Origin of the sequence: Nonomuraea sp. LPB2021202275-12-8, from assembly GCF_037044575.1 — a bacterium.
Taxonomy (GTDB): Bacteria; Actinomycetota; Actinomycetes; order Streptosporangiales; family Streptosporangiaceae; genus Nonomuraea.
On the sequence record NZ_JBAHWD010000006.1, the window covers coordinates 113,827 to 170,465 of the forward strand.

Consider the following 56,639-nt stretch of genomic DNA (forward strand, 5'->3'; position numbering starts at 1 on the left):
TACGTGAACAACCTGCGTGACCTGGGCTGGGAGGACAAGGACTTCGCCGACGGCGGCAGCGACGCGCTGGTGGACGCCATCGTGGCGTGGGGTGACCCGGAGACGATCATCGAGCGGGTACGGGCGCACCTCGACGCGGGTGCGGACCACGTCTGCATCCAGCCGCTCGCCGGCTCCGCCCGCGAGACGCTGGAGCACCTGCGCATCCTGGCCCACAGCGACGTGGTCTCCAGCTGACCCCACCTCAAGGGCGCGACGACGACCGGGTGCCTCGCAGCTGAGCCATCCCTCGGACGAGGAGCAGGCATGGCGGTATCGCGAGCACCAGCCCCGCCGCGCCCAGAAGGACGACGTCATCGCCCAGCAGGTTCGTCAGCGGCCCGGTCAGCGCCTGGCCGAAAGGCATGAGACCGAAGGTGCTGAGCCACGCGAGAGAGGTGATCCGCCCGATCAAATGGTCGGGCACCTCCCGGTACATCGCGACGTCCCAGAGGAGGGCGTACGTCTCGACACCGAAACCGGCCACGAGATAGCAGCAGAAGAGCACCCAGATCGAGGGCGCGTAGAGGAGTGCCAGCGGGACCAGGGCGTAAAGGGACATCGACCACATGGCCACCGTCCCCGGCCGCCTCGGCTGCCATGCCATCATCACGATGCTGCTGATCAGACCGCCCGCGCCGTAGAACGCGAGTGCCGTGCCGTACGCCGCGTAGGAGCCGAACGTGTCCCGGCTCAGCACCGGCAGGAGCACCTGGCTGGGGGCGATCACGAACATCAGGCTGATGGGGGAGAAGAGGAGAAGTGCCGTCAGCCACGGCCGGCGCCCCGCTTCGGCGAAGCCCATCACCGCCTCGGCCGCCAGCGAACGGCGTCTCACCGGAGTCCACGGTGGTTCCCCCACACGCCGGAACGCGGCCGCACCGCCCGCGAACACGATTCCCGCCAGCACGAAGGGGAGAACGTCGCCGCCGCTCGCCAGCAGCGTGCCGATCACCGGGCCGGCGATGACGCCCACCCGCGTGCAGATGTTGACCAGAGCTCTGCCGGACACGCGCTGGTCTTCCATCAGCGTGCCGGCCAGCATGGCGTTGAAGGCGGGCCGGATGAACGACTCCGCCGCTCCGACCGCGAAGAGAGCAACGGCCAGCAGCCAGACGGAAGGGTGGTGCACGAGGACGAAGACCGGGACGATCGCCGCGACGGCGTCGACGGCGAGCATGGTGGTCAATATCCGCCGGCGTGGTAACCGGTCGGACCAGACGCCCCCCACCAGGAGAAGGCCTAAGGACGCGACGCCCTTCGCGGCGAGCACGAATCCGACCGCGGACGCGTCGCCCCCGGTGTTGAGCACCGAGACGGTGACCGCGACCACGAGGATCTGCTCGCCCAGCACGAAGCCGATCTGCGCCAGCGCGAGCAACCGGAAGCCGGGATTCCGAAGGGCCGCCAGCTCGAATTTCGACGGTATCGACCGGACGGTACCAGCCGTGGCCAAGGGGCGAGACACCGGCCTCTCGGCCGCCTTCAGTCGGTGTCGGGGATCGCGGAGGCCGACCAGGCCGCCGCCGCCAAGCTCGCTCCGGTCACCACCAGCACACCCGAGGCACCGCCCACCACGGCCGCGACACCGGAGATCGCCGGGATCACGGTCTGGGCGAGCCGGTTGCCCGCTATCCGGAGCGACAAAACGGTGCCGCGGGTGCCGGAGGGGGCCAGCTGGGTGACCCAGCCCATCGTTATCGGCTGGCAGACCCCCGCCGCGAATCCGTACACCGCGGTGAGGCCGATGAGGACGGCGACGGCGACCGGGAGCGTCAGGCCGCAGAGCGCGAGCGCCGACACCGCGCATGCCGCCACGGTGAGACGTCTGCGGCCGAGGGTCCGTACCAGGAAGGCCAGGTTGATGCGGGACAGCATCTGCGTCAGGGTTCGTGCGGCGAGCATCGCCGTCACCCAGGCGGGAGCGATTCCGCGCTCGTGCGCGAGAGCGGGCAGGTAAGCGAGCGTCACGTCGATCGACGCGAGGATCAGCCCGCTGACCAGCAACGCCCGGTACATCCCCGGGATGGCGAGCAGCCGGCGCGCCGGCCACCGGTCGCCGGGCGCCTGCGCGGCGCGGTGGTGGGTGCCGAACCCGAAGGAGGCCGCCAGGGTGACCAGACTCGCCAGCCCGCACGCGGCGGCGATCGGCTCCAGAGGCGGCGAGTTGGTGCCAGGCGCCGGTGGCAGCAGCAGGAGCAGCGGGCCCACGCCCTGTCCCAGCGACGTGACGAAGGTGTAGACGCCGAAGACGGAGTCGGTCCGCCGGTGGCCGGCCCGGCCGGCCACCGCCGACTGCTCGGCGACCATCGAGAAGATGATGCCGATGCCGAGCAGTGCCGTGGCGGTGATCAGCAGCGCGAGGTGCGAGGAGCCGAAGTACGCCGCCACCGAGGCAGCGGTCAGCGCGACCCCGCCGATCACCATGCTGGGCCGCTCCCCCAGGCGGTCGACCAGACGGCCCGTCGCCAGCGCCAGGACCAGCGGGGGGACGGCGAACATCGCCGCGAGCACGGCGAGCCACGCCGATCCGTAGCCCAGCTCCAGCACCGCGTACGACAACGACGGCCGGATTCCGTAGCTGATGACCTGGACCAGGATCGCGTGGACCACCAGGAGAGGCCAGAAGAGCCTGCGGCCTCGCTCGCCGGTCATCGCGGAAAGGCGATGCCGTCGACGAGTTTGCGCGCGGTGCGCACCACGCCGGTCCGGGTCACGGCCGGCCCGTCGAGTTCGACTTCGACGTCGAGGAAGCCCGTCGGATGCTCCACCCGGCCGCGGGAGTCGTCCGAGGCGAGCGGGGGCAGATGCGCCGCGCGCACGGCATCGTGTTCACCACCCAACGGATCATCGACAAGCAGCCGCCGACCTCATGCGGACCGGGATACCCGAAGACGTCGGCTTCACCCGGACGTACTCCGACTTCAACTGGGCGGATCGCGCCGTTCAGGCCGCGGATCGACGACGGCTCAGTGGTCGTCGACCTCGACGACCTCGACGACCACGCGTCCCGCAGGGTCGCGCGGGCGGCGGGGACCGGAGCCTTCGGCATGCGTGCCCGCTCCACGCGGGCGAAGGCCACCGACAGCAGGCGGGCCACGCCCGCTCCCCCGCTGAGCTCGCGGGCGACGTCCGCGCGGGCCACCACCATGCCCGCGGTGCCGTCTCCAGGATGGGTCTGGGAGCCGTAGGTAGCGGCGCCCACCCGCACCGGTGCGGGGAAGCGGACCTTGTTCAGCCCGTAGTTCACCGCCATCCCGATGCCCTCGATCTCCAGCAGCTGCCCGAAGAGCGGGATGATCAGATAGCCGTGCGCGATCGCCCCCTTGAACGGGCCGTCGGCGGCCGAACTCGGTCACCGCGCGATCCACCAGGCGCTCGGCCGCCTCGGTGTCATATGGCAGTCGCATGCCGATCGTCAATGAGGTGTCTAGTTAGCGGAGGCGGCCGGCCGTTCAACTCGCGGCCAGGATCGTGCTGGTGCGGTGATGCGCGACCAGCTCGGCCAGCTCGGGTTCGAACTCCGCGACGATCTGCTTGACACGGATCTCGGCCAGCGGGCCCAGCGTGTCGTAGATCTCGACGAACACGTCCCGCGCCTCGGCGCGCGGCCAGTCGGCCGGCAGCAGCTCGACCGGCAGGTCGGGGTCGAAGTTGGGGAAGGTCCGCCAGGTGTCCATGATCCCGGTGCGCGCCACCAGCGCCTCCGAGGCGCCCACCGCCCCCTCGCGGACCCGCACCAGCAGTGGCGCGTACTGGGCGACGAACTCGTCGTAGTAACGGCGGAGCTGGTCGAAGTCCCACGCCTCCTGCAGGGCGCGCATGCCCGGGATGTCGAGGGCCCTGGCGCGCAGGATCGTGGCCGTGGGCACCTCCAGCTCCGCGAGCACCGCGGCCGCGCCGTCGGCGTCGGCGGTCGGGGACACCCACATCCCGTCATACAGAGGGGCGAAGCCGAGCCAGCGCAGCTTCGTGCGCAGCGCGTGACGCAGGTCCCGCTGCTCCTCCGAGACGGAGAACGCGGCCACGACCCACGTCCCGTCCCACACCCCCTGGTCCAGGCCGAAGGACATGATCCGGTGCCGCCCCTCGGAGAGCACGGCGGAGGCCCGGTCGGTCAGGCGGTAGTAGGTGCGCCGCCCGACCTTCGAGGATTCCAGCAGGTCGCGCCTGGCCAGGCGGCTGAGCGCGGCCCGCGCCGCCACCGCCGAGACGCCGAACTCCTCCGTCAGCCGCACCAGGGCCGCGGACGGCAACTGCTCGGCCCGGCGAAACCAGTAGTCGCCGAGCAGCGTCGTAATCAGGTGTTGCGGAGGTGCGCCCACCTGAAAGCGCGGGAGATCGACGTCTCCTGCCTCAGACCATTCACCGTCAGTCACATCAGGAGTATACGTATGACGCTTCCGCATACGCACGTTATCGATTCGTCGTGAACGCACGGCCGGATCCCCCTACGCGTTCGAGGCGTACTCACGACGGAGCTGTGGCTTGAGCACCTTCCCCGATGCGCTGCGCGGCAGCGTGGCGGCGAACTCGACGCTCTTGGGCACCTTGTACCTGCCGAGCCGCTCCCCCAGGTAGGCCAGCAGCGCCGCCTCGTCGGGCGTCGCGTCCGCCCTGAGCACGACGACGGCCTTGCCGACCTCGCCCACGTCTCGTGCGGCACGCCGATCACCGCGCAGTCGGCCACGTCGGGGTGCTCTCAGAGGATGTTCTCCACCTCGGCGGGATAGACGTTCCCCCCGCCAGAAATGATCATGTCCTTGATCCGGTCGACGTGGGTGAGCTCGCGGTCGGGGCCGGCGTCCTGTTGCGGCTCGGTCATCACGACTGCCTTTCCTCGGGGCTCGCGGGCTCGAAGGAGACGCGGCGGCGAGCGGGCTGCGCCATCCAAGCGATCACGTAAGATGCTAGACACTTATTTATACATGCGTCGAACATCAGACGTATATCTACAATTATTGACGTTTTCTTGATGCCGCGATCATGAAGAGGCCGGCTCTGCCCTCCATAGGGTGCATTTCGTCTTTGCACGCAGGTGAGGTGGGGGTGGCCAGGTTGGCCGGCGCGAGTCAGGCCGAGCAGGAGGGGGCGCTGCGGACGTGGCTGCTGAAGGGGTTGCAGCGTCCGGCCGCAGGCGGCGCCGGCCCCCACCACGAGGAGGCGCCGGGTCACCAGCACTCCTGGTGGCAGGTGATGTGCCTGACCGGCGTGGACTACTTCTCCACCCTGGGCTACCAGCCGGGCATCGCCGCCCTGGCCGCCGGCGCGCTCAGCCCCGTCGCCACGTTGCTGCTGGTGGCGCTGACCCTGTTCGGCGCGCTGCCGACCTACCGGGCCGTCGCGGGTGAGAGCCCGCACGGGCTCGGTTCGCTGTCGATGCTGGAGCGGCTGCTGCCCGGCTGGCGCGGCAAGCTGCTGGTGCTGTTCCTGCTCGGCTTCGTGGCGACCGCGTTCATCGTGACCATCACCCTGTCGGCGGCCGACGCCACCGCGCACATCCTGCACAATCCCTTCGTGCCGCACTCCTTGGCGAACTGGCAGGTACCGGTCACGCTGGTGCTGATCGCCGCCCTGGGCGGGGTGTTCCTCATCGGCTTCAGCGAGGCGATCTCCATCGCGGTCGTCCTGGTCGCCGTCTATCTCGTGCTCAACCTGGTCGTGGTCGGCACCGCCGTCCAGCACGTGCTCGCCGCCCCCGAGCGGGTGACCGGCTGGCAGGACGCGCTCGTCGGCGACTACTCCAGCCCGATGGCCATGGTGGCCGTCTCCCTGTACGTGATGCCGAAGCTCGCCCTGGGCCTGTCCGGCTTCGAGACAGGCGTCGCGGTGATGCCGCTGATCAAGGGCGATCCCGCCGTCCGGATCAAGGGCGCGCGCAGGCTGCTGACCACGGCCGCGCTCATCATGAGCGTCTTCCTGATCACGTCCAGCTTCGCCACCACCGTGCTCATCCCGGCCGGCGAGTTCGCCGAAGGCGGCTCGGCCAACGGGCGGGCGCTGGCCTACCTCGCCCACGAATACCTCGGCGACTGGTTCGGCACCGCCTACGACCTGTCGACCATCGCCATCCTGTGGTTCGCCGGAGCCTCCGCACTGGCCGGGCTGCTCAACATCGTGCCCCGCTATCTCCCCCGGTACGGCATGGCCCCGGACTGGTCACGCGCGGCCCGGCCGATGGTGCTGGTGTTCACCGCCATCTCCGTCCTCATCACGCTGTTCTTCGACGCGGAGGTGGAGGCCCAGGGCGGCGCCTACGCCACCGGCGTGCTCGCCCTGATCCTGTCGGCCGCCGTCGCCGTCACCCTGTCCGCCTGGAACGGCGGCCGCATCCGGGCCGCGGCCTGCTTCGGGCTGGTCGCGCTGATTTTCGCCTACGCCACCGTGGCCAACATCATCGAACGCCCCGACGGCCTGGTGATCGCGCTGCTGTTCGTGCTGGCCATCGTGGTCATCTCGCTCGCCTCCCGCGCCACCCGTTCCACCGAACTGCGCGTCACCCACATCACCCTCGACGACCAGGCCCGCCGCTTCATCAACGAGGCGGGCGAGATCTATCTGATCGCCAACGAACCGCATGCGCGCAACGCCACGGAGTACGTGGACAAGGCCCGCGAAGCCTGGGACCTGCACCGGCTGCGCACCAGCGAGGGCCTGCTGTTCTTGGAGGTCACCATCCCCGACGCCTCCGAGTTCGCCGGCGAGCTACGCGTCATCGGCGAGGAACGGCACGGCTTCCGCATCCTGCGCATGCAGAGCACCACGGTCGCCAACGCCATCGCGGCGCTCCTGCTCCACCTGCGCGACCAGACCGGCAAGACCCCGCACGTCTACTTCCACTGGGCGGCCGAGGGCAACCCCATCGGCGCGCTGCTGCGCTACCTCGTCTTCGGCGGCGGCGACATCCCGCCGCTCACCCGCGAGGTGCTGCGCCAGGCCGAGCCCGTCCCCGACCGCCGCCCTATCGTCCACGTCGGCTGACAGCTTCGGGGTTGAACCGGTAGCCCATGCCCGGCTCGGTGATCAGGTGCACCGGGTGGGCCGCGTCGCGTTCCAGCTTGCGGCGCAGCTGGGCCATGTACTGGCGCAGGTAGTGGAACTCCTTGACGTACTTGACGCCCCACACCTCCGTCAGCAGGTGGCGCTGGCTGACGAGCTTGCCGGGATTGTGGAGCAGGATCTCCAGAATGTGCCATTCGGTGGGAGTCAGGCGCACCCCGCCGGAGACCGTCTTGTCGGCCAGATCGACCACGTGGTCGCCGATGTGGAAACGCACCGGCACCGCCTCCTGCCCGGTGCGGCGGGAGACGGCGCGGATGCGGGCGAACAGCTCGTCGAGCCCGAACGGTTTGGTCACGTAGTCGTCGGCGCCCGCGTCCAGCGCCTCGACCTTGTCCTGGTTCCCCGCCCGGCCGGACAGCACGATGATCGGGACGCTGGTCCAGCCGCGCAGGCCGTGGATGACGTCGACGCCGTCGAGGTCGGGTAGGCCGAGGTCGAGGATGACCAGGTCCGGATGCCAGTCGGCGGCCTCACGCAGGGCGGCGGCGCCGTCGGCCGCGACCGCGACCTCGTACTCGCGGGCGACCAGGTTGATCCGCAGCGCCCGCAGGATCTGGGGTTCGTCGTCGACGACGAGGATGCGGGTCATGTCGGGACGCTCAGCGTGAGGATCATGGTGAGCCCACCCCCTGGTGTCTCGTCGGGAACGAGAGTCCCGCCCATCGCTTCGGCCAGTCCACGGGAGAGGGCCAGTCCGAGGCCGACGCCCGAGTGGTTGTCGCGGTCGCCGAGGCGCTGGAACGGCAGGAAGACCCGATCGCGGGCCTCACGCGGGATGCCGGGACCACGGTCGATCACGCGTATCTCCACATGGCCGGCGTGCCGGCTGGCGCCGACGAGCACTTTCTCCCCCGGCGGACTGTAACGCACCGCGTTGGACACCAGATTGACCAGCACCCGCTCCAGCAGCGCCGGGTCGGCCAGCACCTCGGGCAGGTCGACGCCGATGTCGCCTTCGACGCTTTCGCGCGACTGCCCCAGGTCGTCGATCGCGCGGGGCACGATCTCCTCCAGCGCCACCGGCTGGAGATCGACCCCGAGCACCCCGGCCTGCAGGCGGCTCATGTCGAGCAGATTGACCACCAGGCGTTCCAGCTTGGCCAGCGACTCCTCCGCGGTGTCGAGCAGCTCCGCCCGGTCCCGCTCGGTCCAGGCTATGCCGGTGTTCGCCAGGCTCTCCACGGCGGCCTTGGCCGAGGCCAGCGGGGTGCGCAGGTCATGGCTGACGGCGGCGAGCAGAGCGGTGCGCATCCTGTCGGCCTCGGCCAGCGGCTTGACCTGGTCCACCTCCTCTTCGAGGCGTTGCTGGTGCAGCGCGACCGCGGTCTCGGCGGCGAATGCCTCCAGCACGCGCCGGTCGGCGGCGTCGGTCAGCCTGCCGCGCGCGGCCAGGACGAGACGGTCGTCGATCACCACGTCGGTGTCGGAGGCTCCCGGACAGGTGGCAGGCGGGCCACCGGAGGTGGCGATGATCCGCCAGCTGCCGGGCTCGCCGAGGTCGTCTAGGCTCGGCTCGCTCTTGCGCTCCAGCAGCGTGACCGAGGTCAGCCCGAACGTCTCGCGCATCCGCGCGAGCAGCGACGGCACGGCGGCCTCGCCGCGCAGGACGTGGCCCGCCAGTGTGGACAGGAGCTCGGCTTCGGCACTGGCGCGGGCCGCCTCCCTGGTGCGGCGGGCCGCGATGTCGACGATCACGCTGACCGCCGCCGCCACCAGCACGAACACGGTCAGCGCCAGGATGTTCTCCGGGTCGGAGATGGCGAGCCGCCCGAGCGGCGGCGTGAAGAACACGTTCAGTGCCAGGCTCGCGGCGACGGCCGCGGTGAGGGCCGGCCACATGCCGCCCACCATGGCCACCCCCACGACGGTGACCAGGAACAGCAGCATCTCGCTGGACAGCGCCAGATCGCCCTTGGCCGGCAGCAGCGCCACGGTCAGCGCCGGGATGCCGGCCAGCGCCATCACCCACCCGATCAGCCGGCGGGTCCTGGTGAGCGCGGCCCGGGAGGGAGACGGGCCGACGCGCCCCTTGCTCGCCTGCGCGTGCGTGATCATGTGGACGTCGATGGAGCCGGACAGCGCGGTCGTGGTGACGCCGACGCCGCGCGAGAGGATCTGCGCCAAACGCCCCCTCCGGGAGGCGCCCAGCACGAGCTGCGTGGCGTTCACTCCCCCGGCGAAGTCGAGCAGAGCCCGCGGGATGTTGTCACCGACGACCTGGTGGTAGGTGCCGCCCAGGCTCTCCACCAGGGTGCGCAGGCGGGCCAGACCGGCCGGGTCGGCTCCGGACAGCCCGTCGGCCGTGGTCACGTGGACGGCGATCAGGTCGGCGCCCTTGTTCCTGGCCGCGATGCGGGCGGCCCGCCGTACCAGCGTGTCGCCCTCGGGGCCGCCGGTCAGGGCGACCACGACGCGCTCGCGGGCCTCCCAGGTCGTGGCGATGCCGTGGTCGGCGCGGTAGCGGTCGAGCTGGTCGTCGACCTTTCCGGCGACCCAGAGCAGCGCCAGCTCGCGCAGGGCGGTGAGGTTGCCGACCCGGAAGTAGTTCGACAGCGCCGCGTCCACCTTCTCCGGGGCATAGACGTTGCCGTGCGCCAGCCTGCGGCGCAGCGCCTCCGGCGCCATGTCGACCAGCTCGACCTGGTCCGCCCGCCGCACCACCTCGTCAGGCAGCGTCTCCCGCTGCGGCACGCCGGTGATCTCCAGGACGATGTCGTTGACGGACTCCAGATGCTGGATGTTGACCGTGGAGACGACGTCGATCCCGGCCTCCAGGATCTCCTCGACGTCCTGCCAGCGCTTGGCGTTGCGCGAGCCCGGCACGTTGGTGTGCGCGAGCTCGTCGATCAGCGCCACGGTGGGCGCCCTCTCGATGACCGCCTCGACGTCCAGCTCGGTGAAGGTGGCCCCCCGGTGCACCAGTCTCTTGCGGGGGATCACCTCCAGGCCGTCGAGCAACTCGGCGGTGCGGGCGCGACCGTGCGTCTCGACGAACCCCACGGCCACGTCCCTGCCCCTGGCCAGAGCCCGGCGCCCTTCCCCGAGCATCGCGTACGTCTTACCCACCCCCGGGGCGGCGCCCAGGTAGACGCGTAGCCGTCCCCTCATGTCATGCCCTGCCGGGTGCCAGGTCGAGTACGAGTAGCTCTCCCATGCAGCCGAGCGTAAGGCAACCGCAGGGCGGACCCGGTTGACGCCGCCCCGGCAGGGCGCCCGGAACGTCCTCGGGGCCAGGTCGACCGCGCTCACGGGGGTTCCACCGCCTTGATGACAGGCCCGAAGGCCACGAAGATGTCTGGACCTCCAGGCCAGGAGGTCACAGGGCCAGCAAACCCCGGGATTCGGGTGCTTTGTCCGTTCTTGACGGGTTACATACGGGCAGGGCTCGTACGTTGACGCGATCCCTACGCACCATCGGCGAAGCGTCGTCAGAGGGCGCGCAGGCGCCGGGTCACGCGGTCGGAGACGTCGGCCAGCGTGTCAGTCCCGACAAGCCGGACGCCGTCCAGGTTCGCGAGCTCGTCGAGAACATCGGTGTTCAAGGCCAGACTCAAGGTCAACAAGAGGTACGACCGGGGCTCGATCAAGTACGACACCGTCGAGGACTGGATCGCCGGCAGTTCGGTGCTGGTCGGCAGCAGATCGCGCCGGTGCTGCGCAAGGAGCTGCCGAGCCGGTCGCTGGACGGGTGATCGCTCCCCGGCGAGGCAGGCGGCCAGGACGGCGTCCTGACAAGCCTTTACTTGAGCATTTCATCCAAAAATGGGTATAGCGTCCGCCGTGGGATCTACCGTGTCCGTCCCCCAGACGCGCACCATGAGGGGCGACGAGCTGTCCGCCGACGACGCCTGGGCGACCCTGCGCAAGTACGGCGGATGGCATCTGACGCGCGACTCGCTGGTCCGGTTCAGGTACGGCGACGGCATGAGCCACTCGCGTGCGCTCGCCTTCCAGATCTGCCTGGCCATCATCCCCGGCGCCATCGCGCTGGTCGGCCTCAGCTCCGTCACCGACCAGGAACAGCTGGGCCAGGTGCTCGAACTCACCCTGAGCCGCCTGGCCCCCGGCGACGGCGCGGCGGCGGTCACCGAGGCGCTGGGCAGCGGGCACCGTACCCGGGACGCCCTGGCCCTGTGGCTGGGCCTGGCGACGACGCTGGTGGCGCTGACCACGGCGATGGCGCAGTTCGAGCGGGGCGCGAACCGGATCTACGGCGTCGAGCGCGACCGGCCGTTCCATCGCAAGTACGCCAGGGCCGCCCTGCTCGCGCTGGTCGCCGGGGTGACCATGATCACCGGGTTCACGGTCATGGTCGGCGGCGGAGCCATCGGCGAGGCGATGACCGAGGTCTTCGGCTGGGGCGGCGGGACGCAGCAGGCGTTCGCGCTCGCCCGGTGGCCGCTCGGCTTCCTGCTCGCGCTGGTGTCCACGGTCACGCTGTTCAGGGCCTCGCCGCGGCGCAGGCAGCCGGGACACACCTGGCTGGCCTTCGGCGCGCTGGTGGCGCTGGCGCTGTGGACCCTGTTCACGCTGGCCCTGGCCCTGTACACGGCCAACAACAGCACCTTCGGCGACACCTACGGCCCGCTGACGGCGGTCATGGCGCTGTTGCTGTGGTCGTTCCTCAGCTCGATCGCGCTCTTCCTGGGCATCGCGTTCGCGGCGCAGCTCGAAGCCTGCCGGGCCGGCTGCGTCCCGCCCGCGCACGACGACTCGGGACCCACGGCCGAGGAGGAGCGCGAACCCCTGGTCGGGGCGGTCGGCTCAGCCGCGATCACGACCGCCCGTCGCGTGGTGACCGTGCTGGGCAGGAAGCGGTCCAGCAGGACCTGACCCCGGTCGATGACGCGCGCCCGCGCCGTCGGGTGAGGTGGGCCAGTCTGTACCATCAGCTCGATCTCGACCCGAGGAGCCGTACGTGACGCCCCTGCCGACCGCCCGCACCCCCGAACAGCGCAGGCTCGACACCCTGCGCCGGCTCGAAGACGACGTGGACGCCTGGGTGGCCACGGCCGACCCGCGGAGCGGCGAGCCGTACATGGTGCCGCTGTCCTTCCTGTGGGACGGCGCCACGTTGCTGATCGCCACCGCCGCCGCCAGCGCGACCGCCCGCAACCTGCTGGCCGTAGGGCTGGTGCGGCTCGGCATCGGCCTCACCCGCGACGTGATCCTCGTCGAGGGCACGGCGGAGCCGCTGCGGGCCGCCGAGGTGCCGCAGGACGTGGGCGACGCCTTCGCCGCCAAGACCGGCTTCGACCCGCGCGAGCTGAGCAGCCCGTACCTCTACTTCCGCGTCCGCCCCCGGCGGATCCAGGCGTGGCGGGAGGTCAACGAGCTCAAGGACCGTGACCTCATGAGCGACGGCAGCTGGCACGTCACCGCGGATCGCTGAGGTCAGATTCGTCCAAGAGGTCCCGCCGGGTCTTCCGTACGGTGAGGCACATGGGCATCGACCACCTGATCGTCGGAGCCGGGACGGCGGGGTGCGTGCTCGCCGCCCGGCTGTCGCAGAACCCCCTGCGGCGGGTGGCCGTCCTGGAGGCGGGTCCCGACCGCGGCGAGGAGGCCGCCTACGACTGGGGGCTGCGCGCCACCGTGACCGCCGGGCGGGTCGACGGGCTCGCCCGCGGCAAAGTGGTCGGCGGGTCCGCGCAGGTCAACGGCATGGGAGCGGTACGGGCCCCGGCACGGGACTTCGACGCCTGGGCCGCGCTCGGCCTGCCCGCATGGGGCTGGGACCGGGTGCTGGAGTCGTACCGCAGGGTCGAGACCGACCTGGAGTACGGCGACCGGCCCTATCACGGCGCCGCCGGCCCCGTTCCCATCACCCGGCATCCCCGCGAGCAGTGGATCGCACCGGTGCGCGGGCTGGTCGAAGCCGTGCTGGCCGCCGGGCATCCGTACTGCGAGGACATGAACGCGCCCGGCGCTTCCGGCATCGGGCCGTACCCGCACAACAGGCGCGGAGCGGCGCGCATGTCGACCGCGGTCACCCACCTCGCTCCCGCCCGCACGCGCGAGAACCTGACGGTCCGCGCGGATCTCACCGTCGACCGGGTCGTCGTCCGCGACGGGCGCGCGATCGGCGTGCTCGCGGGCGGCGAGCTGATCACCGCCCGCGAGGTGATCCTGGCCGCCGGGACGCCGCTATGGTCGCCATCATGATCGGCGACCTCAACCCCGCCTCGCGCGGCACGATCACGCTCTCCGGCCCCGCGCCCGGCGACCCGCCGTGCGTCGACCTCGGCTTCTACACGGCTCCCGGAGACCTCGGCCGGATGCGCGCCGCCTACCGCCATGCCTGGTCGATCGCCCAGCATGGCGCGTTCGCCGCGACCCTCATCGCCGGGCCGTAGGCCGGTTGCCGCGCCCGCCGCCGCGCCATTACCTTTGACGTCCCCGATCCAAGAACCTGTTCCGCCTCGCGTCCGTCTCGCCGCCGAGGAAGGGAAACCGCTGAGCGATGGGCCGTCGTGAAACCCCGGTGGATCCCGGCAGCGGACCCGTCCAGCAGTTCGCCCTCGAACTGAGAAAGCTCCGCCAGGAGGCCGGCGGCATCACCTATCGGGTGATGGCGAAGCGCGCCGGTTATTCGGTCAGCACGCTCTCGCAGGCCGCGGCCGGGGAGCGGCTGGCGACGCTGCCGGTGGTCCTGGCCTATGTGGAGGCGTGCGGCGCGGATCGCGAGGAATGGGAGGAGCGCTGGCGGCAGGCCGCCGAGGACGCGGCTCTGCGATTCGCCGAAACGGATGACGAGGACGCCCCCTACCTCGGTCTGACCCGATTCGAGACGACGGACCGGCACCGGTTCTTCGGCCGCGACCGGCTCGTTTCCGAACTGCTCGACCTGGTGAGCCGGCGGCGGTTCGTCGCCGTTTTCGGGCCGTCGGGGATCGGCAAGTCCTCGATGCTGCGGGCGGGCCTGGTGCCGGCCGTGTCGGAGCGGTGGCCGGCGGGCGGGCGTCCGGGCGCGATCCGGCTGCTGACGCCCGGCGAGCGGCCGGCGCGGACGCACGGCACGCGTCTGAAGCAGCTCGAGGACGGCGCGGAGCTGCTCGTGCTGATCGACCAGTTCGAGGAGGTCTTCACGCTCTGCCGCGATCCGGCCGAGCGGGCGGAGTTCGTGGACATGGTGGTGGCGGCGGGCCGGGCGGAGAACCGTACGCGCGTCGTCATCGCCGTCCGGGCCGACTTCTACGGCCGCTGCGCCGAGCACCGGGCGCTCGCGGAAGCGTTGCAGGAGGCCAACCTGCTGGTCGGGCCGATGAGCGGGGAGGAGTTGCGGGAGGCGATCGTCAAGCCGGCCATGGCCGAGGGCCTGACCGTGGAGCGCGCCCTGACCGCGCGGGTCGTGCGAGAGGTGGCGGGCGAGCCCGGCGGCCTGCCCCTCATGTCGCACGCGTTGCTGGAAACGTGGCGCAGGCGTCGCGGGAAGGTGCTGACGGCGGCGACCTACACGGCCGCGGGCGGGGTGCGCGGCGCGCTCGCCCGCACGGCCGAGCGGGTCTATCTGGGGCTGACTTCCGACCAGGCCGCCCAGGCCCGCCGCATCCTGCTCCGGCTGGTCGATCCCGGGACGCGTGCGGACGGCGAGCCACAGGACACCAGGCGCCCCGCCGCGCACGCCGAGATCGTCACGGGCCGGGCGGACGCGGCGCTGGTCCTGGAACGCCTCGCCGGCGCCCGGCTGGTCACGATCCACGAGGACACGGTGGAGATCGCCCACGAGGCGCTCATCGCGTCCTGGCCGCGGCTGCGGGAGTGGATCGAGGACCAGCGCGACCGCCTGCACGCGCAACGGCGGCTCGGCGAGGCGGCCGCGATCTGGGCCGAGCTGGGCCGCGACCCCGGCGCGCTGTACCGAGGAGCCAGGCTCGCCGCCGCCCGCGAGCTCCTCATGGACGGTCCCCAAGGTCAGGAAGGGGCGGATCTCACCGCGCTGGAGCGCGACTTCCTGGACGCCGGCATCGCCCTGTCGCAGCGCAGGAGCCGTCGGCGCCGCCGGTTGGTCACCGTGCTGGCCACGCTGCTGGTCGCCTCGCTGGCCGGCGGCGGCCTGTCGGCCCACCAGGCCGGCCGGATCGCCGAGCAGCGCGACGAGGCCCGGGGCCGGGAGCTCGCGCACGTGGCCGGCAGCCTGCGGACGACCGACCCGGTCAGGGGGACGCTGCTCAGCGTCGCCGCCTGGCGGCTCGCGCCAGGTTCGGTCGAGTCCCGCGCCGGTCTGATGAACGCCCTGCACCAGCCGGAGGCGGACCTCTTCCGCGACCCGCCGGTCACGGGAGTCACGGCGCGGGCCGTGAGCGGCGACGGCGGCCTGCTGGCGAGCGCGAGCCAGGACGGCGTGCGCGTCTACGACGTGCGCACCGGCCGCCGCCTGGCGTCATGGCCGGCGACCGCCCTGGGCGGCGGCGTCCCCCAGCGCGCGGCGCTGAGCAGGAGCGGGCGCCTGGTGGCGGTGAGCACCCTGGACAGGGTCGCGGTGTGGGACTCGATGACCGGGCGGCTGCGCGGAGAGCGCACCGTGCCACCGGGGCCGGAGCCGATGCGTCCGGTGTTCGACGGCCACGACTCGGTCCTCGCCCTTCTGTACGGTCCGAGCGTGCACCTGCTGTGGGACGCGGATCGCGACCGGAGCTCGGCTCCCGGCTGGGAGGAGGAGAGCACCAGCCAGGTGAGCCTGTCCGGACAGGTGGCGGCCGTGGCCGGCGCTGACGGGGTGAACGTGTGGACACTCGACCGCTCCCGGCCGCGGTTCACCGTGCGCTGCGGCGGGCACGAGTCCGCCGCGGTCAGCCCGGACGGTACGACCCTGGCGTGCGGAGGCGCGCGGATCGAGCTGTGGGACGTCCGGACCGGCCGCCCGCTGGACCGGCCGCGAGCACCCGAGCAGTGGCCGTGGGATCCGACGGGAACGCCTTCGCAGCCGGGCGATCACAAGGAGCTGCGGTTCTCGCCGGACGCGCGGTTCCTGATCGGCGTGGACGGGCCCACCATCCGCGTGTGGAGAGTGGCGGACCAGCGCGAAGTGCTCCGCTACCGAGCCGGCGGCCCGGTCGCGGGCGCATGGGCCGACCCCGACGGGCACACGGTGCGCTACCTCCTCGACGACGCGGTCGTCAGCCTGGACCTCAGCCCCCCGGTCGCGCCGGCCGCGACGCTCGGCGACGGTCTCGGCCTCGACCTGAGCCCCGAGGCGCGCTGGCTGGCGGTGCGGGCGAGGGGCGCGCAGGTCCGGATCTGGGACGTGCAGCGGCGGCGGTTCGCCGGGGCCCTGCCCGATGTCGTCACCGCCCTGCCGGTGGTCTTCGACCCGCGGGGGCGCACCACGGTCACCCGCGAGCAGGGCGGGCTGATCCGGGTCTGGGACGTGCCGGGCCTGCGCGAGCTGTGGCGCACCCGGATCCCGGAGGAGGAGAGTTCCGGCGAGCACGTCGCGTTCAGCCCGGACGGCCGGACGCTCGCCGCGGTGTCCTACCGGCCGTTCCCGCCCGCCTCCTATCGCCTGCGCCTGTGGGACGCCCGCTCCGGCAGGCGGCTGAGCGACGTGCCGCTCGACGGCGACACCGGCGAGATCACGTTCAGCCGGGACGGCCGGAGCCTGGTCACCTCCTCCGGCCGCCTCGTCGACGTGGCGACCGGCAGGCCGACCGGCCTGAGTTACTCGGCCGGCGGCCTGGAGCACGTCACCGAGGTAGCGGTGAGCCCGGCCGGTGGACTGATGGCGACCAGCGGCGGGAGCAATCGGGTCGCGCTGTGGAACGTCCGCGGGCCCGCGGCGCTCCCGCCCACCGTCCAGGGCTCGCCCGGGCGGATCGAGCATCTGGCGTTCGCCCCCGCGGGCGACGTCCTGGCGACGGCGGGGGCGGACACCGTCCGGCTCTGGGACGTCGCCTCCAGACAGGGCCTCGGCGAGATCGTCCGGCCCGGCGGCCGGTTCGCCGCCCTCGCCTTCAGCCCGGACGGCGGCACGCTGCACGCCGCCGACGACGACGGCGCCGTGTACGAGCTCCCGGTGGCGCCGTCCCGGCTGGCCCGCGCCGTGTGCGGCCGAGCCGGGCGGACGCTCACCGAGCGGGAGTGGCGCGAGCACCTGCCTGACCTGGCATACCAGGACGTCTGCCACCCGTGACCCGCGCCGAGCCCGGCTTCGGCCGGGCTCGGCGTCATGCGTCTAGAACTTCACCTTCCGCAGGTAGCGGTATCCGACCTCCGCGGTCTGCCGGGGAGTGACGTCGGGGGTGTCGTTCTCCACGATGTACTCCACCACGCGGTGCTTGTCGAAGATCCGCCGGAAGTCGATGGTCCCGGTGCCGAGGTCGGCCATGTCGCCGTCGAGGTGGCGGTCCTTGACGTGGAACTGCAGCACGCGCTGCGGCGCCCTGCGGATGACGTCGAGGGTGAAGCGCACCGGGTCGGCGACGCCGCGCCCGATGCCGCCGGTGACCGCCCAGTAGATGTCGATCTCCAGGTGGACCAGGCGGGGGTCGAGCTCCGAGGTGAGGACGTCCCACGGCGTCTTCCCGCCGCCGAGGTCGGTCGTGAACTCGTGGGCGTGGTTGTGGTAGCCGTACCGCAGCCCGGCCGACCGGGCGGCCGCCGCCTCGACGTTCATCCGCTCGGCCCACGCCTTCCACTCGTCCAGGCTGTTGGAGCTCAGGTAGGGCACGACCATGAACGACTGGCCGAGCGTCAGCGCGTTGCTGATCTTCGTGTCGAGCGCGGCGTCGTCGGCGCTGATGCCGTCGTGGCTGGACGTGGGACGGATGCCGATGCCGTCGAGGAAGTCGCGCAGCTGCTGGGCCGTGCGACCGAAGTAGCCGAGCGCGAGCTCGACCTTGGGATAGCCGATCTCGGCCAGGTAGGTGAGGGTGGCGTCGTAGTTCTGGGCGAGGTCGTCGCGTACGGTCCAGAGCTGGATGCTGATCTGGCCCGGCGGGATGCGGTGCCTGCCGGGGCGGTGCGGGGTCGCCTCGGCGGGGGAGGCCGCGGCGAAGGTGGCCGCTCCGATCCCGAGGCCCGCGGCCAGCAGGGACCGCCTGCTGGGGCCGTATCCGTAACACATGTGGATCTCCTAAGGTGTGGGCTGGAGAACGACCTCGTCGCTGCCGGTCAGCGGGGGCAGGTCGCCGGTGCCGGCGTCGGTGTAGCTGGCGACGAAGACGCCGGTGAGGTCGTCGGTCTCCGGGTCGTGGCCGCTCGGCACGGTGGTCTGGATGGATCCCGTGCAGCCACGGGCCGTGGTCTGCGGATGGCCGTGGTCGTCGTGGCCGAGGATGTAGTCCACGGTCACCTCGGCGCAGTCCACCGTCTGGTCGTCGGTGACCCGCACCTCGAACTCGACGACGTCGCCGAACGAGAACTGCTGTCCTTCGACGGGCCGGACCAGCTCCACGACCGGCGCGGCGTTGCCGACCACGATCCGCACCGAGGTCGCCGCGCACCTGCCGCCGTCGTCGCAGACCCGGAGCGTGGCGTTGTAGAGGCCGTTGGCCGTATAGGTGAACGACGCCTCGGGACTGCGCGAGTCGACCCTGCCGTCGGCGTTGAAGTCCCAGGTGTAGCGGATCCGGTCGCCGTCCGGGTCGGTCGTCCCGGCGCTGGTGAACCGCACGGTGAGCGGCGCGTGGCCGGCGGTCACCGAGGCCCCGGCGACGGGGATGGGGCTGTGGTTGCCGTCCCTGCCGATGTAGTCGAAGCGCGACAGCTGGGCGTCCGGGTTCTCCTGGAAGTAGCCGTCGCCGTACTCCAGCACGTAGAGCGCGCCGTCGGGGCCGAACTCCAGATCCATCGGGTTGTCGAAGACGAGCGAGGGCAGCACGCTCTCGATCCGCCGCCCGTCGCGGTGGAACGCCTTGACGTAGTCGCGGGTCCACTCGTAGAAGAGCGGGACGCCGTCGTAGTAGTCAGGCCAGGCCACCGTGGCCCGGCCGCGCGTGTTGCGCGGGTCGAAGTCGTACGCCGGGCCGGCCATCGGGCCGATGCCGCCGGTGCCCAGTTCGGGGAACTCCGCCGAGGGGGCGTAGGAGTACCACACCTGCGGCTGCGTCACCGGCGGCAGCCGGCGCAGGCCGGTGTTGCGCGGCGACTCGTTGACCGGCGCCGCGCAGTCGAACGCCGGACCCGAGGCGCCGGTCGCGAAGTCGTAGTCGCGGTACGGGAGCCGCGCGGTCGCGCAGTAGGGCCAGCCGTAGTTGCCCGCCTTGCGGACCACCATCCACTTGCCGGTCCCCGCCGGGCCGCGCGCCGGATCGGCCTCGTCCTCGTCGGGCGAGTAGTCGGCCACGTAGAGGTCGCCGTTGGACCGGTTGAGCTCGATCCGGAACGGGTTGCGCAGGCCCATCGCGTAGATCTCCGGCCGCGTGCGCGCCGTACCGGGCGGGAAGAGGTTGCCGCGGGGGATCGTGTAGGACCCGTTGGCGCCGACCCTGATGCGCAGGATCTTGCCGCGCAGGTCGTTGGTGTTGCCGGAGCTGCGCTGCGCGTCGAACGCCGGATGCCGGTCGGCCCGCTCGTCGATGGGCGTGAAGCCGTCGGACTGGAACGGGTTGGTGTCGTCGCCGGTGGACAGGTAGAGGTCGCCGGCGGCGTCGAAGACGATGTCCCCGCCGACGTGACAGCAGATGCCGCGGTCCACGGGCACGTCGAGGATGCGCTGTTCGCTGCCGAGGCTGACCGTGGTGCCGGTGAAGCGGAACCGCGAGAGCCGGATCAGGCCCTTGAAGGGCGCGAAGTCGGCCGGCGTGCCGGTGAACGGGGCGTCGCCCTCGTTGACGTCGGGCGTGGCCGGGTCGTCGATCGGGGTGTCGAGCGGCGGGGAGTAGTAGAGATAGATCCAGTCGTCCTTCTTGGACCCCTTGCCGAAGCCGGGGCTGAGGGCGATGCTCTGCAGCCCCTCCTCGTCATGCTGGTAGACGTCGAGGCGCGCGGCCAGCGTGTTGAGGCCGGTCTTCGGGTCGTGCAGCCAGACCTCACCGGTCCGGGTGGTGTGCAGCACCCTCGAATCCGGTAACACTGCCAGGTCTACCGGCTCGCCCGGGTTGTCGTTGAGTGTCACCTTCTGGAACTGGTCGTCGGGCGGCGGCGCCGCGGTGCCGGCGCTTCCGGCGGCCTGTGAGGCGGCGGCCGGCATGAGGATCGCCGCGGCAGTCATGGCCGCGATCGCGGTTCTCGCTCTCATGCCTCTCCCTTCCGTCACGTGAGGGGATAAACGGGAGCAAATTAACGTGAATGTAACCCGAGTTACGCCGATCGGGGAGGGCCTAATCGCGCGACGACGATGCACTTTCGCCGTCGCGTCGGACAAAGTCGCCGCCACCTCGGGAGTCCTGGGACGGGTGCGGTGTCATCCGAGCAGGATTTCGGTTGTTGTAGCCTGGATCGCGAGTGATGGGACCCAAGGAGACCAGACGTGATAGGTGACGACGACATTTCCGGGTGATACCGGCAAGTGATCGGCCCCCGGCAGGTGAGCGCGAGCCCCGCCGGCAGCGGCCGTTTCGTCGTTCCACGTTCCTGTCCCCTGCCGGGCGGCCGCGGTGCGCCCGCGTCACACGTACGAGGTCATTCGCATGTCCGATGCGTTCATCATCTGCTCCAACCTGTCCTTCTCCTGGCCTGACGACACGCCCGTCTTCAGCGACCTCTCCTTCACCGTGGGCGGCGGCCGTACGGGCCTCGTCGCGCCGAACGGCGCCGGCAAGAGCACCCTGCTCAAGCTGATCGCCGGCGAGTACCGGCCCGGCGGCGGCAGCGTGTCCGTCCAGGGTGTGCTCGGCTACCTGCCGCAGAGCCTGCCGCTCACCGGCGACCTGACCGTGGCCGAGGTCCTGGGCATCGCCCCGGTGATCGCCGCGCTGGACGCCATCGAGGGCGGGGACGCGAGCGAGGAGCACTTCACCACGATCGGCAACGACTGGGACATCGAGGAACGCACCCGCGCCCAGCTCGACCGGCTCGGCCTCGGCGACATCTCCTTCACCCGCCGCCTGCACACCCTCAGCGGCGGCCAGGTCATCTCCCTCGGGCTGGCGGCGCAGTTGCTGAAGCGGCCCGACGTCCTGCTGCTCGACGAGCCGACCAACAACCTCGACCTCGACGCGCGCCGCAAGCTCTACACCGTGCTGGAGGACTGGAGCGGCTGCCTGCTCCTGGTCAGCCACGACCGGGCGCTGCTCGACCGCATGGACCGCATCGCCGAGCTCGACCAGGGCGAGGTCCGCTTCTACGGCGGGAACTTCACCGAGTACGAGGAGGCCGTACAAGGAGAGCAGGAGGTCGCGGAGAAGAACATCCGCAACGCCGAGCAGGAGCTGAAGCGCGAGAAGCGGGAGATGCAGCAGGCCCGCGAGCGGGCCGAGCGCCGGGCGAGCAACGCCTCCCGCAACCTCAAGAACGCCGGCCTGCCGCGGATCTTCGCCGGGAACATGAAGCGGGGCGCCCAGGAGTCGGCGGGGCGCTCGGGCCAGGTGCACGCCTCGCGCGTCGGCGAGGCCAAGGCCCGGCTCGACGAGGCCGGCCGTGCCCTGCGCGACGACCAGAAGATCGTGCTGAACCTGCCGGGAACGAACGTCCCGGCCGGGCGTACGGTCTTTCTCGGCGAGCGGTTGCAGGCCCGCTACGGCGAGCGGCCCCTGTTCGCCGGGAAGGGCGTCGACCTGACCGTCCGGGGCCCCGAGCGGATCGCGCTCACCGGCCCCAACGGTGCCGGCAAGTCCACCCTGCTGCGCCTGATCAACGGCGAACTGGAGCCGGAGGGCGGCCATGTCAGGCGGGCCGGCGGCCGGGTCGCCTACCTGTCACAGCGGCTGGACCTGCTGGACCTCGACCGGACCGTGGCGGAGAACCTGGCCGCGTTCGCGCCGGCGATGCCGGAGGCGCAGCGGATGAACCTGCTCGCCCGGTTCCTGTTCCGAGGCTCGCGAGCGCACCTGCCGGTCGGGGTGCTGTCCGGCGGCGAGCGGCTGCGCGCGACCCTGGCCTGTGTCCTGTGCGCCGAGCCGGCGCCCCAGTTGCTGCTGCTTGACGAGCCCACCAACAACCTCGACCTGGTCAGCATCGGCCAGTTGGAGAGCGCGCTCGGCGCGTACGAGGGGGCGTTCGTGGTGGTCAGCCACGACGAACGGTTCATGGCGGAGATCAAGGTGAACCGCTGGCTGCGCCTGTCGGAGGGCCTCCTGCTGGAGACCGGAGGGCCGGCGCCTGCCTGACGCGCCCGCATGCGAAACCGCCGCGCGAGGGCGTCCTCGCGCGGCGGTCCCGATTCGGTCGATGTGTTCCGGCTACTGGCTTACGCGCGTCGACTCAGCGGTGCCTGCGTCGTGTCCTGTCCCTGTTCTCCTCCCCGGGCGGGTCGGTCGGATTCGGTGCCGTCCCGATGGTCGGAGCGGCCACCGCCGGTGGCGGTGACCCCGCCGCGCCGGCGGACAGAGCGGCGGGCGTCGCGGCGACTGTGGATGCCGCCACGGCGGCAGCGAGAAGCAGTCGGTTCAGCATCGTTGGTCACTCCGTTTCGTGAGAAACGTCCCAGCTGATCTGGGCGGACGGAGCGTCGACTTGGGTTCCCGGGATACGCCCGTGCGGCGCGCGGAACATCCATCAGCCTAGCCGCGCCCGCCCGGCGGAGTCTCTCGGCCGGAGGCAAAACCTGATTACGGAGAGCCGACTTCCGACCCTGATTCGCCGCTTGCCCAGTGGGTACACGGGAGCGCCCTGCAACCGGGACTCGGGCGAGCCGCAACTCAGCTATATCCGTTTGCGCATGCTTTGAGGAAAACAGAGATCCGCGTCCGTACCTCCAAACGGCAGATTCCGGTCTTCGGGAGGTACTTAATGCACCGCAGAGTCGCCCTGCTCTCCGCCGTCGCGCTCACCGTTGCAGGCGCCCTGGTGCCCGCGGGCGCCGCACAGGCCAGTGCTCCGGCCGGCCTCGACCCCAGGCCGGCGCGATGGTCAGCGACGGACTCCTCGTCGGAACGCAGGACCGTGCAGCAGTACTGGACACCGCAGCGCATGCTGGCGGCGCAGCCGCTGGCGGCGCCAGAACCGCGGCGCGGCATCCGGTCGAGCAGGCCGACCCAGGGCACCCCGTGGGCGACCCGCGGCGCCTCGGCCACCACGCCCCGGCAGCGCACCCAGTGGAACGTTCGCGCCGCCTCGACCGGCGTCCAGCGGCAGGCTCTGGTGCCCAACAGCCCCGGCCTGCGATGGACCGACGGCGGCGCGGTCGTGCGCACCACCGGGCGCGTCTTCTTCACCACCGCCGGCGGCCAGAACTCCTCCTGCTCCGGCACGGCCGTGACCAGCGCCAACGAGAGCGTCGTGATGACCGCGGGACACTGCGTCAAGCTGAACGGCCGCTCCCACCGCAACTGGGTGTTCGTCCCGGGCTTCGACAACGGCAGGCGACCGTTCGGCACCTGGGTGGCCAGCAGGTTGCTGACGACCCAGCAGTGGAACGCGCGCGAGGACATCAACTTCGACATCGCCGCCGCCGTGCTCGCGCCGCTGCAGGGCCGGACGCTGACCGACGTCGTGGGCGGGCAGGGAGTGGCGTTCAACCAGGCCAGGCGACGGCAGATGTTCTCCTTCGGCTATCCGGCGGCGGCGCCCTTCGACGGCTCGCGGCTCATCTACTGCAGCGGGCGCGCGTTCGACGACACCGTCCAGACCCGGGACCTGGGGCTGCGCTGCGACATGACCGGCGGGGCGAGCGGCGGCCCGTGGTTCCAGGGGTTCGACGAGTCCACCGGGCTCGGCTGGCTGAACTCCGTCAACAGCTTCAAGTACGACTTCGCGCCGAATTTCATGTTCGGCCCCTTCTTCGGCAACGAGGCGATGGCCGTCTATCAGGCAGCGCAGACCACCAACGCGCTCTGAGGCCCTGCGACGACCGCCGAAATCCGCTCCCGCCTCGTCCTCACCCTTGGACGGGGCGGACCTGTCGTCCATTCGCCTGAACGCCCTTGCCGGACACCGGCAGCGCGGGAATGCCCGTCCCCGTCCGGGGGTTGTGGGGCTTGGGGGCAAAGAAACCGAAGGAGCGACTTCATGAGCGCAACCACACAGACCGCGATTCTCGCCGGGGGCTGCTTCTGGGGCATGCAGGATCTCATCCGCAAGCAGCCCGGCGTCGTCTCCACCAGGGTCGGCTACAGCGGAGGCGACGTGCCGAACGCCACCTACCGCAACCACGGCACGCACGCCGAGGCGATCGAGATCGTCTTCGACCCGGAGCGCACCTCTTACCGGGACGTCCTGGAGTTCTTCTTCCAGATCCACGACCCGACGACGAAGGACCGCCAGGGCAACGACATCGGCCTCAGCTACCGGTCCGCCATCTTCTACCTCGACGACGAGCAGAAGAAGGTCGCGGAGGACACGATCGCCGACGTGAACGCCTCGGGCCTGTGGCCCGGCACGGTGGTCACCGAGGTCGCACCGGCCGGCCCGTTCTGGGAGGCCGAGCCCGAGCACCAGGACTACCTGGAGCACTATCCCAACGGCTACACCTGCCACTTCATCCGGCCGGGATGGAAGCTTCCGCGCCGGGCCGAGCAGAGCGCCTGACACCGCGCTCACCGGGGCAGGTTCTCCGGCGAACGGGGCCGGCGACGAGCAGTGCGCCCAGGGCCGAGGCGGCGCCGAGGAGGCCGATGCCGGCCCACAGCACCTCCGCCCCCAGGGGCAGCAGTGCCGTGCCGGCCACCGGCGCGAGGACCGCACCCGCCGACCAGCTCATGCCGGAGACGCCGGCGTAGGTGCCCTGGAGTCCCCGGGGCGCCAGGGCGGCCACGATCGTGGGGACGGTGCCCGCGACGAGGATCTCCCCCGCGGTCCAGACCGCCACCGTCAGCGCGAGGCCGAGCGCGTCGTGCACGAGGGCGGTGAGCGCGAAACCGGTCGCGACGACGGCGGTTCCGGCGGCGAGGACCCGGCAGGGGTCCCGTCGCGCCACCCACGGCCCCGATCAGCGGCTGTACCGCGATGACGAGGACGCCGTTGAGCGCCATGGCCAGGAGCCGTACCAGCCGAACCTGGTCTACCCCGCGCCCGGCGTCGGCACGGTCTGGTCGCACGGGATCGTCCCCACCACCGGCGCGCTCGACGCCCTCATCGGGCGGACCCGCGCACGGATCCTCGTCACCCTCAGCGCCGCCGCCACGACGAGCATCCTGGCGCGACGGCTCTCCATGGCGCCCGGCGCGGTCAGCCAGCATCTGAAGGTGCTGGGTGAGAGCGGCCTGGTCACCCGCCGTCGCAGCGGTCGCGAGGTGTTCTACGAGCGATCCCAGCTCGGTGACACGTTGTGCGCGGCCTCGTGACGGCCTACTCTTTGAGTAAACGTTTATTCAATGGATGGGCGATGACGAGGACACGCAGGGAACAGGCCGAGTGGCGGCGCGAGCAGCTGCTCGACGCGGCACTGGCCGCCTTCGCCCGCAAGGGCGTGGACGGCGCGTCGGTCAAGGACGTCGCGGAGGCGGCAGGGGTGACGCCCGGCCTGCTCTACCGCTACTTCGACAGCAAGGAAGCCCTGGTCGAGACGCTGCTCACCGAGCGGGGCTTCCTGCCCCGGCTGCGCGAGCTGCTGATGGCCGACAATCAGGGCCGGCCCGCCAGACACGTGCTGGCCGAGCTGCTGGGCGCCTTCGACGCGCTGCTCGCCGACAACGCCGACCTCATGGCGGTGTTCTTCAGCGCCACACAGGCCCGCGCGGCACTGGCGGAGCTGGTCGGCGAGGGCCAGCGGCTGATCGGCGACTTCCTGGCCGCCCGGGTCGCAGCCGGCGAGCTGCGCCCGCACGACACGGTGACGGCGGCGCGCACCCTGTTCGCCACCGTAGCCATCGGCCGCAGGACCGGCTCCCCTGTCGACGTCGAACACCTCGTCGACCTGCTCTTCCCCCACGAAAGGTAGGCCACGATGCGAACCGAGAACGCTCGATGCTGTGTGGTCGGCGGTGGCCCGGCGGGGATCATGGCCGGCCTGCTGCTGGCCCGCCAGGGAGTCGAGGTGATCGTGCTGGAGAAGCACGCCGACTTCCTCAGGGACTTCAGGGGCGACACGGTTCACCCCTCCACCCTGGAGCTGATCGCCGAGCTGGGCTGGATCGAGGAGTTCCTCCGGCTGCCGCACAGCAAGATGCCCGACGTCACCGTGAACCTCGGCGGCCGGGCCGTCACCTTCGCCGACTTCAGCCGGCTGAAGGTACGGTGCCCGTACATCGCCTTCATGCCGCAGTGGGACGTGCTCGACTTCCTGGCCGGCAAGGCGGCGGCGTACCCCTCCTTCCGGTTGCTGCGCAGCACCGCGGCGACCGAGCTGATCACCGAGGACGGCCGGGCCGCCGGCGTGCTCGCGACCAGCGCCGAAGGGCAGGTCGAGGTGCGCGCCGACCTGGTGATCGCCGCGGACGGCCGCCACTCCACCATCCGCGCGAGCGCAGGCCTTGAGCCCGTGGCCGGCTCGCCGCCCATGGACGTGCTGTGGTTCCGGCTCCCCCGCCGCGAGAGCGATCGGGTGCCCTTCTTCCAGGGCGGCAAGGGCGCGCTGATCTCCATCGACAGGGGTGATTTCTGGCAGCTCGCCCACACGATCCCGACCGCCGCGTTCGCCGGGATCAAGGAGGCGGGCCTGCCGGCCTTCCGGGAACGGATCGCGGACCTGGCGCCGGACCTGCGCGACCGCGTCGGCCAGATCGACGGCTGGGACCAGGTGCACCAGCTCACGGTGCGGGTCGACCGGCTGCGACGCTGGCACCGGCCGGGGCTGCTGTGCATCGGCGACGCCGCCCACGCCATGTCGCCCGCGGGCGGCGTGGGCATCAACCTCGCGGTGCAGGACGCGGTGGCCGCCGCCAACCTGCTCGGCCCCGCCCTCCTGCGGCCCGGCGTCCCCGGCGAGGCCGACCTGGCCAGGGTCCAGTCGCGCAGGCAGCGCGCCACGAAGGTGACCCAGGCCTTCCAGCTCGGCATCCTGCGCGACCTTTATCCCAAGGACCTGGCCGACGACACGACCGGGCACGTGCCACCGATCTTCACCGCGTTCCGGGCCCTGCCGCCGCTACGTCACCTCATGGGCCGCTTCATCGGCCTGGGAGTGCGGCCGGAGCACATCGCCGGCTGATCCCGCCGTCACGGGGTTGACCCGAGGGCCTCCAGCACGCGATCGACGTCGTCGGCGGTGTTGTAGACGTGGAAACTGGCGCGGACCTTCGCAGCCCGTACGGCCGCCCGGATGCCGGCCGCCGCCAGCCGCTCGCCGGGGGCGTCGACGGCGACGATGGCCGTATCGGAGGGCTCCAGGCCGAGGCCCGCCCTGAAGCGGTTGGCCAGGGCGACGTCATGGTCGTGGATCCGCTGGACGCCGAGCTCGGTCGCTGCTGCCGTGCCGCCAGGAGGTGAGCACGGCCTGCAGTTCCTCGAAGGCGCGGCGCTGAGGCAGGCCGTAGGAGGCGGTGTTGAGCCAGCCGGGACCGGCATCCCAGAGTGCGCCTGCGGTGGCGAGGTCCATGGGATCAGCCTAGATCGCCTCATGTGGCGAGCCCCGGCCACCCTGCGGCCGTTCGGCCCGCGCAATATTCCGGGTATTCCATTCCCTTCATCGAATTGTTCTTCTGTACCGCTCAGACGGCCCGTCCGTGTATGTAGCACCACCGCCAGGCCTGTTCCGGCTCCAGCGCGCCGACCACGGGGTGGTCGGTCTCCCGGTAATGCTCCTTGGCGTGACCACCCGGTGAGTCGTCGGAGCAGGCGACCCACCCACACGACAGGCATGTCAGCAGGCGTTTCCAGTGCAGGCCGAGTGCCAGGCAGCCCGCGCATTCCGGCGGACCGCGCTCGACGCTCGGAGACATCCCTAGGTGCTCGCAGCGAGGCGCCTGACCGTTCAGGCCGGCGCGTGCGGTCTCCATGCCATCCGTGATCGGAGTCATGGCGGCCCCCTCAGTGTGACAGCGACGCGAGGTGCGCCGACTGATCACTGCCACTCAACCCGATGGACAAAACAGCGGAAAGGGGCATTTTCAGCAAGGCCCATCACCTGCCGCGATCGCTGGGCCCGGCAACGCGGCTGTTGAAAGGTGTAGAATTAAATTACCGAGGATATTCGAATGCCGACAATAGAGTCGGCACGTCCGGCGGTGTTTTCACCATTACGGCCCCAGCGGGCCGAGACAGCCGGTCCAGCATGACGACAGCGCAGACCATTTCCCCCGTGGCGATTCCCGGCACCCGTGCGCCTTCGACGCCGGAGGCATCCGTGAGGCTGAGCCTGGCGCCCGCGCGCGACCATCCGGGGCCGGTCGACGGAGCCTGGTGGCCGCGATCGACCGACGCGGGGGCGGAGCTTCCCGGCCTCATCGCGGCGGTGGATCAGCGGCTGGATGTCATGACGCTGCGGGTGGGGCTGCACATCGACGCATGGGACGACATTCCCCGCAGGATCCCGGCCCCCGGCAGAGCGGTCAGGGTCGGCTGGTTCCGCTCCATGGACGAGCAGCTGGTGACGTTGAGCATCAACGGCAAGCAGGGCATCACGCTTCAGGTGATACCGCCGGACGCCACGCAGGAGTCGGCGCAGGCGGCGTTCGATCGAGCAGTCGCCGACCCGGACGGCGGCCGGCATCTCACCGCGCGAACCGCGACGCTGGAGGAGCGGGACGAACGCCGCACGTGACGACGGGGCGAGCCCGCCCCGCGGCCCCCGCTGGGCTCAGTGACGGGGCCCGATGACCGAGAGAGTGCGGTCCAGGCCGGTGATGCGCAGAAGACGGGTCATGTACGGGCGCGGCGCCCTCAGCGCGAGGGCGATCCCCTGCTGCCGGGCACGGCGCTGGATGCCGACCATGACGCCCAGGCCGGAGGCGTCGCAGAACGACATCCGGGACAGGTCGAGGATGAGCAGGTCGGTGCTGTAGCGCAGCACGCCGAGCAGCTGGCGCCGCAGGGCCTTGCTGGTGAAGATGTCGATCTCGCCGGACAGGTTGACGGTGGTCGGATCGGCCGGGCTCGCCCTGTTGAGCTGGGGGGCTCTGTCGATGACGGTCATGATGCTCTCCGATCGGAGAAGGAGTGAGGCTCAAGCCGGCCGAGAACGGCAGGCGGGCTGCCGGACGGTGCCGCCGGCTCGAGGCCGACCGAGTCTTCGGCGGGAGTAGGGACACCATGCCCCGTCCACACCGGCTCGCCGATCCGGCAGGGGACTGAGGCTGAGACGGATCGCGGAATCGACCTCGGGAACCGCCGAGGCTATGGCACTCAGCGGGTGAAGATGAGAAAGAAGCGTTGGCGTCATGGTCGCCTGGCCTGTCCAAGCCCTCTGACAAGGGGCCCTGAGCGGTCTATCGCCGCGAACGACGCCGACTGATGCCAACGCACGAAAAGTTCTTGGTAACTCCTAGTATACGCCACCGATGCCCTGCGTGCGGGAACCACGTGATCATCCGGCGGGACGATCGCCTTCCTCCGGGTCGTCGTGCATGCCCGCGTCGAGGAGGTACGCGCCCGCATCGTGCAGGGTGATGCCGTAGCTGTCGGGAGTGGTCTCCCCGCTCGCCTCGGTGACCGCCTTGAACCGGGTCTCGCGGGTCGGGCCGTCACCGGTCAGGTGGCCGCACAGCCGGCCCTCGCGGTCGTAGACGGCCCAGTGGCCCGCGCTGACCTGCGGCAGTGCGGCCGGGTTGTCCTTGAGCCACTGCGCGTGGGACGCGTGGTCGAACTGCTTCCCGGCTTGGCTCTGCTGGGTGTCCTCCACGGCGGCGCTGCCGTTGCTGTCGCGAACGGTACTCATGTCGTCTGTCGCTCTCAGATAGGAGGCGCCCCCCGAAACGTCAGAGGAACACTCCCGAGCCTACCTCCAGTGGGGGCGCCCACCGAGGCTGCCGCGAGGTGTCAGCCGGCCGTCTGGTCTTCGGCGGCCAGCCAGCCGAGGCGCTCGGACAGGGTCCGGGCGGAACTGACGATGGCGCGGACGTGCTCGGACTCATCACCGGCTCGCCACAGGATGGACCACGGATAGGCCGAAACCGGTTCGGTCAGCGGCCGCCAGGTGCTCCCGGGCAGCGCCGAGACGCACGAGGACGGCACGCAGTAGAGGCACCGCCCCTGGGCGACCAGATCTGCCGCGGCCCGGATGCTCTCCACGGTCCCCTCGTAAACCGTCGGCGTGAACCCCGCCGACCGGCACAGCTCCACGACGAACTCGTTGAACTCGGGCGCCTGCCCGGCCCCGGCGAGCAGCAGCGGCTCCCGGGCCAGGTCCGCCACCGGCACACCGGCCGACCCGGAGAAACGGTGACCGGCAGGAACCAGCACTCCCAGCGGATCCCGGCGAAACAGCAGGGAGGCCACCTGCGGCGGCGCGAGTGAAGCCCGGCCGATCCCCACGTCCAACCGGCCGTCGACGATGAGCTGGTACTGCTCGGGGACCCCCGCCTCTATCTGATGGATCACCAGATCCGGGTGCCGGGCCTGCGCCTCGTGCAGGATCTGCGGCATCGAATCGTAGGCTGCGTCGGTGATGCCCACCCGCAACCCCGGCGAGGCGCCCACCGCACTGCGGGCCACCGTCACCGCCCGCTCCACGTGAGCCAGGATCTGACGAGCCTCGACCAGGAACACCGCGCCGGAAGCGGTCAGATCCACATGGTGCGTGCTGCGCTCCAGCAACGTCACGCCCAACTCGCGCTCCAACCGCTGGATCTGCTGGCTCAACGCCGACTGCACGATGTGCTCGCGCGCCGCCGCCCGGCCGAAATGCAATTCCTCAGCCAAGGTCACGAAATATCGAAGCTGGCGCAGCTCCATGCCCCCAGCTCCCCGTCATCCACGCGATCGTCAGCGAAGCTCCACTTGCGATAGTGCCAGATCAGCGCGACGGGTGACCACTGCCATCGCGCTCGGTGATGAGCTTTGCTCGGAATGCCCGTTTCCGCTGGCCCAGCCATCGCATTCACTGAGAAGGATCGAGTCCCGCATCGCGCGAATGACGGCGCACGGGCGAGCCAGGTGGCGAGGTGGAAGAGGCCTATGACGATCTCTGAACGGGCGACGGACTACGACGGCGTATCAGCCTTCCAGGATGACGGCGAGCACGTGCCGGTCGGCAGGGCACAGGCCGGGCTGACCATGGCGATCGTGGTGCTGCCCTTCGTCGCGCTGGGCGCCGGGATCTGGCTGGCGTGGGGAACCGGGGTCAGCCTCACCGACCTGGTGCTGGCCGGCGTCTTCTACGTGGTGACCGGGTTCGGGGTGACCGTCGGCTTCCACCGCATGCTCACCCACGGGTCCCTCTCCGCGCGGCCGTGGCTGCGGGTGGCCCTGGCGGTCGCCGGGTCGATGGGCTTCCAGGGCAATCTGATCGACTGGGTGGCGGTACACCGACGCCACCACGCCTTCACCGACCGGCCGGGAGATCCGCACTCCCCCTATCGGTACGGCACCCACCTGCGCGGGCAGCTCCGGGGGCTTGCCCACGCCCATCTGGGCTGGCTGTTCATCGACGATCAGACGCCGGCCGCCCGCTATGCCCCCGACCTGCTCGCCGATCCGGCGATGGTGCGGGTGGCCCGCGCCTTCCCCGCGCTGTGCGCCGTGTCGCTGGCGCTGCCGTTCGCGGCCGGCTGGGCCATCAGCGGCAGCCTGTACGGCGGGCTGACCGCATTCCTGTGGGCCGGTCTGGTACGCGTCGCGCTGCTGCAGCACGTCACCTGGAGCGTCAACTCGCTGTGCCACGTGGTCGGCAGGAGGCCGTTCACCACGCGCGGCCACGACCGCGCGACGAACCTGTGGCCGCTGGCGCTGCTGTCGTTCGGCGAGAGCTGGCACAACGGCCACCACAGCGACCCGACCTCCGCCCGCCACGGCCTCGGCCGGCACCAGATCGACCCCTCCGCCGGGCTGATCCGCCTGTTCGAGCGGTTCGGCTGGGCGAGCGACGTCCGCTGGCCCACTCCCGACCGCATCCAGCGGCACCTCCGGACCACCGTCCCGGCCAGGCGCTGACCGGTCTCAAGTGGCGCATCGACACCATTGAGCGCATCGTGCCGGGAGGACTGGCCCCGGACACGCTCAAGCGCGCCGGTGAGTCCTCCCCCGGCCTGCTGGCCAGGGCCTTCGCCACCGCTGAGAGCTCCGGGCGACTCGGGAACGAGTGGCAGAAGATGATCGAACACCATCAGGTCGTTAGGCGTTCCTGCTTACGACGAGAAAGGCTCACCCGGTCTTCCTGACGGTCGAGCGGCCCGGAGTCGCTACGACTGCTGTGCTCTGCCCCACCGAGCGGCCAGCCGCCCCGCGTACTCCCTGAAGGCCAGCGTCAGGGCCAGGGTCTCGGGGCCGAGCAGCAGGCCGGCGCAGAGCAGCCGGTACCAGAACCCGGCGGTCAGGGGCCCCTCGGCCAGACCTTCTGCCGCCCAGCGCAGGACCTCCACGAAGACCGGCAGCAGCAGCAGCCAGAACCAGACGGCCACACCGAGCCCCCCGGCCAGCCACACCCAGCGGAACCAGCGCCCGGCACGCAGGTCGGCCTCGCTGGCGTCCGCGAGTTCCTCGGCCTCGTCGGGCGTCAGCCGGCCGAACGCCCGCCGCAGCATCAGCGACTTCACACGCCACAGGTTGCGGCAGCCGAGGGCGTTGACCAGCACCGCATAGAGGTCCGTACGGAGGAAGACCAGGCACTGCCAGAGCATCTGCATGACCTTGATGAACACCCAGGCGGCCAGGAGCGACCCAACCAGTTCCGGGGCCGGCCAGGCGCCGATGTCGATCAGGAGCCGGCCGGCGAGCAGCACGGCGAGCAGAGCGGAGTCCACGGCGAGGCCCGCCAGCAGGGGGCCGTACCGCTGGCGACGCGGCAACGTCCAGAGCTGGGTGAGGTCCGTCTCGAAGACGAGCATGATCATGCGGCGGTCGACGCCGAAGCGGGTCTGGATGCCGAGTGCCCGCGCGCCGAGCCAGTGGCCGACCTCGTGGCTGGCCGCCGCGAACCAGACGAAAGGCAGCCAGGCCAGTGCGCTCAGCCCGATGTCATCGAAGGGGAAGGCGTCCCGCGCCGGGTCGGGGATCAAGGCCGGTCGGAGGGCGAAGACGCCCAGCGCGAAGAGCAGGCAGCCGGCGTAGCAGGCCCAGGCCACGCGGCCGAAGAAGGGGCGTACGGCCTGCGGGCTGACGCTGGTCATCCACCGGCGGGCCTGGATGGGCGCCGTGCGTACGGGCTCCGGCGTCTGGGAGGACTCGTCACCGGCGTCATCGGCCAGGAAGCCGAGCTCCCCGAGTACCTCCACGAACGACGGCACGTTCACCGGCTCACCGGCGAACTCCTCGGCCTCGGCCGCCGCCTCCTCGAGGCTCGCCCCCCGCTGGAGGGCGCCGATCACCACTCCGCCGACCGCCGGGATCGTGACGAACGTGCCGGTGGCGGGGTCGCCGACCAGCACCTCGTTCTGTCCCTCGGGCACGACGCTGAGCGGCCGGAGCCTGACCGTGCCCGTGCCTGTGCCGGGAGTGGTGGTCACCGGCCTGCACCCCCGCGCGGCGGCGCCAGCCGACAGACCTCGCAATCGGGGTTGGCGGGCAGGGCCTGCCACTCGGGCAGCAGGCCCTTGCGAAGATCGAGGGTTACCCGGAACCCGGCCGCGCGGGGCGGTTCGTACCCGGTGAGGTAGCGCTGTGCCTCGAACGCGAGCAGCGAGCCGACCTGCATCGCCATCGGCCCGGTGAGCGGGTTGCTCAGCTTCATGTTCTCCACGAGCCGGTACGCGATCGCCTCCGAGCCGTCGCCGATGGGCCGGTCCTCGTAATCGCAGGCCAGGCACGGTGTCCGGCCCGGATCCACGGACAGATACATCACCTGCGTGCGGTTCGCGCCGCCCAGGACGTACGGGACTCCGGCCCGGACCGCGGATTCGTTCGCCCAGAGGTTGGCGTGCGGATGGCCGTCGAGGCCGCCCGCGATCAGGTCGATGCCCTGGACCAGATCCGCGAGGTCCTCGGGGGCGGAGATCCAGCGGTCGACGGCGTTCACCTTGATGTTGGGGTCGTAGTCGCGCACCCAGGCGGCCGCGCGCTCGGCCTTCGACAGGCCGAGGTCCGCATGCCGGTAGAGGAACTGCCTGGCGAAGTTACGGGATTCGACGCGGTCCTGATCGACCAGCGTCATCTCGCCGACGCCGAGCCCGGCCAGGCACTGAACGAGGGAGGAGCCGCCTCCGCCGACACCGAGCACCAGGATGTGGGCCTCCCGCATCGACCGCTGGAACCCGGCGCGGTGGCGGTTCAGTGCGGCGTAGCTTCCGTAGAAGCTCAGGTTGGAGAATTGCCGCTCGTCCTCGCCCGGGTCACCAAGGCTTCTGCCGTCGGCGCTCTCGACCAGGCCCAGCGAGTCGAGCCCGCTCAGGCCCTGGCCGACGTCCTCCTCGGAGACGTCGAACCCGTGCCCGCCGAGGGCGGTGCTCAGCTCGGCCGCGGTCTGGGGAGCCCGGCGCAACTCGCTCAGGAGCGCGGCCACCTGCCCGTCGGGATCGCTGAGTGTGATCGCCTCACGAGCGTCGAAGACCACCACCAGGTCCTCGCCGGCCTGCTCCCATTCACATTCCTTCAACGCCACACGCATCGTGCCTCCCGCGCCAGTACGCATGTCGGGCCTCGCGGGGAGAGGCGACGGCGCGCATGATCTGAGCGTCGTTCTCCGCTCCCTCCCCGCGAGAGAAATCGCCAGGCGGTGTCAGTGCCTCAGGTGGCGGGGTTCTGGGTGGCCTTGACGGATTCGACCTTCTTGACCTTGATCTCCATGATGTTGCTCCTCGTGAGGTTTGTGCGGCTTGAGTGCCACTTGGGAAAACAGTGCACCTTGGTACTGATATGGCGCTTATTTTCAGCTGAGGCGGGGTTAGGCTTCGGTGATCATGCAGGGCATGCGCGGAGGCACCGGGTGGCTGGAGACAAGAAAGATTGACCGTGGACGGCGTTGAGTTCCGACTGCTGGGACCGGTAGGAGTGTGGGACGCCGGGCGATGGCTCAGCCCCTCCAGCGCCCAGCAGCGGACCGTGCTGGCGATGTTGTTGCTCGAAACGGGACGGCCCGTGCCCGTAGCGCGGTTGGAGAACGCGATCTGGGGCGCCGAATCGCCCGAGTCAGCCCGGAACGCCGTGCAGGGGCACATCTCCAGGCTTCGCCGGCTGCTGGCGCCGCACGCGGCGGTCGAGCTGGCGACCTCGGCCCGCGGCTACTGCCTGACGGTGGAGCGCGACCGCATCGACCTGTACCGCTTCAGGGAGCTGGTACGCGAGGCCGGTGGCGAGCAGGAGCCGGAACGCGCCATAGAGCTGCTGCGCGAGGGACTGGCGTGGTGGCAGGGCGCACCACTGGCCGACGTCGCGGGAAAGTGGCTGCCCGACGTCGTCGTACCGGCTCTCGAGGAGGAGCGGCTGGCGGCTCTGGAGCGGCGGGCCGCGCTCGACCTCCGGCAGGGGCGCCATCAGGAGGTCGCGGCGGAGCTGACGGCCCTGGTCGGTGAGAACCCGCTGCGGGAACGGCCGGTGTCCCTGCTCATGACGGCGTTGGTGCGTTGCGACCGGAGGACCGAGGCGCTGGCCGTCTTCCGTCGTGTCAGGCGCCGGTTCGCCGAGGAGCTGGGCATCGAGCCCGGAGACGAGCTACAACGCCTCCACCAGGCGATCCTCGCCGGCCGCGAGGACACGTCAGGAACGACGCCTCCCGCGGCCGTCATCGCCGTGCCGCGCCACCTCCCTCCGGACACCGAGCTGTTCACAGCCCGCGAGGAGGAGCTGGCCGCCCTTGACCGGCTCACGCTCCCGGCGGCCTCCCATTCCTCACCCTCCACGCAGGTGATGGCTCCCTGTGTCATCACCGGAACCGGCGGCGTCGGCAAGACCACCCTGGCCGTGCACTGGGCGCACCGGGCCCGCGACCGGTTCCCCGACGGTCAGCTCTACGTGAACCTCCAGGGGTACGGGCCCACCCACGTCGCCCGGCCGCCGGCCGAGGCGGTGCGGCTCTTTCTGGACGCTCTGCAGGTGCCCGCCGAGATGGTGCCGGCCACGTTGGAGGCGCAGGTCGGGCTCTACCGCAGCCTGCTGGCCGAGCGCCGCATGCTGATCCTGCTCGACAACGCCCTCGATACCGACCAGGTTCGGCCGCTGCTGCCGAACGCGCCCGGCTGCCTGGCACTGGTCACCAGCCGCGTCGAGCTGATCGGCCTGGTCGCGGCGGAGGGCGCCAACACGTTGTCGCTCGGGCTGTTCTCACCCGAGCACTCCCGCGAGCTCCTGACGCGCCGGCTTGGTGTGGCGAAGGTGGGCGCCGAGCCGCGCGCGGTCGACGACATCGTCTCCCGGTGCGCCGGGCTGCCGCTGGCCCTGGCGATCGTGGCCGCCCGCGCCCACACCCGCCCGGCGTTCCCTCTGGGCCCCCTGATCTCGGGCCTCCACGGGGCCACCGATCACGACGATGACGACGGTGACGACGGTGACGACGATCGCGCTGACGGCGGACGGGTCGACGGTCTGGACGTCTTCGACGGCGGCGACGCCTCGACGAACATGCGTATCGTCTTCTCCTGGTCCTACCGCGCGCTTTCCCCCAACGCCGCACGCCTGTTCCGCCTGCGCGGCCTCCTGCCGACGCCCGAGATCTCCACCACCGCGGCGGCCAGCCTGGCCGGGATCCCGGTACGGCACGCCCGCCGCCTGCTGACCGAGCTCGCCCGGGCGAACATGGCGACGGAGCGCTCCCCGGGGCGTTACGGCTGGCACGACCTGCTCCAGACCTATGCCGAGGAGCTGACCCGCCAGCACGACTCCGAGGCGGAGCGCCACGAGGCGCTGCACCGGCTCCTCGACCACTACCTGCACAGCGCCCGCCTCGGTGACAGGCTCCTGGACCTGTACCACCGCGTACCCCTGGCCCCGGCGCCACCGCGGACCGGTGTGGTCCTGGCCCGCATCACCGACCGCGCGCAGAGCGAGGCCTGGTTCGCCCGCGAGCACCGGACGCTCCTGGCGGCCATCCGGCACGCCGCGCGGCTCGGGTTCGACAGGCACGCCTGGCAACTGGCCGGCGCCTGCTGGGGCTTCCTGTCCCAGGAGGGGCGCTCCGATGACCAGGTCGCCATGCATCACATCGCGCTCGAGGCGGCGGCGCGGCTGAACGACCCCGCCGCGCAGGCCCATGCCCACGTCGGGCTCGCCCAGGCCCTCATCCGGCTGGGCCAGGACGAAACGAGCGAATCCCACCTGCGCGAGGCGCTCGACCTGTTCGGCGGACTGCGTGATCACGTTGGTCAGGCGCTCTGCCTCATCTATCGCAGCGTTCTGAAGGACCGTCGCGGCCAGTACGGGGAAGGGCTGGACCTGAGCGTGCTGGCGCTCCGGTTCTATCAGGCGGCCGGCGACCGCGCGGGCGAGGGCAGGGCCCTGAACAACATCGGCTGGTTCCACGCCCAGCGCGGAGCGTACGAGGAGGCGCTGCGCCGCTGCCAAGAGGCCCTGGCCATCCACCGCGAGCTGAACGATCTGCCCGGCGAGTCCGCCACCCTCGACAGCTTGGGCCACCTCCATCACCTGCTCGGTCAGTACGAGGAGGCGATCTCCTACTACCGCCGATCTCTCGCGTGGCGCCAGCGCGGCAAGCGCGCACTCGGCGCGCGGACCCTGCGGCGGCTGGGCGAGGCGCAGCTGGCGGCGGGCCGGCTGCACGAGGGCCGCGCCGCCCTCCGCCAAGCACTCGACCTCGTCGTCGAGCTCGCCCCCGGGGACGCCGACGCACTCCGTGCCCGAATCGACGGGCTGACCGATCCGGAAGAACCATCGGTTTAGGATCGCCACACTCCGACAACCGGGGAGGACCGCCGCCGAAGCCGTGAAGAGCGTCAGCCCACCGGCGACGTTCAAGGCGACCGGCTGAGCGCCGCCACCCCCCGCTCCTGCCCGGACCAGCTCTCCTGCCGCAGCAACTTGACCGCGACCACTCCGAGAAGGAGCCTGCGGGCTTCAGCGTATGGCGGCGGCTTGTCTGCGCATCGTAAGCATTCACCCCGAGCGCATGGGGGTATCACTCCAGGGGCTCTGTCGCAGAAACGGTGGTGACTGATCGTGATGTCACCCGAGCAGGATCCGGTGGCGTAGCAGCCGGAAGCCAGCCCGTCCGTACATCTGTCGTTTGATCATTTCTGTCTTGTTGTTGACGCCTTCGGTGCCGCCGTTGTGATGCGGGAGGGTGAGTCCTGCGTTGACGGCGGCGCGGTCCTGGTCGAGGCCGGTGCGGAAGCTGTGGAGGTGGGGTAGGTCCGCCTCGCGGGCCACGGTTCAGCCGACGGGACATCACGTCGGTCATCGCCCAGTACACCCGTGATTCGGAACTGGTCGGCGGCCATCCCCGCGACGTTGTCGTGTGTCGAGGCGGCCAGCACCACCACTCAGGTCGCCGGGGTAACCGGGACGGCCGCCGCGCGCATGGCGTCGAAGTTGGCGACGTACTGCCGGTAGACGGTCTGGTCGTTGAGCCGGAGCAGCGTCTCGTCGTTGCGGCGCAGCGAGGTCTCGTTGTAGTTGTGGCTGCCCGTGAAGACCCAGTGGGCATGGCGGTCGCCGTCGTAGGAGCCCTCGACGAGCAGATACTTGGAGTGGACGCGGCCGGGCAGCCCGCCGCCGGTGCCCAGGGTGCGCAGCTCGACGCGCGGCTCGGCCTGCAGGACCTGCTTGACCTCGTCGTCCATGATGCCGTAGACGACCTTGACCGTGCAGCCCTCGGCGGCCAGGGCGGTCAGCTTCTGGGGGATGGCGATGCGGTAGGTGTCCCACTCCGACATCCCGACGCGGATGGTCGTACGGCCGCCCTTGCAGGAGACCTTCCCCAGGTAGTCGACGATGGGATCGGTGGTGGCGTCCGTCCCCGCCTTGGGGAAGAAGTGGGCGCGCACCGAGCCGCCGGACGAGCCGGTGTTGACGACGCGGTAGTAGTCGAGGTTCTTCCGCTCGGCCGCCAGGTCCTTGAAGTAGCCCTCGTACGCCCGGTAGAGGCGCTTGTTGCCGGGCAGGACCACCGCGTTGTTCCAGTACGTCGTGGAGTTCAGGTCGGTGAGGTTGGCCGACGACTGCACCACCACGTCCGAGGCCCGGCCGGTCCGCGAGAACAGGTAGAACTTGTTGTGCTGCCCCTTGTCGCCGATGCACGCGGCCGTGCCGCCCGAGGGCGGGCCGGTGCACACGTGCAGCCACGAGGCGGCCGAGGTGTCCGTGCCCAGTCCGTCCGCGAGTTGCGCCGCCACCGTGCCGCCACGGGTGTCGCCGTCCAGGATGACCTGCACCTGCACGCCGCGCTGGTGAGCCTTGACGAGCTCGGCCGCGAACTCGGAGCCCGCGGTGCCAGACATCACGAAGTGGGCGACCTGGATGCGCGCCCCCGGCGGTGTCTGCTTGACCAGCGCGCAGATCCTGCGCACGATCGCGACCGGGTCGCCGCCCACCGGCTCGCTGAAGACCGCACCGGTGGCCACCCGCGTCTCCGGCGCGTCCGCGCAGACGCCGGCGCTCGCCGTCGCCGTGCCGCTCAGCGCCAGCACGGGGGTGGCCACAGCGGTTGCCGCCAGCACGGTCAGTGGTCTGCGGTGCATGGATCACTCCTTCGAGGGGCATAGCCGGTCCCGGACGGGGCCGGCCGGTTCTTTCGGGGAGTGATCCTTGCCCCGCCGACTGCGACTTCGGAAACGGCAGACCGAAAACGGGGGTAACGGCGCGGAAACATCTCCTCCAACCGGCACTCTGCGGGTCAGAGCCTGGAGGCCTGCGCCGGCGGCGAGGGCAAGGTGTTCACTCGCGCCCGAACTTCGGCGAACAGGACCGGATCCCATCAATGGCGGCGAATTGCCGAGGCAACGCCGTAGCCGGGATGGCCAACGGGGGACGTCGGCACAGAGCAGGCAATTCTCCGATATTTGCGAGATTTCAAGAAATTCACTACCAAATCTGTCAAGCCAGGGAAGGGTGAAGATAGGGAGAACGCGTTACGCTCGCCGTGATCTCGGGGCCGCTGTAGTCGGAGGACGGCGTGTACGGCGTTGCCTGGTTCGGGGTGCTCGGTCCGCTGGAGGTGACCGCGTCCGGGCGTCCGGTGCCCGTGGCGGGGCGCAGCCAGCGCGAGCTGCTGGGGGTGCTGCTGCTGTCCGCCAACCGGCTCGTGCCGGTGGACACCATGGTCGAGTCCCTGTGGCTGGACCGGCCGCCGAGCAGCGCGCGCAGGCAGGTCCAGAACAGTGTCGGCCGCCTGCGCAGGACCCTCGTCGCCGGCGGCGTCCCCCCGCAGACGCTGGAGACCAGGCCAGGCGGCTACCTGCTGCGCGTCTCGCCGGGCGAGCTCGACGCGCTCTCCTTCGTCCAGCACGTCGAGGAGGGGCGGCGGCTGGCCGGGGCGGAGCGCACGGCCGAGGCGGCTGCCCGCCTGCGCGCCGCACTCGCGCTGTGGCGGGGCACGCCGCTCGCCGACCTGGACAGCCACTTCGCGGTCACGCACGCGCGACGGCTGCACGAGGAGCGGCTGGCCGTGCTCGAAGAGTGCCTGGCTCTCGAACTGCGGCTCGGCCGGCACCACGAGGTGGCGGGCGAGCTGTCGGCGCTGGTGGAGGAACACCCGCTGCGGGAGGGCCCGCGAGCGCTCCTCATGACGGCGCTGCACCGCAGCGGGCGTACCGCCGATGCCCTTGAGGAGTACCGCAGGACGCGCGCGGCGTTCGTAGCCGAGCTGGGGCTCGAACCCGGCGCCGAGCTGCGTGACCTGGAGCGGGCCATCCTCACGGGGACGCTCGACCCGCCGAGCCCGGAGGCGGAGCCGCGCCGGGTCCGCCCTCGGCAACTGCTGCCGGACATCGCCGACTTCACGGGGCGCGACGACCTCGCCGACCGGCTCGAAACACTGCTGCGTGACTCCCACGGCTCGACCGCCGTCATGGTGGTGGCCATCGCGGGGCAGGCCGGGGTCGGCAAGACGGCGCTCGCCGTGCGCCTCGGGCACCGCCTGTCCGATGACTTCCCCGACGGGCAGCTGTACGTGGACCTGCGCGGCGGCGGCCAGGCACGCCCGGCCGAGCCGGTCGAGGTGCTCGCCCGGTTCCTGCGCGCGCTCGGCGCGCACGGGGCGGAGATACCCCAGGGCCTGGAGGAGCGCGCAGAGGAGTACCGCTCCGCGGTGGCCGACCGGCGGATGCTGGTGGTGCTGGACAACGCGGTCGACGAGGCTCAGGTCCGGCCGCTCGTCCCGGGCACGCCGAGGTGTGCCGTGCTGATCACCAGCCGCTCCAGGCTGGCCGGGCTGCCGGGGGCGCGGCTGGTGGAGCTGGGCGTACTGGAGACCGGGCAGGCCGTCGACCTGCTCGCCCGCGTCGCCGGCCGCGACCGGATCGCGGCGGAGCCGGAGGCCGCCCGCGAGCTCGCCCGGCTCTGCGGTCACCTGCCGCTCGCGCTGCGCATCGCCGGCGCCCGGCTGGCCACTCATCCCGGCCGCCCCCTGTCGGAGCTGGCGAGCCGTCTCGCCGACGAGCGCCACCGGCTGGACGAGCTGACGTACGGCGATCTGGAGGTGCGGGCCGGTCTGTCCTTCAGCCATCGCAGGCTCAGCGCCGCCTCCCAGCGGCTCTTTCACCTGCTCGGCCACTTGTACGCGCCGGAGTTCGGCTCATGGGTATGCGCCGCGCTGCTGGACGCCACCCCGGCCGGAGCCGCGCCGCTGATCGAGGAGCTGGTGGACGCGCAGCTCCTCCAGTCGGCCGGACCCGCCCGGTACCGCCTGCACGACCTGGTCCGGCTGTTCGCCAGGGAGTCGCGCGCCGACGATCCGCGGCCGGCGATCGCCCGCGCGCTCGGCGGCTGGCTGGCGCTCGCCGAGCGCGCGCACATCGCGGTGTCCGGAGGCGACTTCGCCACGCTGCACGGCACCGCGCCGCGCTGGACCAGGGCCCTGCCGGAGTCGCCGGCCGATCCGCTCGCCTGGTACGACACCGAGCGGCTCAACCTCGTGATGGCGGTGCACCAGGCCGCGGCGGCCGAACTCGACGAGCTGTGCTGGGATCTGGTGGCCAGCAGCTACACGCTGTTCCTCACGCGCGGGCACAACGACGACTGGGAGGAGACGCTCGACGCCGCGCTGGCGTGCACGCGCAGGACCGGCAACGCACGCGGCCGGGCGACCATGCTCATGGGGCTCGGCCTGCTGGGCGCCTACCGGCAGGACTACGCGGGCGCCGCCACGGTGCTGGAGGAGTCGGTGCGGACCTTCCGCGAGATCGGCGAGCGGCAGGGCCTGGTGTACGCGCTCGGCGTCGCGGCCCACGTGGACGGCATGATCGGCCGCTACGACCACGCCGCCGCGCTGCACGAGGAGGCGCTCGAAGCCCATCGCGCCTCCGGTGATCTCGGCGCGGAGGTCCTGTTGCTGCGCTCGCTGGCGCAACTCCTGGTCGAGATCGGCCAGTTGGAGCGGGCCCGGCCGCACCTGGAGCGGGCGCTGACCGCCGGTCGCGGCGGCGATCGGCGCATCCACGCCGAGGTCCTGTACTGGCTGGGGCAGCTCCACCTCGCCGCCGGAGAGCCGGAACAGGCCGAGCCCGCGTTCAAGGAGATGCTCGCGATCGCGGAGAACCTCGCCGATCCCCGTGAGGAGGCCGAGGCGAGGTACGGGCTCGGGCTGGTCCGCCTCCGCACCGGGGCGCTCGGCGCCGCCGCCGGCCTCTTCAGGCAGGCCCTGGCCCTGAACCGGCCCCTGCGCGAGCCCCTCACCGACGGCCGGATCAGGACCGCGCTCGGCCTCGTCCACCACAGGTACGGGCAGTTCCAGCAGGCGATCGGCTACCTCACCGAGGCCGCCGGGATCTTCGACGAGATCGGCGCGCCACTGTGGCGGGCGCGGGCGTACCGGGCCCTCGGGGACGCGCACGCGGCCCGCGGTGACCGGGCCGCCGCGATGGCGGCCCGGGAGCGCGCCCTGGCCCTGTTCGCCGATCTCGGCGCCCCCGAAGCGGCCGAGATGCGGCGCGACCACCCGGTGTAGGGCGGCGCGGTTCGGAGGGCGCGTCAATCCGCTGGGCCGCGTGCCCTGGGCGGCCCGGGGCGCGGCGCGGGCTGGTCCTCCGGCAGCAGGCCGAGGAACGGGGGACCCGTCGCTGAGGCAGGAGTGGTAGCGGCGCTCGATGAACGACTCCGCCAGGTCCCCCCAGCCGACCCCCACCCGACCTGCCAGTCACCCGACAGCGACAGCGGGGTGGCCTTGTACGACCCCTCTTCGCCCTCCGGGCCGGCCGTCACCGCCGGCACCACCGCGCCGGCCGCCGAGGGCGCGGCGGGCTCGCCGGACACCCGGTCATAGGGCGGGCCGGGATGTGGCCGATGGCCCATGTGCCCAGGACGCCGGGCGGGTGAGGCTTCTCGTGTTCGAAGAACCGGTGCTCAGCACCTCAAGGAAGGAAACAACGATGAAGCGGATGCTCACCATCGCCGGGATCCTGATCGCGGCGGCCGGTGTCCCCCAGGCCACCGCCACGGCAAGCGTCCAGGCGCAGCCGATGGCGGCGGCCGTCGACCTGCCCGTGCATCGGGGCAAGTTCTGGTTTCACAGCGACTGCGTGACGGCCGGCCAGGAAGGGGTCGACCGCGGGCACTGGTCGCACTACAAGTGCGCCGAGGGCTGGCTGTGGAACCTGTGGACCGATCGATGAGGCCCGGCTCCCGCCCGTGATGGCGGGAGCCACCGGGCTCGGGATGGCGTCCCCTCCGGTCATCCCGAGCCCAGACCGGCGTCCCTGGCCCGCACGATCGCCGCGGCCCGGTCGTGCACCTGCAGCTTGGCGAAGATCGAACCGACGTGGTTGCGCACGGTCTTGTCCGTGACGAACAACCGCTGCGCGATCTGCCGGTAGCTCAGTCCCTGCGCCAGCAGGTCGAGGATCTCGCGCTCCCTGGCCGTGAGCGTCGGGAACGCCTGCTTGGCGGGGGCGCCGGAGAAGGCGGCGAACAGGCAGGCGAGGCGTTCGGCCAGGTGCGGGCCGAACACCGCGCCGCCCCGGCCGACCGTGCGCAGGGCGAGCAGGATCTCCTCGCGGGTGGCGCCCTTGAGCAGGTAGCCGCGCGCGCCGGCGCGCATCGCCGCCAGCAGGTTGTCGTCGTCCTCGGACATCGTCATGACCAGGACCCGGATGTCCGGATGGGCGCGCAGGAGCAGGCGGGTGGCCTCGATGCCGGACTGGCCCGGCAGTCCGAGGTCCATGACCACCAGGTCGGGGGCGGTGCGGGCGGCCTCCGCGAGAGCCTGCTCGCCGGTGGCCGCCTGCCCCACGACGGTAAACTCGCCGTCCAGATCCACGGCCGCGGCGAGCCCCTCCCTGAAGAGGGGATGGTCGTCGACCAGCAGCACCCGCCAGGCGTCACTCATGGATGGTCTCCGTGGAGGTGGGGAGGGTGGCGGTCACGGTGGTGCCGCCCGGAGCGGTGTCGACGCTGGCCGTGCCGCCGATCTCCTCGGCGCGTTCGGCGACCGAGGCCAGGCCGGTGCCCGGCACGGCGTCCGCGGCGATGCCGGTGCCGTCGTCGGTGACCGTGACCGTGAGCGCGGCGGACTCCGTGGTGAAGGCCACCTGCACGTGACCGGCGCCGGCATGGCGTACGGCGTTGGTCACGGCCTCGGCGGCGATGCGGTAGGCGGCGGTCTCCACGGCGGGCGCCAGGGCGGGCAGCGGCGCGGGCGGGTCGATCACCGTGACGCGGGCGGCGTCCGTGCTGAGGCGGTGCGCCAGGACCCGGGTGGCGTCCAGCAGCCCGCGTTCGACCAGAGTGGCGGGGGTCAGTCCGGCGGTGATGCGGCGTACCTCGGTGATCGCCTCCCCCAGCCCGTCGGCCGCCGTGCACAGGTGCGGGTGCGCGGCGGAGTGCGGCGGGCTGGACGCCCGCGCGACGTCCAGCCGGAGCCGCACGGCGGCGAGTTGCGGGCCGAGGCCGTCGTGGATCTCCCGGCGCAGGCGGCGGCGCTCCTCCTCGCGGGCCAGCGCCAGGCGTTCGCGGGCGGCCTGCGCCTCCTCCGCCAGCCGCAGCGCGGCCAGCGCCGGACTGGCCTGGTCGGCGAGCAGCGACAGCAGCTCGCTGTCGCGCTCGGCGGGCGTGCTCGCGCCGTCGCGCGCCACCTCCAGGCGGCCCACCACCTGCCCGTGGTGGCGTAGCGGGAAGACCTGCCCGGGACCGCTCACGGGGGCACCGGCGGCGGCCAGCACGCGCGGGCCGGAACGGGTCTCGACGCTGATCGCCGCCCCGGACAGGCCCAGGTCCTCCACGACGCTGCGGCAGATCTGCTCGGGCACGTCGCCGGGATGCGGGGCCTGCTGCAACCGGGCGGCCAGGGCCCGCACGGCCTCGTGCGGGCGGGCGCGCGGCCCGTAGAAGGCCCGCTCGACCGCCATCACGGCGTGCCGTACGACCGGCCGGGCGGCCCAGCCGGCCACCAGCGCGCCGCCGACGACGACCACCGTGACCGCGCTGCGGACGGCGGGAACGGCCGCCCAGGCACCCATCGCCGCGCAGGTGGCCGCGATGATCAACACGGCCAGCACGAACGCGCGGGCAAGGCGATGGCTGGTGACCCGCTCCAGCCGCCACATGCCGCCCCGGGCAGCCGCGAGGCAGATCATGGCGACCCACAGCGTCACCCCGGCCGCTCGCGCCACGACCGTCCAGCGCTCCCCCCACAGGTCCGACAGCAGCAGGCAGACGTAGCCCGGGTAGGCCACGGCGATCAGCCCCCGGACTCCGCGCCCCTCCCCGGCAGGTGCTCTGAGCGCGTTGCGGGCCAGATCCGCCGTCACCGCCACGGTCAACGCCGGCATCGTCCAGTCCAGCACGTTCTGACTGTCGTGCAGCAGCTCGGCGGCCCATCCGCCGGGCGCGGTCGCCGACCACGGGCTGGGGAAACTGGGCAGGCCCGGTGTGCCCAGGCCCCAGATCACCGCGTACTGGAGGCTGGCGGCGGTGGCAGCCAGGACCACAGCGCGTCGCAGCCTGCTGGGGGACGAGCCGGGAAGCAGGCACAAGGGCAGCAGGAGCACGGTCAGCGGCCGGCACGCGGTCCCGGCCGCGCCCAGCAGGATCGCCGCCCCGGCGACCGGAGCCGTCTGGCCGCCCAGGCTCGCGAGCGCGTCGGACACCGCCGGAGGCACGATCCACACCACCCCGGCGGCCAGGACCAGCCCGCCACGGCGCGCGGCGTAGCGATCGGCCAGCAGCAACACCGCGACCGCGCACACCGGCAGGCCCACGACCAGCCGGATCACCTCGGCGGTCAGCCGCGCCTCACCCGGCCGCACCGGGCCTGGCGGCACCACCGCGAACCGCACGACCAGGACGGCGAGCAGCACCGCAGCGGCCATCCCTGCGAGGTGCGCGCCGCGGGTGTGCGACCGGACGGCGGCCAGGCCCGGCGCTAGTCCACCCAAAGGTCCCAGGTGCTGATGTCGAGGATCGACTTGACGCAGGTGGGGTTGGACCAGCGCCGTTTGCGCACCCCCTCGCGGCCTGCCTCCCGGCAGCCCGCTTCGGAGTGGTAGGAGCCGATATACCGCTTGGCGTCCACATCGGCGGAGGCCCCGGCGGGCAGCGTCAGGAGAGCGGCGAAGACCGCCATGGAGACGGCGAACGACCCGAACGTAATGCGCATACTGGACTCCAGGAGAGGGGATCGCGGAGAGTAGCGGTTCGATCGCTCATCGTAGCAAGGCGGGCCAGGAGTGCGGCCAGCGGTTTTCCCGCCGATACCCGTTCGCGACGGTCGTGGGCCAGACTCTGAGGCATGTCTCGTGCTCTCGCGGTCGTGCTCCTGGCGGTGACGCTGCTGACCGGCTGCGGGTCCGGGGCCGCCCTGAGCCAGTCCGTGCTGGACCAGGCCCGGCGGCAGGGTGTGGCGCCCGACCTGATGTACGTGGTGGACCTGCCGGGCTACGAGCTGGCCGAGCAGTCGGTGGGCGCGGTCGGCGAGGAGGGGTTCGGCGCCGTCTACACCGCGCCTGACGGCAAGCAGGTGGAGATGCGGATCGACCGCGGGCCGTACACCTGCCTCGGCACCTGCGAGCGGGACGGCGACGGCTGGTACACCGAGCACGAGGGCCGCCAGGAGTACGCGGCCGTACGCGCGGACCACCACGTGCGGTTGATCTCCGCCGCCGGGCAGGTGGACCGGGGCGTGCTGAAGCGGGCGGCCGAAGGCGCCCGGCCGGCCGTCGGCGACGGCACGCCCGCTCCCCCGCCGAGCCAGGTGGAGCGTGGAGACCTCCCCGAGAACGGCGACGGCGCGCCGATCGACCCGACGGGGCCCGGCGGGTGACCGGGTCGCCTTTCCGGGGCCGAATCGCGCCCCTTATCGTGTGAATCGCCGAAGAAAGGGAGTCGGATGCCGCACGTCCGCCCGCTCCGGCCCGGTGATCCCGAGCGGATCGGCGGCTATCGGCTCGCCGGTGTCCTCGGCTCCGGCGGGCAGGGAGTGGTCTACCAAGGGGTCGGCGACACCGGCCGCGAGGTCGCCGTCAAGCTGCTGCACAGCCACCTGAGCCACGACGACGACGTCACGAAGGGGTTCCTGCGCGAGGTCGAGGCCGCGCGCAGGGTGGCCGCGTTCTGCACGGCGGCCGTGCTGGACGTCGGCATGCACGACGAGCGGCCGTACATCGTGAGCGAGTACGTGCCAGGCGAGACGCTGCAGGCCCTCGTCCGCTCATCGGGCCCCCGGACGGGCGGCGCGCTTGACCGCCTCGCGATCTCCACCCTCACGGCGCTGGCGGCCATCCACCAGGCCGGGATCGTGCACCGCGACTTCAAGCCGGGCAACGTCCTGATAGGCCCGGAAGGCCCGATCGTCATCGACTTCGGCATCGCCAAGGCGCTCGACGCGACCACCCGCGGCGCCTCCGGACCGATCGGCACGCCCACCTACATGTCGCCCGAGCAGTTCGGGGGCGAGCGGATCGGGCCCGCGTCCGACCTCTTCAGCTGGGCGGGCACGATGATGTTCGCCGCCACGGGCCGCCCCGCCTTCGCGGGGGAGACCGTGCCCGCCATCCTGCACCAGATCCTGAGCGGCTCCCCCGACCTGGTGGGCGTGCCACCTCACCTGCTGGAGCCGATCCGGGCATGCCTGGCCAAGGACCCGGCGGCCCGGCCGACCACGGCGGACCTGCTGCAGCGGCTGATCAGGCATCCGGGGCCGACGGCGCACCCCCATCCCGTTCCCGCACCCGCACCCGCGTCCACGGCGGAGGCGGAGACCGCGCCGAGCCGGCCCAGGCGGGTCAGCCGCCGGGTCCTGATCACCGGCGGTGTCGCCGCCACCGCTGCGGTGGCGGTGTCCGCCTTCGCCGTCTTCCGTCCGGAAGGTCCGGAAGGCGAAGTCGTCCGGCCCGGCGGCGACGCCTTACGGCCGAACGGCGACGTCCCCCAGCCGGACGGCGGGACGAGGACGGTGGGCGGCTCGCCGACCCCGACGGCCGAGCCCTTCGGCACGCCGATCGAGGAGCCCGTCCCCCTGCCGGAAGCGGGCGGTGACCCCACGACGCTGGCCGCCACCGCGGCCACCGTCGTCTGCGGCACGGCCAAGGGCGCGGTGCTCGCCTGGGACATGGGCACGGCGGCGGCCACCCGGCTCGGTGACGGAGGAGGCTCGGTGACAGCCGTGGCGACCGGCGACCTCGGCGGGACGCGGGTGGTCGCCTCGGGCCACGCCGACGGCAGGATGCGGCTGTGGAGCCTGGCCGGCGAGAGCCTCGCCACGCACCGGGCGGGCGACCCCGTCATCGCCGTCACGGTCGCCGCGGGCAGGGCGGTCGCGGTCACGGAGAAGTACGACGGCACGACCGACCTCCACAGCGTCGTACGGCTGTGGGACATCTCCACCGGCAAGCGGATCGGCGCCACGATCACCGACCACTTCCAGGGCGTCGAAGCCCTGGCCTTCGGCAGGCTCGGTGAACAGGACGTGCTCGTCACCGGAGACGGCGGCGAGCGGATCCGGGTGCGCCGCCTGTCGACCGGCAAGCTGACGCACTCCTTCCACACCGGCGAGATCGGCGGCATCGAGCAGCTCGCCTGCGGCCGGATCAAGGGCAGGCCCGTCCTCGTCTCCACCCACCTGGACGCCACGCTGCGGGTCTACGACCTGGCCACCGGCAAGCGCAGGAAGAGGTGGACGTTCAGCGACCAGAGCCCCGACGACCGGGGCGCCGGCGCGCTGGCCGTGGGCATGCTGGGCGACCTGCCCATCGCGGCCGTCAGCCACACCCCGGCGGGCGGCGACGCCATCGTCCGCGTCCGGAACCTGGACGACGGAGAGATCATCGGAATCCTGGGCCCCGGCGACGGCGGCGAGATCCGCACCCTGGCACTGGGCGAACTCGACGGCCGCACCGTCATCGTGGGCGCCGACGAGCAACGGGCGCTGCGCGTGTGGAGCCTCGGTCCGGCCTGACGGCCCGGACTCGACGCGGAGCACGCCACGGCGCTGGAGGACTACGCGAACACGGGGTCAGCGCCCCTGAGCCGTCGATCCGCGGACGACCAGCTCGGTGGCGAGCTCGACGTGGTGGGAGTCGATCTGCTCGCCGGCGGCAAGGCGCAGCGCCGTGCGCAGGGCGACCCTGCCCATCTCGCGCAGCGGCTGGCGGACGGTGGTCAGCGGCGGGGAGGCCATCTTGGCGATCTGGGTGTCGTCGAAGCCCACGATGCTCAGGTCGTCGGGAATGCGCAGGCCGCGCGCCCGCGCGGCCTCCATGACGCCGAGCGCCATCTCGTCACAGCCCGCGAAGATCGCCGTCGGTGCTCCCGGCAGATCCAGCAGGGCCGCGCCACCCAGCACGCCGTCCTGGTAGCGGAACTGACCGGTCTGTACGTAACCGTCGGGCACGGGCACGCCGACGGCCTCCATGGCGGCGCGGTAGCCGTGCAGTCGTGCCTGGTTGCAGTCCGCCGTCGCCGGACCTCCGATGTAGGCGATGCGGCGATGCCCGAGGGAGAGCAGGTGCTGGGTCGCGGCCAGGCCGCCGGCGAAGTTGGTCGACCCGATGCTGGTCACGCGGGTGCGCGGCAGGTTCAGCGGGTCGATCACGACCAGCGGCAGGCGCGCCCTGGACAGGGCGGCCAGTTGCCTGGCGGTCAGCTCGCTGGTGACGGCGATCAGGGCCCGCCGCCCGGCGGAGATCAGGTCGCGAGCCCACCCGGCGGTGCGGTCGGCGCTCTTGCGGATGCTGACGACGACCCCCACTCCGGCTTCGGCCCCGGCCTCCACCGCGCCCTGGATGATCTCGGTGGAGTAGGCGTTGAAGCCCGTGTCGAACTGAACCTCGACCGTGGTCAGCCCGACGGCGCCTCGCGGTGACGGCGCGACGTAGTCGTGCCGCTGCAGCAGCGACTGCACCAGGGAGCGGGTCGCCGGCGCGACGTCGCTGCGGCCGTTGAGCACCTTGGAGACCGTCGCGACCGACACACCGGCCGAGGCCGCGACGGTGGCCAGCGTGGCGCGCCTAGGACTGTCGGGCATCGCTTCCCTCCTGTGACGGACTCACGTCCACGGGTGTGAGGAGCCGCCGCCCGCTCCCGACGGGCCGGGTCGGGCCGGTCAGCCGCACGACACCGCGGCAGGGCAGGTCGGCCGCGGACGTGCCGACCAGCACTTCCACGTCCCCCGGCTCGACGATCCGCCGCAGGTCTCGCCCGGTGAAGGCGGTCCGGTCTGCGTGTACGTGGAATCGCACGTCCGCGCTCGCCCCGGGCTCCAGCTCGACCCGCGCGAACCCGGTCAGCTGCCTCACCGGCCGGGTGACCTGGGCGAGCACGTCGCGCAGGTAGAGCTGGACGACCTCGTCACCGGCCCTGCCTCCGGTGTTGCGGACCCGGACCGACACGGTGAACTCACCGTCGGTGGGCACCTCGGCGTCGCTGATCCGCAGGTCGCCGACCTCGAAGCTGGTGTAGGAGGTGCCGTATCCGAAGGGGAACAGCGGTGTCGGGTCGAGGTTGCTGATGCCCTCGCTGTTGGCGCCCAGCGGGGGCTGCAGGTAGGTGCCCGGCTGCCCGCCCGGCAGGCGGGGGATCTGCACGGGCAGCCTGCCCCCGGGCTGGACGCGGCCGGAGAGCACGCCGGAGATCGCGGCCCCGCCTTCCTCGCCGGGCATGAACGCCTGGACGAGCGCGGCGGCTCCGGCGTGCACCTCGCCCAGCGCGTACGGGCGGCCGGAGACGACGACCACGACGACCGGGGTGCCGGTGGCGGTGAGCTCGGCCAGCAGGTCCGCCTGCACTCCGGGCAGGCGCAGATCCTCGGCGTCGCAGCCCTCACCCGAGGTGCCCTGCCCGAACAGGCCGGCGAGGTCGCCCACGACGGCGACGCAGATGTCCGCGTCGCGGGCCGCGGCCACCGCGGCCGCGAACCCGGAGCGGTCCTCCTCCCGCACGTCGCAGCCACCTTCGTGCACGATCTCGGCGTCCGGCAGCTCCGCCCGCAGGGCGTCGAGGAGGCTGGGCGCGTCGATGCCGAGCCCGAGGCCGGGATGGCGGGGCAGCACGTGGTTGGGGAAGGCGTAGCAGCCCATGAAGGTGCGCGGGTCGGTCGCGCACGGGCCGACGACGGCGACCCGGCGCGGCTCCGGGCGTCCCTCTCCGAGCAGCGGCAGCGCGGTGCCGGCGTCGAGCAGGATGACCGACCGCTCGGCCATCTCGCGGGCGAGCGCCCGGTTGTCCGGCGAGTCCAGGTCCACGGTGGCGGCCCCGGACACCGACCCTTCGGGCGTCCAGTCCTCGTCGAGCAGCCCGAGCTCGGCCTTCTGGGTGAGCAGGCGGCGTGCCGCCCGGTCCACCAGCGACTCCGCCAGCTCACCCCGGCGCACCAGCTCGACCAGATGCGGGCCGAAGCCGAGGGTGTCGGGCAGTTCCACGTCGATGCCGGCCGTGAGCGCCTGGACGCCCGCGTCGGCGGCGTCGGCGGCGATCCCGTGCATCGTGGCGAGGAACGGGACGGCCCAGTAGTCGGAGACGACGGTCCCGGTGAATCCCCACTGCTCGCGCAGCAAGTCGGTCAGCAGCCAGGAGTCGACCCCGGCGGGGACGCCGTCGACGTCGGCGTAGGAGTTCATCACCGAGCGGGCGCCGCCCAGCACGATGGCCGTCTCGAAGGGCGGCAGGATCATGTCCATCAGCTCGCGGCGGCCCATGGGGACGGGGCCGTGGTTGCGGGCCGCGCGCGAGGCGGAGTAGCCGGCGAAGTGCTTGAGCGTGGCGATGATCCCGGCGCTCTCCAGGCCGCGGACGTAGCCGGCGCCGAGCGTCGCGACGAGGTAGGGGTCCTCGCCCATCGTCTCCTCGACCCTGCCCCAGCGGTAGTCGCGCACCACGTCGAGCACCGGCGACAGTCCCTGGTGCGCGCCCACGGCGCGCATGTCCCGCCCGATGGACGCGGCCATCCGCTCCACGAGGTCGGGGTCGAAGGTCGCGCCCCAGGCGATGGCCGCGGGGTAGACGGTCGCGCGGTAGGCCGTGAATCCGGTGAGGCACTCCTCGTGGACGAGCGCCGGGATGCCCAGCCTGGTGCGTTCCATGATCGAGCGTTGCAGCCGGACCACCTCCGCCGCGCCCTCCGCCGCGGTCACGGGCCCGCTGCCGTACACGCGCGTCAGGTGGCCGAGCCCGTGGCGGGTCGCCTCCTCGAAGGGGATCGTCCCGGAGGCCGCGAACACGTCCTGCATCGGCGCGACGTTGACCGTCCCGCAGGCGTCGGGATCGGCGATCGGCTCGGGATGGTCGGCGGCCCGCATGTCGTTGCCGACCCACCGGCTGCCGAGCTGGGCGACCTTCTCCTCCAGCGTCATCTCCACAAGGAGCGCCTCGACCCGGTCGGCCACCGGGAGCGCCGGGTCCTGCCACGGGCGAAGGGCCCGGCCCGCCGGTGGGGTCCGATCTAGAGCCGTCATCTGCTGCTCTCCTTAGGGCACGTTCTTACCGCAGGTTTCGAAATGTTTCGAGACTGCCGAGGAACCTCTCCGACACCATATAGCCAGTACAACCCCCTGACGGAAGTACCTTACACGGCCACCTGGCGCTCTCACTCAGCCACTCGGCGACCAATCCTTGACACACCAATTCCCGATACTTAGATTGGCGTGCCACGGTCATTTCGTAAATGTTTCAAAAGCCGGTCCGTCCGATGATCAGCGAGCCGCGGCCACCCCCCGGCCTTCGAGTACGGAGATCAGCGTGGAGCCCAGGACAACATCACGCCGCAACTTCCTCACCCTCTCCATGGGCATTCCCCTGGGAGCCGCGCTCGCCGCCTGCGGCACTTCGGGGCCGGCCAGGCCCGGCGCCGAAGCGAGCGGCGGCGGGGGCGGTGGCGGCGGCGCCACCTACTGGTACCTGTCGACCCAGCCGCAGGAAGGCGTCCGCACCAGGACCGTCGAGCGGTTCAACAAGGCCAACCCGAACGGCAAGATCGCGGGAACGACCTTCCAGAACGACGCCTTCAAGACGAAGATCAAGACGGCGATCGGAGCCGGCCAGGCGCCCACGCTCATCTGGGGCTGGGGCGGCGGCGGCCTGCGCAGCTACGTGCAGGCGGGCCAGGTCGAGGACCTCACCTCGTGGTTCGACCAGAACCCCGCGGTCAAGGACCGGCTGTTCCCCTCCTCCTTCGGCGCGGCCACCATCGACGACAAGATCTACGCCATGCCGTGCGAGACGATGCAGCCGATCGTCCTGTACTACGACAAGCGGGCCTTCGAGAAGATCGGCGCCGAACCGCCCCAGACCTGGGGCGACATCATGGACCTGGTGCCCAAGTTCAACGCCAAGGGCATCGCGCCGTTCTCGCTCGGCGGCCAGTCACGCTGGACCAACATGATGTGGCTGGAGTTCCTCTTCGACCGCATGGGCGGCCCCGAGGTGTTCCAGGCCGTGTTCGACGAGGAGAAGGACGCCTGGAACAACCCGATCGCCATCGACGCCCTGGGCAAGGTGCAGGAGCTGGTCAAGGCCGACGGGTTCATCAAGGGCTTCTCCTCGATCACCGCCGACTCCAACGCCGACCAGGCGCTGCTCTACACCGGCAAGGCCGCGATGATGCTGCACGGCGGCTGGACGTACGGCGGCATGTCCACCGACGGCGGCGACTTCGTCTCCGGCGGCAACCTCGGCTACATGAACTTCCCGCCGATCGACGGCGGCACGGGCGACCCGAGCAACACCGTAGGAAACCCCGGCCAGTATCTGTCGATCTCCTCCAAGGCGACCCCGGAGCAGAAGGAGATCGCCAAGAAGTTCTTCGCCACCGAGCTGATGGGCGACCAGGCGGTGAAGGAGTGGGTCGAGACCGGCGCTGTGCCGATCGTCAAGGGCGCCGACGCCTCGTTCGCCTCCTCCAAGGACGCCGAGTTCCTCAAGTTCGTCTACGGCATCGCCGTCAACGCCAAGACCTTCGCCCAGTCCTGGGACCAGGCGCTCAGCCCGACCGCCGCCGAGGTGCTGCTGGACAACATCTCCAAGCTGTTCCAGCTGTCGATCTCGCCGAAGGAGTTCGCCACGAACATGAACGCGGTCATCGGCAAGTGAGCACGGTCGCGACCCCCGCCTCCACCGCCACGGCCTCCCGGCAGAGGGGCCGTGGCGGCTCGCTGGGCTGGATGGCCGTGCCGGCGCTGGTCCTCTTCACCGGTTTCGGCGTGATCCCGCTGATCGGGGTCCTCGCGCTCAGCTTCACCTCGTGGGACGGCCTCGGCGAGATCCAGGTGTCCGGATTCGACAGCTGGCGCGCGGTCCTCGCCGACCCCGGCCTGCCGCACGCGCTCTGGGTGACGTTCCTGGTGATGGCCCTGTCGTGGGCGTTCCAGACACCGCTGAGCATCCTGCTCGGGGTGTTCCTGGCCGGTCAGCAGCGCTACCGCGCGGTGCTGTCGGTGCTGTACTTCATCCCGCTCCTGCTCAGCTCGGCCGCCATCGCCATCACGTACAAGGCCCTGCTCGACCCGAACTTCGGGCTCGGCGCGGGGCTGCAGATCCCGCTGCTGGTGCAGGACTGGCTCGGTGAGCCGGTCCTCGCCTTCGGCGTCGTGATCTTCGTGGTGTCCTGGCAGTTCATCCCGTTCCACTCGCTGATCTACCAGGGCGGGGTGCGGCAGATCCCGCGCTCCATGTACGAGGCCGCGGAGCTGGACGGCGCGGGGCGGATCCGCAAGTTCTTCAGCATCACCTTGCCGCAGCTCAAGTACACGGTCATCACGTCGTCGACGCTCATGGTCGTCGGTTCGCTGACGTTCTTCGACCTGATCTTCGTGCTGACCGCGGGCGGGCCGGGCGACGCCACCAGGGTGCTCGCCCTGGACATGTACAAGCGCGGGTTCCAGGCCAATCTGATGGGCCCGGCCAGCGCGATCGCCGTCATCCTCGTCCTCGTGGGCCTCGTCCTGGCCCTGCTGCTGCGCCGGATCGGCGGCGGCAGCGACAGCGACAGCCAGCTGGAAGGTGCCTGACATGGGGACGACCCTCGCGACGCGCCCCAAAGAGAGCGCTCCCAAGCCGCACCGGCACAGCCGCTCCACCCCGGTCCGCCACCGCAACTGGCTAGGCGGTGCGGCCGGGTGGATCTGGCTGGTGATCGTGATCGTGCCGATCTACTGGATCGTCATCACCAGCTTCAAGTCGCAGAGCACCTATTACGCGACCAACCCGCTGCTGCCGCCGGGCGATCCCACCCTGCAGAACTACGCCCTGGTCATCGCGTCGGACTTCCCGCTGTACTTTCTCAACAGCATCATCGTCACCGTCGGCGCGGTGGTCCCGGCGGTCGCCGTCTCCTTCATGGCGTCCTTCGCGATCGTGCGGGGCAACTCCCGGTTCCTGAAGTCGGTGAACTCGCTCTTCCTCATGGGCCTGGCCATCCCGCTCCAGGCGACGATCATCCCGATCTATCTGATCATCATCCGGCTGAGCCTCTACGACAGCCTGCTGGGGATGATCCTGCCGTCGATCGCCTTCGCGATCCCGCTGTCCGTGCTGGTCCTGTCGAACTTCATCCGCGACATCCCCAAGGAACTGTTCGAGTCGATGCGGCTGGACGGCGCCACCGAGTGGGGGACGCTCTGGCGGCTGGCGTTGCCCCTCACCCGGCCGGCCGTCGTCACGGTGACGATCTACAACGCGCTGACGATCTGGAACGGATTCCTGCTGCCGCTGATCCTCACGCAGAGCCCGGACAAGCGGACTCTGCCGCTCGCCCTGTGGAGCTTTCAGGGGCAGTACAGCGTGAACGTCCCGGCCGTGCTCGCCTCCGTCCTGCTCACCTCGCTGCCCATCCTCATCCTGTACGTGTTCGGCCGGCGCCAGATCCTCAGCGGTCTGACGGCGGGATTCGGCAAGTGACGGCCACGCACCCCTAGGGAGGAAAACTCCACGCCATTCTTTGAAAAGCCCGCACGACAAACAGCGGGCCTTTCACATAACAATGGACGTTGCCATTGATGACCATT

At 71.5% G+C, this 56,639-nt stretch carries 49 protein-coding genes and 2 pseudogenes (1 of these 51 running past the window's edge); 25 read left to right on the forward strand and 26 right to left on the reverse strand.

Features of this window, described 5'->3' with window-relative positions; genetic code table 11:
• Positions 1–237, forward strand: partial view of an LLM class F420-dependent oxidoreductase gene (locus V5E28_RS13740; RefSeq protein WP_336207227.1) — the end only. Its footprint begins 672 nt before the window's first position; the window shows 237 of its 909 coding nt (coding positions 673–909); its start codon lies beyond the left edge, outside the window; it ends in the stop codon at positions 235–237.
• A 7-nt stretch (positions 238–244) separates the two neighbouring features.
• Here V5E28_RS13740 and V5E28_RS13745 read toward each other — a convergent pair whose 3' ends face one another.
• Positions 245–1,495 carry an MFS transporter gene (locus tag V5E28_RS13745; RefSeq protein WP_336207228.1) on the reverse strand — a complete coding sequence of 417 codons (1,251 nt, stop codon included), beginning with the start codon at positions 1,493–1,495 and terminating at the stop codon, positions 245–247.
• A 29-nt stretch (positions 1,496–1,524) separates the two neighbouring features.
• Positions 1,525–2,694, reverse strand: a complete 1,170-nt coding sequence (locus V5E28_RS13750) for an MFS transporter (RefSeq protein ID WP_336207229.1) — start codon at positions 2,692–2,694, stop codon at positions 1,525–1,527.
• A gap of 107 nt (positions 2,695–2,801) precedes the next feature.
• Between V5E28_RS13750 and V5E28_RS13755 the strand changes: the two genes are divergently transcribed.
• On the forward strand, positions 2,802–3,230 hold the full coding sequence (locus tag V5E28_RS13755) for a hypothetical protein (protein ID WP_336207230.1): 429 nt from the start codon (positions 2,802–2,804) through the stop codon (positions 3,228–3,230).
• Positions 3,231–3,265: 35 nt separating this feature from the next.
• On the opposite strand, the pseudogene V5E28_RS13760 reads toward V5E28_RS13755, so the two are convergent.
• From V5E28_RS13760 to V5E28_RS13775, 4 genes and pseudogenes are all read right to left on the reverse strand, one after another.
• Positions 3,266–3,358 (reverse strand): annotated as a pseudogene (locus tag V5E28_RS13760) (MaoC family dehydratase); the annotation flags it as partial.
• A 136-nt stretch (positions 3,359–3,494) separates the two neighbouring features.
• A complete protein-coding gene (locus V5E28_RS13765; RefSeq protein WP_336207231.1) occupies positions 3,495–4,418 on the reverse strand; it encodes a PaaX family transcriptional regulator in 924 nt (307 codons plus the stop codon).
• A 72-nt stretch (positions 4,419–4,490) separates the two neighbouring features.
• Positions 4,491–4,691, reverse strand: a complete 201-nt coding sequence (locus V5E28_RS13770; protein ID WP_336207232.1) for an AMP-binding enzyme — start codon at positions 4,689–4,691, stop codon at positions 4,491–4,493.
• Positions 4,692–4,741: 50 nt separating this feature from the next.
• Complete coding sequence (locus tag V5E28_RS13775; protein WP_336207233.1) at positions 4,742–4,864, reverse strand: hypothetical protein; 123 nt, start codon at positions 4,862–4,864, stop codon at positions 4,742–4,744.
• Positions 4,865–5,088: 224 nt separating this feature from the next.
• Between V5E28_RS13775 and V5E28_RS13780 the strand changes: the two genes are divergently transcribed.
• Positions 5,089–7,020 carry an amino acid transporter gene (locus V5E28_RS13780; RefSeq protein ID WP_336207234.1) on the forward strand — a complete coding sequence of 644 codons (1,932 nt, stop codon included), beginning with the start codon at positions 5,089–5,091 and terminating at the stop codon, positions 7,018–7,020.
• Here the strand turns inward: V5E28_RS13780 and V5E28_RS13785 are convergent.
• Together V5E28_RS13785 and V5E28_RS13790 are read right to left on the reverse strand one after the other, a co-directional pair.
• Positions 7,001–7,690 (reverse strand): response regulator, encoded by a 690-nt coding sequence (locus V5E28_RS13785; RefSeq protein WP_336207235.1) that lies wholly within the window; start codon positions 7,688–7,690, stop codon positions 7,001–7,003. The genes V5E28_RS13780 and V5E28_RS13785 overlap by 20 nt on opposite strands.
• Positions 7,687–10,209, reverse strand: a complete 2,523-nt coding sequence (locus V5E28_RS13790; protein WP_336207236.1) for a DUF4118 domain-containing protein — start codon at positions 10,207–10,209, stop codon at positions 7,687–7,689. The genes V5E28_RS13785 and V5E28_RS13790 overlap by 4 nt, the downstream gene beginning before the upstream one ends.
• Before the next feature lie 426 nt (positions 10,210–10,635).
• On the opposite strand from V5E28_RS13790, the gene V5E28_RS13795 reads away from it, so the two are divergent.
• The 6 genes from V5E28_RS13795 to V5E28_RS13820 all read left to right on the forward strand — a co-directional run bounded on the left by V5E28_RS13795 (position 10,636) and on the right by V5E28_RS13820 (position 17,233).
• Entirely contained in the window at positions 10,636–10,833 is a 198-nt protein-coding gene (locus V5E28_RS13795; RefSeq protein WP_336207237.1) for a hypothetical protein, read from the forward strand.
• Positions 10,834–10,893: 60 nt separating this feature from the next.
• Complete coding sequence (locus V5E28_RS13800) at positions 10,894–11,934, forward strand: YihY/virulence factor BrkB family protein (RefSeq protein ID WP_336207238.1); 1,041 nt, start codon at positions 10,894–10,896, stop codon at positions 11,932–11,934.
• Between the two features lie 85 nt (positions 11,935–12,019).
• On the forward strand, positions 12,020–12,493 hold the full coding sequence (locus V5E28_RS13805; RefSeq protein ID WP_336207239.1) for a pyridoxamine 5'-phosphate oxidase family protein: 474 nt from the start codon (positions 12,020–12,022) through the stop codon (positions 12,491–12,493).
• Between the two features lie 50 nt (positions 12,494–12,543).
• Complete coding sequence (locus tag V5E28_RS13810) at positions 12,544–13,266, forward strand: GMC family oxidoreductase (protein WP_336207240.1); 723 nt, start codon at positions 12,544–12,546, stop codon at positions 13,264–13,266.
• On the forward strand, positions 13,263–13,457 hold the full coding sequence (locus V5E28_RS13815; RefSeq protein WP_336207241.1) for a GMC oxidoreductase: 195 nt from the start codon (positions 13,263–13,265) through the stop codon (positions 13,455–13,457). Before V5E28_RS13810 ends, V5E28_RS13815 begins: the two co-directional genes overlap by 4 nt.
• Before the next feature lie 107 nt (positions 13,458–13,564).
• Positions 13,565–17,233 (forward strand): nSTAND1 domain-containing NTPase, encoded by a 3,669-nt coding sequence (locus V5E28_RS13820; RefSeq protein ID WP_336207242.1) that lies wholly within the window; start codon positions 13,565–13,567, stop codon positions 17,231–17,233.
• A gap of 42 nt (positions 17,234–17,275) precedes the next feature.
• On the opposite strand, the gene V5E28_RS13825 is transcribed toward V5E28_RS13820, so the two are convergent.
• Positions 17,276–18,166, reverse strand: a complete 891-nt coding sequence (locus V5E28_RS13825) for a sugar phosphate isomerase/epimerase family protein (protein ID WP_336207243.1) — start codon at positions 18,164–18,166, stop codon at positions 17,276–17,278.
• A 9-nt stretch (positions 18,167–18,175) separates the two neighbouring features.
• Complete coding sequence (locus tag V5E28_RS13830) at positions 18,176–20,281, reverse strand: PQQ-dependent sugar dehydrogenase (protein WP_336207244.1); 2,106 nt, start codon at positions 20,279–20,281, stop codon at positions 18,176–18,178.
• A 391-nt stretch (positions 20,282–20,672) separates the two neighbouring features.
• On the opposite strand from V5E28_RS13830, the gene abc-f reads away from it, so the two are divergent.
• From abc-f to msrA, 3 genes are all read left to right on the forward strand, one after another.
• Positions 20,673–22,310 carry a ribosomal protection-like ABC-F family protein gene (abc-f, locus tag V5E28_RS13835; protein ID WP_336207245.1) on the forward strand — a complete coding sequence of 546 codons (1,638 nt, stop codon included), beginning with the start codon at positions 20,673–20,675 and terminating at the stop codon, positions 22,308–22,310.
• Between the two features lie 622 nt (positions 22,311–22,932).
• Complete coding sequence (locus V5E28_RS13840; RefSeq protein ID WP_336207246.1) at positions 22,933–23,979, forward strand: trypsin-like serine peptidase; 1,047 nt, start codon at positions 22,933–22,935, stop codon at positions 23,977–23,979.
• Positions 23,980–24,150: 171 nt separating this feature from the next.
• Positions 24,151–24,669, forward strand: a complete 519-nt coding sequence (gene msrA, locus V5E28_RS13845) for a peptide-methionine (S)-S-oxide reductase MsrA (RefSeq protein ID WP_336207247.1) — start codon at positions 24,151–24,153, stop codon at positions 24,667–24,669.
• On the opposite strand, the gene V5E28_RS13850 is transcribed toward msrA, so the two are convergent.
• On the reverse strand, positions 24,620–24,979 hold the full coding sequence (locus V5E28_RS13850; protein ID WP_336207248.1) for a hypothetical protein: 360 nt from the start codon (positions 24,977–24,979) through the stop codon (positions 24,620–24,622). The genes msrA and V5E28_RS13850 overlap by 50 nt on opposite strands.
• Before the next feature lie 7 nt (positions 24,980–24,986).
• On the opposite strand from V5E28_RS13850, the gene V5E28_RS13855 reads away from it, so the two are divergent.
• The 3 genes from V5E28_RS13855 to V5E28_RS13865 are packed head-to-tail and all read left to right on the forward strand — an operon-like array spanning position 24,987 to position 27,229.
• Entirely contained in the window at positions 24,987–25,424 is a 438-nt protein-coding gene (locus V5E28_RS13855; RefSeq protein WP_336207249.1) for an ArsR/SmtB family transcription factor, read from the forward strand.
• A 41-nt stretch (positions 25,425–25,465) separates the two neighbouring features.
• On the forward strand, positions 25,466–26,020 hold the full coding sequence (locus V5E28_RS13860) for a TetR/AcrR family transcriptional regulator (protein ID WP_336207250.1): 555 nt from the start codon (positions 25,466–25,468) through the stop codon (positions 26,018–26,020).
• Between the two features lie 6 nt (positions 26,021–26,026).
• Entirely contained in the window at positions 26,027–27,229 is a 1,203-nt protein-coding gene (locus tag V5E28_RS13865) for an FAD-dependent oxidoreductase (RefSeq protein ID WP_336207251.1), read from the forward strand.
• Positions 27,230–27,237: 8 nt separating this feature from the next.
• Here the strand turns inward: V5E28_RS13865 and V5E28_RS13870 are convergent, their stop codons facing one another.
• A complete protein-coding gene (locus tag V5E28_RS13870; RefSeq protein ID WP_336207252.1) occupies positions 27,238–27,585 on the reverse strand; it encodes a hypothetical protein in 348 nt (115 codons plus the stop codon).
• A gap of 143 nt (positions 27,586–27,728) precedes the next feature.
• Positions 27,729–28,037 carry a UBP-type zinc finger domain-containing protein gene (locus V5E28_RS13875; RefSeq protein WP_336207253.1) on the reverse strand — a complete coding sequence of 103 codons (309 nt, stop codon included), beginning with the start codon at positions 28,035–28,037 and terminating at the stop codon, positions 27,729–27,731.
• Positions 28,038–28,363: 326 nt separating this feature from the next.
• On the opposite strand from V5E28_RS13875, the gene V5E28_RS13880 reads away from it, so the two are divergent.
• Positions 28,364–28,780, forward strand: coding sequence for a DUF5994 family protein (locus V5E28_RS13880; RefSeq protein ID WP_336207254.1), 417 nt, complete (start codon positions 28,364–28,366; stop codon positions 28,778–28,780).
• A 36-nt stretch (positions 28,781–28,816) separates the two neighbouring features.
• Here the strand turns inward: V5E28_RS13880 and V5E28_RS13885 are convergent, their stop codons facing one another.
• The 3 genes from V5E28_RS13885 to V5E28_RS13895 all read right to left on the reverse strand — a co-directional run bounded on the left by V5E28_RS13885 (position 28,817) and on the right by V5E28_RS13895 (position 30,909).
• Entirely contained in the window at positions 28,817–29,152 is a 336-nt protein-coding gene (locus V5E28_RS13885) for an STAS domain-containing protein (protein ID WP_336207255.1), read from the reverse strand.
• Between the two features lie 390 nt (positions 29,153–29,542).
• Positions 29,543–29,893: a hypothetical protein gene (locus V5E28_RS13890; protein ID WP_336207256.1), complete on the reverse strand. Its 351-nt coding sequence runs from the start codon at positions 29,891–29,893 to the stop codon at positions 29,543–29,545.
• Positions 29,894–29,994: 101 nt separating this feature from the next.
• On the reverse strand, positions 29,995–30,909 hold the full coding sequence (locus V5E28_RS13895; RefSeq protein ID WP_336207257.1) for a LysR substrate-binding domain-containing protein: 915 nt from the start codon (positions 30,907–30,909) through the stop codon (positions 29,995–29,997).
• 222 nt (positions 30,910–31,131) lie between these two features.
• Between V5E28_RS13895 and V5E28_RS13900 the strand changes: the two genes are divergently transcribed.
• Positions 31,132–32,106, forward strand: a complete 975-nt coding sequence (locus V5E28_RS13900; protein WP_336207258.1) for an acyl-CoA desaturase — start codon at positions 31,132–31,134, stop codon at positions 32,104–32,106.
• A 248-nt stretch (positions 32,107–32,354) separates the two neighbouring features.
• Here the strand turns inward: V5E28_RS13900 and V5E28_RS13905 are convergent, their stop codons facing one another.
• Together V5E28_RS13905 and V5E28_RS13910 are read right to left on the reverse strand one after the other, a co-directional pair.
• A complete protein-coding gene (locus tag V5E28_RS13905; RefSeq protein ID WP_336207259.1) occupies positions 32,355–33,617 on the reverse strand; it encodes a hypothetical protein in 1,263 nt (420 codons plus the stop codon).
• On the reverse strand, positions 33,614–34,714 hold the full coding sequence (locus V5E28_RS13910) for a HesA/MoeB/ThiF family protein (RefSeq protein ID WP_336207260.1): 1,101 nt from the start codon (positions 34,712–34,714) through the stop codon (positions 33,614–33,616). The genes V5E28_RS13905 and V5E28_RS13910 overlap by 4 nt, the downstream gene beginning before the upstream one ends.
• A gap of 344 nt (positions 34,715–35,058) precedes the next feature.
• Between V5E28_RS13910 and V5E28_RS13915 the strand changes: the two genes are divergently transcribed.
• The gene (locus V5E28_RS13915; protein ID WP_336207261.1) at positions 35,059–37,938 is read left to right on the forward strand and encodes an AfsR/SARP family transcriptional regulator; all 2,880 of its coding nucleotides are present in this window, start codon (positions 35,059–35,061) and stop codon (positions 37,936–37,938) included.
• Positions 37,939–38,220: 282 nt separating this feature from the next.
• On the opposite strand, the pseudogene V5E28_RS13920 reads toward V5E28_RS13915, so the two are convergent.
• Both V5E28_RS13920 and V5E28_RS13925 read right to left on the reverse strand, forming a co-directional pair.
• Positions 38,221–38,418: pseudogene (locus V5E28_RS13920) on the reverse strand (transposase); the annotation flags it as partial.
• Positions 38,419–38,537: 119 nt separating this feature from the next.
• The gene (locus V5E28_RS13925) at positions 38,538–39,734 is read right to left on the reverse strand and encodes a phospholipase D-like domain-containing protein (protein ID WP_336207262.1); all 1,197 of its coding nucleotides are present in this window, start codon (positions 39,732–39,734) and stop codon (positions 38,538–38,540) included.
• A gap of 434 nt (positions 39,735–40,168) precedes the next feature.
• Here V5E28_RS13925 and V5E28_RS13930 point away from each other — a divergent pair, with 434 nt between their 5' ends.
• A complete protein-coding gene (locus V5E28_RS13930) occupies positions 40,169–43,159 on the forward strand; it encodes an AfsR/SARP family transcriptional regulator (protein WP_336207263.1) in 2,991 nt (996 codons plus the stop codon).
• A gap of 23 nt (positions 43,160–43,182) precedes the next feature.
• Here the strand turns inward: V5E28_RS13930 and V5E28_RS13935 are convergent, their stop codons facing one another.
• Positions 43,183–43,503: a hypothetical protein gene (locus V5E28_RS13935; RefSeq protein WP_336207264.1), complete on the reverse strand. Its 321-nt coding sequence runs from the start codon at positions 43,501–43,503 to the stop codon at positions 43,183–43,185.
• A 77-nt stretch (positions 43,504–43,580) separates the two neighbouring features.
• On the opposite strand from V5E28_RS13935, the gene V5E28_RS13940 reads away from it, so the two are divergent.
• On the forward strand, positions 43,581–43,823 hold the full coding sequence (locus tag V5E28_RS13940; protein WP_336207265.1) for a hypothetical protein: 243 nt from the start codon (positions 43,581–43,583) through the stop codon (positions 43,821–43,823).
• A 59-nt stretch (positions 43,824–43,882) separates the two neighbouring features.
• Here V5E28_RS13940 and V5E28_RS13945 read toward each other — a convergent pair whose 3' ends face one another.
• Genes V5E28_RS13945 through V5E28_RS13955 form a run of 3 tightly spaced genes read right to left on the reverse strand, consistent with a single transcriptional unit; the run spans position 43,883 to position 46,804 of the window.
• Positions 43,883–44,536 (reverse strand): response regulator transcription factor, encoded by a 654-nt coding sequence (locus tag V5E28_RS13945; protein WP_336207266.1) that lies wholly within the window; start codon positions 44,534–44,536, stop codon positions 43,883–43,885.
• Positions 44,529–46,517, reverse strand: a complete 1,989-nt coding sequence (locus V5E28_RS13950) for a GAF domain-containing sensor histidine kinase (RefSeq protein ID WP_336207267.1) — start codon at positions 46,515–46,517, stop codon at positions 44,529–44,531. The genes V5E28_RS13945 and V5E28_RS13950 overlap by 8 nt, the downstream gene beginning before the upstream one ends.
• Positions 46,518–46,570: 53 nt before the next feature.
• Positions 46,571–46,804 carry a hypothetical protein gene (locus tag V5E28_RS13955; RefSeq protein WP_336207268.1) on the reverse strand — a complete coding sequence of 78 codons (234 nt, stop codon included), beginning with the start codon at positions 46,802–46,804 and terminating at the stop codon, positions 46,571–46,573.
• 132 nt (positions 46,805–46,936) lie between these two features.
• Here V5E28_RS13955 and V5E28_RS13960 point away from each other — a divergent pair, with 132 nt between their 5' ends.
• Positions 46,937–47,467: a hypothetical protein gene (locus V5E28_RS13960; protein WP_336207270.1), complete on the forward strand. Its 531-nt coding sequence runs from the start codon at positions 46,937–46,939 to the stop codon at positions 47,465–47,467.
• A 66-nt stretch (positions 47,468–47,533) separates the two neighbouring features.
• Entirely contained in the window at positions 47,534–49,600 is a 2,067-nt protein-coding gene (locus tag V5E28_RS13965) for a WD40 repeat domain-containing serine/threonine protein kinase (protein ID WP_336207271.1), read from the forward strand.
• A 57-nt stretch (positions 49,601–49,657) separates the two neighbouring features.
• On the opposite strand, the gene V5E28_RS13970 is transcribed toward V5E28_RS13965, so the two are convergent.
• Together V5E28_RS13970 and V5E28_RS13975 are read right to left on the reverse strand one after the other, a co-directional pair.
• Positions 49,658–50,668: a LacI family DNA-binding transcriptional regulator gene (locus V5E28_RS13970; RefSeq protein WP_336207272.1), complete on the reverse strand. Its 1,011-nt coding sequence runs from the start codon at positions 50,666–50,668 to the stop codon at positions 49,658–49,660.
• Positions 50,652–53,093 (reverse strand): glycoside hydrolase family 3 N-terminal domain-containing protein, encoded by a 2,442-nt coding sequence (locus V5E28_RS13975; protein ID WP_336207273.1) that lies wholly within the window; start codon positions 53,091–53,093, stop codon positions 50,652–50,654. The genes V5E28_RS13970 and V5E28_RS13975 overlap by 17 nt, the downstream gene beginning before the upstream one ends.
• Before the next feature lie 283 nt (positions 53,094–53,376).
• Here V5E28_RS13975 and V5E28_RS13980 point away from each other — a divergent pair, with 283 nt between their 5' ends.
• The 3 genes from V5E28_RS13980 to V5E28_RS13990 all read left to right on the forward strand — a co-directional run bounded on the left by V5E28_RS13980 (position 53,377) and on the right by V5E28_RS13990 (position 56,532).
• Positions 53,377–54,726 carry an extracellular solute-binding protein gene (locus tag V5E28_RS13980; RefSeq protein ID WP_336207274.1) on the forward strand — a complete coding sequence of 450 codons (1,350 nt, stop codon included), beginning with the start codon at positions 53,377–53,379 and terminating at the stop codon, positions 54,724–54,726.
• Positions 54,727–54,797: 71 nt separating this feature from the next.
• Positions 54,798–55,643, forward strand: a complete 846-nt coding sequence (locus V5E28_RS13985; protein WP_336207539.1) for a carbohydrate ABC transporter permease — start codon at positions 54,798–54,800, stop codon at positions 55,641–55,643.
• 1 nt (position 55,644) lies between these two features.
• Positions 55,645–56,532 carry a carbohydrate ABC transporter permease gene (locus V5E28_RS13990; RefSeq protein WP_336207275.1) on the forward strand — a complete coding sequence of 296 codons (888 nt, stop codon included), beginning with the start codon at positions 55,645–55,647 and terminating at the stop codon, positions 56,530–56,532.
• The last annotated feature ends 107 nt before the right edge of the window (positions 56,533–56,639 follow it).

Excerpts from the sequence above, each read along its gene's own strand:
- V5E28_RS13860 (WP_336207250.1), top strand. The coding sequence starts at position 25,466 with ATGACGAGGACACGCAGGGAACAGGCCGAGTGGCGGCGCGAGCAGCTG.
- V5E28_RS13815 (WP_336207241.1), top strand. The coding sequence starts at position 13,263 with ATGATCGGCGACCTCAACCCCGCCTCGCGCGGCACGATCACGCTCTCC.
- V5E28_RS13910 (WP_336207260.1), bottom strand. The coding sequence starts at position 34,714 with ATGCGTGTGGCGTTGAAGGAATGTGAATGGGAGCAGGCCGGCGAGGAC.
- V5E28_RS13975 (WP_336207273.1), bottom strand. The coding sequence starts at position 53,093 with ATGACGGCTCTAGATCGGACCCCACCGGCGGGCCGGGCCCTTCGCCCG.
- V5E28_RS13865 (WP_336207251.1), top strand. The coding sequence starts at position 26,027 with ATGCGAACCGAGAACGCTCGATGCTGTGTGGTCGGCGGTGGCCCGGCG.
- V5E28_RS13970 (WP_336207272.1), bottom strand. The coding sequence starts at position 50,668 with ATGCCCGACAGTCCTAGGCGCGCCACGCTGGCCACCGTCGCGGCCTCG.
- V5E28_RS13875 (WP_336207253.1), bottom strand. The coding sequence starts at position 28,037 with ATGACTCCGATCACGGATGGCATGGAGACCGCACGCGCCGGCCTGAAC.
- V5E28_RS13825 (WP_336207243.1), bottom strand. The coding sequence starts at position 18,166 with ATGTGTTACGGATACGGCCCCAGCAGGCGGTCCCTGCTGGCCGCGGGC.
- V5E28_RS13830 (WP_336207244.1), bottom strand. The coding sequence starts at position 20,281 with ATGAGAGCGAGAACCGCGATCGCGGCCATGACTGCCGCGGCGATCCTC.
- V5E28_RS13810 (WP_336207240.1), top strand. The coding sequence starts at position 12,544 with ATGGGCATCGACCACCTGATCGTCGGAGCCGGGACGGCGGGGTGCGTG.
- abc-f (WP_336207245.1), top strand. The coding sequence starts at position 20,673 with ATGTCCGATGCGTTCATCATCTGCTCCAACCTGTCCTTCTCCTGGCCT.
- V5E28_RS13870 (WP_336207252.1), bottom strand. The coding sequence starts at position 27,585 with ATGCCGGTCCCGGCTGGCTCAACACCGCCTCCTACGGCCTGCCTCAGC.
- V5E28_RS13965 (WP_336207271.1), top strand. The coding sequence starts at position 47,534 with ATGCCGCACGTCCGCCCGCTCCGGCCCGGTGATCCCGAGCGGATCGGC.
- V5E28_RS13790 (WP_336207236.1), bottom strand. The coding sequence starts at position 10,209 with ATGAGGGGACGGCTACGCGTCTACCTGGGCGCCGCCCCGGGGGTGGGT.
- V5E28_RS13940 (WP_336207265.1), top strand. The coding sequence starts at position 43,581 with ATGAAGCGGATGCTCACCATCGCCGGGATCCTGATCGCGGCGGCCGGT.
- V5E28_RS13785 (WP_336207235.1), bottom strand. The coding sequence starts at position 7,690 with ATGACCCGCATCCTCGTCGTCGACGACGAACCCCAGATCCTGCGGGCG.
- V5E28_RS13885 (WP_336207255.1), bottom strand. The coding sequence starts at position 29,152 with ATGACCGTCATCGACAGAGCCCCCCAGCTCAACAGGGCGAGCCCGGCC.
- V5E28_RS13820 (WP_336207242.1), top strand. The coding sequence starts at position 13,565 with ATGGGCCGTCGTGAAACCCCGGTGGATCCCGGCAGCGGACCCGTCCAG.
- V5E28_RS13750 (WP_336207229.1), bottom strand. The coding sequence starts at position 2,694 with ATGACCGGCGAGCGAGGCCGCAGGCTCTTCTGGCCTCTCCTGGTGGTC.
- V5E28_RS13945 (WP_336207266.1), bottom strand. The coding sequence starts at position 44,536 with ATGAGTGACGCCTGGCGGGTGCTGCTGGTCGACGACCATCCCCTCTTC.
- msrA (WP_336207247.1), top strand. The coding sequence starts at position 24,151 with ATGAGCGCAACCACACAGACCGCGATTCTCGCCGGGGGCTGCTTCTGG.
- V5E28_RS13985 (WP_336207539.1), top strand. The coding sequence starts at position 54,798 with ATGGCCGTGCCGGCGCTGGTCCTCTTCACCGGTTTCGGCGTGATCCCG.
- V5E28_RS13840 (WP_336207246.1), top strand. The coding sequence starts at position 22,933 with ATGCACCGCAGAGTCGCCCTGCTCTCCGCCGTCGCGCTCACCGTTGCA.
- V5E28_RS13890 (WP_336207256.1), bottom strand. The coding sequence starts at position 29,893 with ATGAGTACCGTTCGCGACAGCAACGGCAGCGCCGCCGTGGAGGACACC.
- V5E28_RS13990 (WP_336207275.1), top strand. The coding sequence starts at position 55,645 with ATGGGGACGACCCTCGCGACGCGCCCCAAAGAGAGCGCTCCCAAGCCG.
- V5E28_RS13925 (WP_336207262.1), bottom strand. The coding sequence starts at position 39,734 with ATGCACCGCAGACCACTGACCGTGCTGGCGGCAACCGCTGTGGCCACC.
- V5E28_RS13955 (WP_336207268.1), bottom strand. The coding sequence starts at position 46,804 with ATGCGCATTACGTTCGGGTCGTTCGCCGTCTCCATGGCGGTCTTCGCC.
- V5E28_RS13935 (WP_336207264.1), bottom strand. The coding sequence starts at position 43,503 with ATGGGCCATCGGCCACATCCCGGCCCGCCCTATGACCGGGTGTCCGGC.
- V5E28_RS13950 (WP_336207267.1), bottom strand. The coding sequence starts at position 46,517 with ATGGCCGCTGCGGTGCTGCTCGCCGTCCTGGTCGTGCGGTTCGCGGTG.
- V5E28_RS13895 (WP_336207257.1), bottom strand. The coding sequence starts at position 30,909 with ATGGAGCTGCGCCAGCTTCGATATTTCGTGACCTTGGCTGAGGAATTG.
- V5E28_RS13755 (WP_336207230.1), top strand. The coding sequence starts at position 2,802 with ATGCTCCACCCGGCCGCGGGAGTCGTCCGAGGCGAGCGGGGGCAGATG.
- V5E28_RS13900 (WP_336207258.1), top strand. The coding sequence starts at position 31,132 with ATGACGATCTCTGAACGGGCGACGGACTACGACGGCGTATCAGCCTTC.
- V5E28_RS13960 (WP_336207270.1), top strand. The coding sequence starts at position 46,937 with ATGTCTCGTGCTCTCGCGGTCGTGCTCCTGGCGGTGACGCTGCTGACC.
- V5E28_RS13775 (WP_336207233.1), bottom strand. The coding sequence starts at position 4,864 with ATGACCGAGCCGCAACAGGACGCCGGCCCCGACCGCGAGCTCACCCAC.